This window comes from Bradyrhizobium sp. Rc2d (assembly GCF_900099855.1).
In the GTDB taxonomy this organism is placed as follows: Bacteria; Pseudomonadota; Alphaproteobacteria; order Rhizobiales; family Xanthobacteraceae; genus Bradyrhizobium.
Genome location: NZ_FNCU01000006.1, coordinates 170,348 through 226,826, shown reverse-complemented (window position 1 = coordinate 226,826; position 56,479 = coordinate 170,348). Strand labels below are relative to the sequence as shown.

Annotated in this window: 51 protein-coding genes and 2 pseudogenes (1 of these 53 only partly in view); 27 read left to right on the top strand and 26 right to left on the bottom strand. The window is 58.3% G+C overall.

What is annotated here, in order from left to right:
• From BLV07_RS50315 to BLV07_RS11480, 6 genes and pseudogenes are all read left to right on the top strand, one after another.
• Nucleotides 1-222: pseudogene (locus tag BLV07_RS50315) on the top strand (hypothetical protein); the annotation flags it as partial.
• Nucleotides 223-231: 9 nt separating this feature from the next.
• Nucleotides 232-5,955 (top strand): Ig-like domain-containing protein, encoded by a 5,724-nt coding sequence (locus BLV07_RS11500; RefSeq protein ID WP_244551068.1) that lies wholly within the window; start codon nucleotides 232-234, stop codon nucleotides 5,953-5,955.
• 958 nt (nucleotides 5,956-6,913) lie between these two features.
• The gene (locus BLV07_RS11495; protein WP_091884654.1) at nucleotides 6,914-7,447 is read left to right on the top strand and encodes a hypothetical protein; all 534 of its coding nucleotides are present in this window, start codon (nucleotides 6,914-6,916) and stop codon (nucleotides 7,445-7,447) included.
• Nucleotides 7,428-7,937: a DUF5681 domain-containing protein gene (locus tag BLV07_RS11490; RefSeq protein WP_244551067.1), complete on the top strand. Its 510-nt coding sequence runs from the start codon at nucleotides 7,428-7,430 to the stop codon at nucleotides 7,935-7,937. Before BLV07_RS11495 ends, BLV07_RS11490 begins: the two co-directional genes overlap by 20 nt.
• Before the next feature lie 35 nt (nucleotides 7,938-7,972).
• Nucleotides 7,973-8,419 carry a hypothetical protein gene (locus BLV07_RS11485; RefSeq protein WP_091884645.1) on the top strand — a complete coding sequence of 149 codons (447 nt, stop codon included), beginning with the start codon at nucleotides 7,973-7,975 and terminating at the stop codon, nucleotides 8,417-8,419.
• A 79-nt stretch (nucleotides 8,420-8,498) separates the two neighbouring features.
• Nucleotides 8,499-9,854, top strand: a complete 1,356-nt coding sequence (locus BLV07_RS11480) for a site-specific DNA-methyltransferase (protein WP_091884641.1) — start codon at nucleotides 8,499-8,501, stop codon at nucleotides 9,852-9,854.
• 59 nt (nucleotides 9,855-9,913) lie between these two features.
• On the opposite strand, the gene BLV07_RS11475 is transcribed toward BLV07_RS11480, so the two are convergent.
• Nucleotides 9,914-10,825, bottom strand: coding sequence for a restriction endonuclease (locus BLV07_RS11475; RefSeq protein ID WP_091884637.1), 912 nt, complete (start codon nucleotides 10,823-10,825; stop codon nucleotides 9,914-9,916).
• Nucleotides 10,826-11,074: 249 nt separating this feature from the next.
• Between BLV07_RS11475 and BLV07_RS11470 the strand changes: the two genes are divergently transcribed.
• The 3 genes from BLV07_RS11470 (at nucleotide 11,075) to BLV07_RS11460 (ending at nucleotide 13,383) form a co-directional block, all read left to right on the top strand.
• The gene (locus tag BLV07_RS11470) at nucleotides 11,075-11,329 is read left to right on the top strand and encodes a helix-turn-helix domain-containing protein (protein ID WP_091884634.1); all 255 of its coding nucleotides are present in this window, start codon (nucleotides 11,075-11,077) and stop codon (nucleotides 11,327-11,329) included.
• 391 nt (nucleotides 11,330-11,720) lie between these two features.
• Nucleotides 11,721-12,158 (top strand): hypothetical protein, encoded by a 438-nt coding sequence (locus BLV07_RS11465; protein WP_091884629.1) that lies wholly within the window; start codon nucleotides 11,721-11,723, stop codon nucleotides 12,156-12,158.
• Nucleotides 12,151-13,383, top strand: coding sequence for an HlyD family secretion protein (locus tag BLV07_RS11460; protein WP_091884625.1), 1,233 nt, complete (start codon nucleotides 12,151-12,153; stop codon nucleotides 13,381-13,383). Before BLV07_RS11465 ends, BLV07_RS11460 begins: the two co-directional genes overlap by 8 nt.
• Before the next feature lie 418 nt (nucleotides 13,384-13,801).
• Here the strand turns inward: BLV07_RS11460 and BLV07_RS11450 are convergent, their stop codons facing one another.
• Nucleotides 13,802-14,152: a hypothetical protein gene (locus tag BLV07_RS11450; protein WP_143035388.1), complete on the bottom strand. Its 351-nt coding sequence runs from the start codon at nucleotides 14,150-14,152 to the stop codon at nucleotides 13,802-13,804.
• A 344-nt stretch (nucleotides 14,153-14,496) separates the two neighbouring features.
• Here BLV07_RS11450 and BLV07_RS11445 point away from each other — a divergent pair, with 344 nt between their 5' ends.
• The gene (locus BLV07_RS11445) at nucleotides 14,497-14,811 is read left to right on the top strand and encodes a hypothetical protein (protein ID WP_091884613.1); all 315 of its coding nucleotides are present in this window, start codon (nucleotides 14,497-14,499) and stop codon (nucleotides 14,809-14,811) included.
• A 289-nt stretch (nucleotides 14,812-15,100) separates the two neighbouring features.
• Nucleotides 15,101-15,241: pseudogene (locus BLV07_RS11440) on the top strand (transposase); the annotation flags it as partial.
• Here the strand turns inward: BLV07_RS11440 and BLV07_RS47470 are convergent.
• The 11 genes from BLV07_RS47470 to BLV07_RS46065 form a co-directional block, all read right to left on the bottom strand.
• The gene (locus BLV07_RS47470) at nucleotides 15,189-15,347 is read right to left on the bottom strand and encodes a hypothetical protein (protein WP_176945462.1); all 159 of its coding nucleotides are present in this window, start codon (nucleotides 15,345-15,347) and stop codon (nucleotides 15,189-15,191) included. The pseudogene BLV07_RS11440 and the gene BLV07_RS47470 overlap by 53 nt on opposite strands.
• Before the next feature lie 42 nt (nucleotides 15,348-15,389).
• The gene (locus tag BLV07_RS11435; protein WP_091884609.1) at nucleotides 15,390-15,992 is read right to left on the bottom strand and encodes a plasmid pRiA4b ORF-3 family protein; all 603 of its coding nucleotides are present in this window, start codon (nucleotides 15,990-15,992) and stop codon (nucleotides 15,390-15,392) included.
• A complete protein-coding gene (gene tnpC, locus BLV07_RS11430; RefSeq protein ID WP_091884605.1) occupies nucleotides 15,989-17,554 on the bottom strand; it encodes an IS66 family transposase in 1,566 nt (521 codons plus the stop codon). Before tnpC ends, BLV07_RS11435 begins: the two co-directional genes overlap by 4 nt.
• A 51-nt stretch (nucleotides 17,555-17,605) precedes the next feature.
• The gene (gene tnpB / locus BLV07_RS11425) at nucleotides 17,606-17,959 is read right to left on the bottom strand and encodes an IS66 family insertion sequence element accessory protein TnpB (protein WP_091884601.1); all 354 of its coding nucleotides are present in this window, start codon (nucleotides 17,957-17,959) and stop codon (nucleotides 17,606-17,608) included.
• Nucleotides 17,953-18,375 (bottom strand): IS66-like element accessory protein TnpA, encoded by a 423-nt coding sequence (gene tnpA / locus BLV07_RS11420; RefSeq protein WP_091884596.1) that lies wholly within the window; start codon nucleotides 18,373-18,375, stop codon nucleotides 17,953-17,955. Before tnpA ends, tnpB begins: the two co-directional genes overlap by 7 nt.
• A 234-nt stretch (nucleotides 18,376-18,609) precedes the next feature.
• The gene (locus BLV07_RS11415; protein ID WP_091884592.1) at nucleotides 18,610-19,308 is read right to left on the bottom strand and encodes a glycosyltransferase family 32 protein; all 699 of its coding nucleotides are present in this window, start codon (nucleotides 19,306-19,308) and stop codon (nucleotides 18,610-18,612) included.
• Between the two features lie 351 nt (nucleotides 19,309-19,659).
• Nucleotides 19,660-20,406: an FkbM family methyltransferase gene (locus BLV07_RS11410; protein ID WP_176945475.1), complete on the bottom strand. Its 747-nt coding sequence runs from the start codon at nucleotides 20,404-20,406 to the stop codon at nucleotides 19,660-19,662.
• 605 nt (nucleotides 20,407-21,011) lie between these two features.
• Nucleotides 21,012-21,224 (bottom strand): helix-turn-helix domain-containing protein, encoded by a 213-nt coding sequence (locus tag BLV07_RS46070; RefSeq protein ID WP_143035386.1) that lies wholly within the window; start codon nucleotides 21,222-21,224, stop codon nucleotides 21,012-21,014.
• 66 nt (nucleotides 21,225-21,290) lie between these two features.
• A complete protein-coding gene (locus tag BLV07_RS11405; RefSeq protein WP_091884584.1) occupies nucleotides 21,291-21,536 on the bottom strand; it encodes a PilZ domain-containing protein in 246 nt (81 codons plus the stop codon).
• A complete protein-coding gene (locus BLV07_RS11400; RefSeq protein ID WP_091884579.1) occupies nucleotides 21,533-21,781 on the bottom strand; it encodes a hypothetical protein in 249 nt (82 codons plus the stop codon). The genes BLV07_RS11405 and BLV07_RS11400 overlap by 4 nt, the downstream gene beginning before the upstream one ends.
• Before the next feature lie 557 nt (nucleotides 21,782-22,338).
• Nucleotides 22,339-22,731 (bottom strand): hypothetical protein, encoded by a 393-nt coding sequence (locus BLV07_RS46065; RefSeq protein WP_143035385.1) that lies wholly within the window; start codon nucleotides 22,729-22,731, stop codon nucleotides 22,339-22,341.
• 459 nt (nucleotides 22,732-23,190) lie between these two features.
• Here BLV07_RS46065 and BLV07_RS11390 point away from each other — a divergent pair, with 459 nt between their 5' ends.
• The 5 genes from BLV07_RS11390 to gmd all read left to right on the top strand — a co-directional run bounded on the left by BLV07_RS11390 (nucleotide 23,191) and on the right by gmd (nucleotide 28,123).
• Nucleotides 23,191-24,054, top strand: coding sequence for a YqaJ viral recombinase family protein (locus BLV07_RS11390; protein WP_091884572.1), 864 nt, complete (start codon nucleotides 23,191-23,193; stop codon nucleotides 24,052-24,054).
• Entirely contained in the window at nucleotides 24,038-25,219 is a 1,182-nt protein-coding gene (locus BLV07_RS11385) for an ERF family protein (protein ID WP_091884569.1), read from the top strand. The genes BLV07_RS11390 and BLV07_RS11385 overlap by 17 nt, the downstream gene beginning before the upstream one ends.
• On the top strand, nucleotides 25,216-25,866 hold the full coding sequence (locus BLV07_RS11380) for a hypothetical protein (RefSeq protein WP_244551065.1): 651 nt from the start codon (nucleotides 25,216-25,218) through the stop codon (nucleotides 25,864-25,866). Before BLV07_RS11385 ends, BLV07_RS11380 begins: the two co-directional genes overlap by 4 nt.
• A gap of 405 nt (nucleotides 25,867-26,271) precedes the next feature.
• Nucleotides 26,272-26,838, top strand: coding sequence for a transglutaminase-like cysteine peptidase (locus tag BLV07_RS11375; RefSeq protein WP_091884565.1), 567 nt, complete (start codon nucleotides 26,272-26,274; stop codon nucleotides 26,836-26,838).
• 193 nt (nucleotides 26,839-27,031) lie between these two features.
• Nucleotides 27,032-28,123, top strand: coding sequence for a GDP-mannose 4,6-dehydratase (gene gmd, locus BLV07_RS11370; protein WP_091884560.1), 1,092 nt, complete (start codon nucleotides 27,032-27,034; stop codon nucleotides 28,121-28,123).
• 155 nt (nucleotides 28,124-28,278) lie between these two features.
• Here gmd and BLV07_RS11365 read toward each other — a convergent pair whose 3' ends face one another.
• Nucleotides 28,279-29,037: a class I SAM-dependent methyltransferase gene (locus tag BLV07_RS11365; RefSeq protein ID WP_091884555.1), complete on the bottom strand. Its 759-nt coding sequence runs from the start codon at nucleotides 29,035-29,037 to the stop codon at nucleotides 28,279-28,281.
• A gap of 440 nt (nucleotides 29,038-29,477) precedes the next feature.
• Between BLV07_RS11365 and BLV07_RS11360 the strand changes: the two genes are divergently transcribed.
• Both BLV07_RS11360 and BLV07_RS11355 read left to right on the top strand, forming a co-directional pair.
• A complete protein-coding gene (locus BLV07_RS11360) occupies nucleotides 29,478-30,164 on the top strand; it encodes an FkbM family methyltransferase (RefSeq protein ID WP_091884551.1) in 687 nt (228 codons plus the stop codon).
• A 184-nt stretch (nucleotides 30,165-30,348) separates the two neighbouring features.
• On the top strand, nucleotides 30,349-32,364 hold the full coding sequence (locus tag BLV07_RS11355; protein ID WP_143035384.1) for an acyltransferase family protein: 2,016 nt from the start codon (nucleotides 30,349-30,351) through the stop codon (nucleotides 32,362-32,364).
• A gap of 126 nt (nucleotides 32,365-32,490) precedes the next feature.
• Here the strand turns inward: BLV07_RS11355 and BLV07_RS11350 are convergent, their stop codons facing one another.
• From BLV07_RS11350 to BLV07_RS11335, 4 genes are all read right to left on the bottom strand, one after another.
• Nucleotides 32,491-33,798, bottom strand: coding sequence for a WcaI family glycosyltransferase (locus BLV07_RS11350; RefSeq protein ID WP_091884541.1), 1,308 nt, complete (start codon nucleotides 33,796-33,798; stop codon nucleotides 32,491-32,493).
• A 61-nt stretch (nucleotides 33,799-33,859) separates the two neighbouring features.
• Nucleotides 33,860-34,834, bottom strand: coding sequence for a GDP-L-fucose synthase family protein (locus BLV07_RS11345; RefSeq protein WP_091884537.1), 975 nt, complete (start codon nucleotides 34,832-34,834; stop codon nucleotides 33,860-33,862).
• A 287-nt stretch (nucleotides 34,835-35,121) separates the two neighbouring features.
• On the bottom strand, nucleotides 35,122-35,394 hold the full coding sequence (locus BLV07_RS11340) for a hypothetical protein (protein WP_244551064.1): 273 nt from the start codon (nucleotides 35,392-35,394) through the stop codon (nucleotides 35,122-35,124).
• Between the two features lie 209 nt (nucleotides 35,395-35,603).
• Nucleotides 35,604-36,530, bottom strand: coding sequence for an ABC transporter substrate-binding protein (locus BLV07_RS11335; RefSeq protein ID WP_244551063.1), 927 nt, complete (start codon nucleotides 36,528-36,530; stop codon nucleotides 35,604-35,606).
• A 460-nt stretch (nucleotides 36,531-36,990) separates the two neighbouring features.
• Here BLV07_RS11335 and BLV07_RS11330 point away from each other — a divergent pair, with 460 nt between their 5' ends.
• The 7 genes from BLV07_RS11330 to BLV07_RS11300 all read left to right on the top strand — a co-directional run bounded on the left by BLV07_RS11330 (nucleotide 36,991) and on the right by BLV07_RS11300 (nucleotide 44,103).
• Nucleotides 36,991-38,358, top strand: a complete 1,368-nt coding sequence (locus tag BLV07_RS11330; RefSeq protein ID WP_091884528.1) for an undecaprenyl-phosphate glucose phosphotransferase — start codon at nucleotides 36,991-36,993, stop codon at nucleotides 38,356-38,358.
• A gap of 22 nt (nucleotides 38,359-38,380) precedes the next feature.
• A complete protein-coding gene (locus BLV07_RS46060; RefSeq protein ID WP_143035383.1) occupies nucleotides 38,381-39,007 on the top strand; it encodes an O-methyltransferase in 627 nt (208 codons plus the stop codon).
• Entirely contained in the window at nucleotides 38,931-39,587 is a 657-nt protein-coding gene (locus tag BLV07_RS11320) for a WcaF family extracellular polysaccharide biosynthesis acetyltransferase (RefSeq protein ID WP_349524653.1), read from the top strand. Before BLV07_RS46060 ends, BLV07_RS11320 begins: the two co-directional genes overlap by 77 nt.
• A 79-nt stretch (nucleotides 39,588-39,666) precedes the next feature.
• The gene (locus BLV07_RS11315) at nucleotides 39,667-40,698 is read left to right on the top strand and encodes a glycosyltransferase family 4 protein (protein ID WP_091884515.1); all 1,032 of its coding nucleotides are present in this window, start codon (nucleotides 39,667-39,669) and stop codon (nucleotides 40,696-40,698) included.
• Nucleotides 40,695-41,882: a glycosyltransferase gene (locus BLV07_RS11310; RefSeq protein WP_091884510.1), complete on the top strand. Its 1,188-nt coding sequence runs from the start codon at nucleotides 40,695-40,697 to the stop codon at nucleotides 41,880-41,882. The genes BLV07_RS11315 and BLV07_RS11310 overlap by 4 nt, the downstream gene beginning before the upstream one ends.
• Nucleotides 41,866-42,810: an alpha-1,2-fucosyltransferase gene (locus BLV07_RS11305; RefSeq protein ID WP_091884506.1), complete on the top strand. Its 945-nt coding sequence runs from the start codon at nucleotides 41,866-41,868 to the stop codon at nucleotides 42,808-42,810. The genes BLV07_RS11310 and BLV07_RS11305 overlap by 17 nt, the downstream gene beginning before the upstream one ends.
• Nucleotides 42,811-42,825: 15 nt before the next feature.
• Nucleotides 42,826-44,103 (top strand): MATE family efflux transporter, encoded by a 1,278-nt coding sequence (locus BLV07_RS11300; protein ID WP_091884502.1) that lies wholly within the window; start codon nucleotides 42,826-42,828, stop codon nucleotides 44,101-44,103.
• Between the two features lie 70 nt (nucleotides 44,104-44,173).
• Here BLV07_RS11300 and BLV07_RS11295 read toward each other — a convergent pair whose 3' ends face one another.
• The 8 genes from BLV07_RS11295 to BLV07_RS11265 form a co-directional block, all read right to left on the bottom strand.
• Nucleotides 44,174-45,565, bottom strand: coding sequence for a hypothetical protein (locus BLV07_RS11295; protein ID WP_143035382.1), 1,392 nt, complete (start codon nucleotides 45,563-45,565; stop codon nucleotides 44,174-44,176).
• A gap of 39 nt (nucleotides 45,566-45,604) precedes the next feature.
• Nucleotides 45,605-47,428 carry a putative phage tail protein gene (locus BLV07_RS50310; RefSeq protein WP_210187794.1) on the bottom strand — a complete coding sequence of 608 codons (1,824 nt, stop codon included), beginning with the start codon at nucleotides 47,426-47,428 and terminating at the stop codon, nucleotides 45,605-45,607.
• A gap of 465 nt (nucleotides 47,429-47,893) precedes the next feature.
• Nucleotides 47,894-48,649 carry a hypothetical protein gene (locus BLV07_RS11290; protein ID WP_143035380.1) on the bottom strand — a complete coding sequence of 252 codons (756 nt, stop codon included), beginning with the start codon at nucleotides 48,647-48,649 and terminating at the stop codon, nucleotides 47,894-47,896.
• Complete coding sequence (locus tag BLV07_RS11285; protein WP_091884489.1) at nucleotides 48,639-50,903, bottom strand: polysaccharide biosynthesis tyrosine autokinase; 2,265 nt, start codon at nucleotides 50,901-50,903, stop codon at nucleotides 48,639-48,641. Before BLV07_RS11285 ends, BLV07_RS11290 begins: the two co-directional genes overlap by 11 nt.
• Before the next feature lie 273 nt (nucleotides 50,904-51,176).
• Nucleotides 51,177-51,794 (bottom strand): hypothetical protein, encoded by a 618-nt coding sequence (locus BLV07_RS11280; protein WP_091884484.1) that lies wholly within the window; start codon nucleotides 51,792-51,794, stop codon nucleotides 51,177-51,179.
• A 140-nt stretch (nucleotides 51,795-51,934) separates the two neighbouring features.
• On the bottom strand, nucleotides 51,935-53,383 hold the full coding sequence (locus BLV07_RS11275; protein ID WP_244551061.1) for an O-antigen ligase family protein: 1,449 nt from the start codon (nucleotides 53,381-53,383) through the stop codon (nucleotides 51,935-51,937).
• 85 nt (nucleotides 53,384-53,468) lie between these two features.
• Nucleotides 53,469-53,900, bottom strand: a complete 432-nt coding sequence (locus BLV07_RS11270) for a hypothetical protein (RefSeq protein WP_244551060.1) — start codon at nucleotides 53,898-53,900, stop codon at nucleotides 53,469-53,471.
• Between the two features lie 321 nt (nucleotides 53,901-54,221).
• Nucleotides 54,222-55,424, bottom strand: a complete 1,203-nt coding sequence (locus BLV07_RS11265; protein WP_091884474.1) for a polysaccharide biosynthesis/export family protein — start codon at nucleotides 55,422-55,424, stop codon at nucleotides 54,222-54,224.
• A gap of 486 nt (nucleotides 55,425-55,910) precedes the next feature.
• Here BLV07_RS11265 and BLV07_RS11260 point away from each other — a divergent pair, with 486 nt between their 5' ends.
• Both BLV07_RS11260 and BLV07_RS11255 read left to right on the top strand, forming a co-directional pair.
• Nucleotides 55,911-56,273: a hypothetical protein gene (locus BLV07_RS11260; RefSeq protein WP_244551059.1), complete on the top strand. Its 363-nt coding sequence runs from the start codon at nucleotides 55,911-55,913 to the stop codon at nucleotides 56,271-56,273.
• Nucleotides 56,274-56,348: 75 nt separating this feature from the next.
• Nucleotides 56,349-56,479, top strand: the beginning of a protein-coding gene (locus BLV07_RS11255; protein WP_091884470.1) for a hypothetical protein. It continues 145 nt past the right edge of the window; only the first 131 of its 276 coding nucleotides appear in the window; it begins with the start codon at nucleotides 56,349-56,351; its stop codon lies off the right edge, out of view.

Here is a 56,479-nt window from a genome sequence, read left to right as displayed (position 1 = left end):
CTGAGCTTCTCGCTCGACACGACGGCGCCCGCCGTCGCGATCACCAGCGCGGGCGGGCCGGTCAACCAGGCCAGCCAGACCATCACCGGCACGGTCGGCATCGCCGATGCCGGCGCCACCGTCACCATCCTGGACGGCACCACCACAATCGGCACCGCCACCGTGCAGGCCAACGGCAGCTGGAGCAGCACGGTCACGCTCAACAACGGCCCGAACTCCCTGACCGCACGGGTGAGCGATACGGCCGGCAACACCGCGACCAGCAGCGCGGTGGTCTACACGCTCAGCACCACCGGCCCGACGGTGACCGAGGCCCTGGTCGTCGACACCGGCACCTCAGTCACCGACCACGTCACCGCCAACCCGGCCGTGAGCGGCACCGGCCTCGCCAACACAGTGGTGCACTTCACCATCGACGGCAGCCCGATCGCGGCAACGGTGACCGCCGATGCGCAAGGCGCCTGGTCGTTTACGCCGAGCGGGCTGGCCGACGGACCGCACACCATCGTGGCGAGCCAGACCGACAGCTTCGGCAACACCGGTTCGGCCTCGCTGAGCTTCACGCTGGACACGACGGCACCGAGCGGCGGCACGCCAGATCTGACGGCGGGCTCGGACAGCGGCAGCTCGAACACGGACAACATCACCTCGACGACGTCGCCGAGCTTCACGGTGGCGCTGAACCCGGCGGCTGCCATCGGCGATACGGTGCAGCTGTTGCTGGGCGGCTCGCCGCTGGCACATCCGGTCACGCATGTGATCACGGCCACCGACATGACGGCCGGCAGCGTCAGCCTGACGGTGACTGCCGGCGATCTCGGAGCCGATGGCGCCAAGCAGGTCACGGCGCAGTTCAGCGATGCCGCCGGCAACAATTCGATGACTGCAGCGCTGAGCTTCACCCTCGATACCACGGCGCCCGCCGTCGCCATCACCAGCGCCGGCGGACCGGTCAACCAGGCGAGCCAAACCATCACCGGCACGGTGGGCGTCGCCGATGCCGGCGCCACCGTCACCATCCTGGACGGCACTACCACAATCGGCACCGCCATCGTGCAAGGCAACGGCAGCTGGAGCAGCGCGGTCACGCTCAACGACGGCCCGAACTCGCTGACGGCGCGGGTGAGCGATGCCGCCGGCAACACCGCGACCAGCAGCGCGGTGGTCTATTTTGTCGGCGTGCCCGGCGCCATTCTCGGCGACGCTGGCGACAACATCCTGACCGGGACCGTCGGGAACGATGTATTCCAGGGCTTTGGCGGTAATGACATATTCAACGGGTTGTCGGGTGTTGATCGCGCGGTCTATGTCGACGCGACCGGGGGCATTACCGCCGATCTGACGGCAGGGATCGTGACGGGTCCAGGTGTCGGCACCGACACGTTGATCGGTATCGAAGCCATCCAGGGCAGCAACTTTGCCGACCATTACTCGGCGGTCGGTTTCAGCGGCAATTCCGGGGTCCCCGGTACGCCAATTGGCTTCAACAGTTTCGAAGGCATGGGGGGCGACGATATCATCGCCGGCACGGTCAATCCTTCCGGAGAGATTCTGACCCGCATTTCCTATGTCAGTGCGACAGCGGCAGTCGTCGTAGATTTCGCCGCGGGAACGGCGAACGGCGATTCGTCAGTTGGCAGCGACACTTTCACCAACGTCAACTCGGTCATTGGCTCGGCATTTGGAGACACGCTGCGGGGCAGCGACAATCCGAATGGTACTTTCGAGCAATATGACGGTCGTGCCGGCAACGATCTGATCGATGGCCGCGGCGGCTACGATTTCGCCATCTACAACAACGACGTCGCCACAGCCACGGGCATAACCGTCAATCTGGCAACCGGAACCGTCACTGGCGATGCGACGATCGGAACCGACACGCTGCGTTCAGTGGAAGCTGTGCGCGGCACCAACTTCGCTGATACTTACGATGCCACCGGTTTCAGCGGCACCAGCACCAATGCCGGATCGAGCGGCACCTTCAACAATTTTGAAGGCATGGGCGGCAACGATACCATCATCGGAAATGGCAACACCCGAATCCAATATACGCAATCAAGCGCCGCCGTAACGGTCGATTTCCTCGCGGGCACTGCGATCGGCGATGCCTCGGTGGGTACCGATACATTCACCGGCGTCAACGCCGTCATGGGCTCGATGTTTGCCGACACCTTTTCGGGCAGCGGCGCCAACGAGAACTTCATGGGCCTTGCCGGCGATGATTTCATCGACGGAAAAGGCGGCTTCGACACGGCGCAGTATGCCAACCTCACCTTCACGACGGGTGGGATCAGCGTTCACCTTGCAGCTGGAACGGTGACAGGCGATGCCTCGAGCGGCACCGACACCTTGCGTTCAATCGAAGCCATTCAGGGCACTAACTTTATCGACACCTATGACGCGATCAATTTCGGCGTCACGGCAGCTATCGATCCCGCTACCGGCCTCCCCTATGCCAACGTCGGCAACAATGGCACCTTCAATCAATTTGAGGGAATGGGCGGTAACGACATCATCACCGGTAACGGCAACACGCGCCTAATCTACGCCAACGCGACCGGCCCCGTGACAATCACTTTCAGTCTCAATGGCTGGACCAGCAGCACCAGCGGCGCGTCGGGCACCGTGACCGGCGATGGGTCCGTAGGCACCGACACCTTCTCCGGTGTCGGCTCGGTATCGGGATCGTCATTTGCCGACACCATCACCGGCTCGAACAATCCAAACAACACCTCCGAAGAATTTTCGGGTCGCGCCGGCAATGACTTCATCGACGGCAAGGGTGGGTTCGACAGAGCATTCTACAACAACGATGGCTCGGCTTCAGGTATTCAAGTCGATATGGCTTCGGGCGCGGTGACCGGCGACGCTGCTATCGGAACGGATACCCTCCGATCGGTTGAAGCGATCCGCGGGACGGCCTTCGCCGACACTTATGTCGCAACCAATTTCGGCGTCTCCGGGCCGAATATCGGCGATTTCGGTACTTTCAACGAGTTTGAGGGGATGGCCGGCAACGATGCCATCACCGGCAACGGCAATACCCGCATTGCATTCTACAATGCCCTGGATGGGGTGACCGTCGATCTCGCCGCCGGCAACTCCCACGGGACAGCCTCTGGTGACCTCGCAAGTGTCGGGACAGACACGCTCACCGGCGTGAATGCCGTCCGTGGTTCGTCGTTTGCCGACGTCATCCTCGGAGATGCCAACGCCAATACGCTCGACGGCAGGGATGGCAACGACCGGATCGATGGCCGTGGCGGTGCCGATACCCTGACTGGCGGGAACGGCTCTGACACTTTCGTCTATGCCGATGGCGGCGGAGCAGACACCATCACGGACTTTGACCGCAGCCAGGGCGATACCATTGATCTGACAGGTTTGTCCGGCATCTTCACGCTCGCGGACGTTCAATCGAAATCGACGGTGAGTGCCGGCAATACCATCATCAATTTCGGGAGCGGAAATACTCTGACACTGATTGGTGTCACGAGCCTCCAGCAAAGCGACTTCATCTTTCCGAACGCCACCAATGGCACCTCGGGCTCGGATGTGCTGCTCGGAACGAGCCAAGCGGATGCAATTTATGGGCTTGCAGGAAATGATCGGCTTCAGGGGTTCGGTGGCAACGATCTGCTCGATGGCGGGGCCGATTTCGACCGCGCTGTCTACACCGATGCCACGGGCGGAATCTCCGTCGACCTGGCGGCGGGCACGGCATCCGGTCCGGCAGTGGGCACCGACACGCTCGTCGCGATCGAAGGTGCGATTGGCAGCGATTTCGCGGACACATTCAATGCGACCGGCTTCGCGGGAGCCACCGGTATTCCCGGTACACCGGTCGGGTTTAACGAGTTCGAGGGTCGAGGCGGCAATGACACCATTCTAAGTGCCGTGAACCCTCTGGGCGCGGCTCTGACGCGGGTTTCTTATGTGAGCGCCACTGCGGGTGTGACTGTCGATATCTTGGCCGGCACAGCGGATGGAGATGGATCCGTTGGTCACGACACGTTTGTCGGCTCGGGAATTATTGCAGTCTGGGGCTCTTCGTTCGCCGATACCCTTTTCGGAAGCAACAACGGCTTCGGCACGATCGAGGTATTTGCAGGCTTCGCTGGCAACGATGTGATCGACGGCCGCGGCGGCTTCGACCGCGTCGACTACAATAACGATCCGACCACCACGTCAGGCATCACTGTCAATCTCGCGGCCGGCACCCTGACGGGAGATGCCACGGTTGGTAGTGATACACTGGTGTCGATTGAAGCTGTCCGCGGCACCAATTTTGCCGACACCTACAACGCCTCCGGGTTTAGCAACACCAGCACGAACTCCGGATCACTGGGGACATTCAACGAGTTCACCGGCGAGGGCGGCAACGACATCATCACCGGCAATGGCAACACGCGCATCGGATTCAATAATGCGACCGCGGGCGTTGTGGTGGACATAGCAGCCGGCACGGCTACCGGGGACTCCTCGGTCGGAAGTGATACGTTCACCGGCGTGAATGCCGTCATGGGCACGATGTTCATCGATTCCCTGTCGGGAAGCGGCATCAACGAGACATTTACCGGGCTTGGCGGCAACGACACGATTGACGGTCGCGGCGGCTTTGATACTGCCAGCTATAACAACATCTATCTTTCGACCGGCAGTGTCACCATTGACATGGCGACCGGCACGGCTACGGGCGATTCCTCGATCGGCGTGGACACGCTGCGCTCGATCGAAGCTATCCAGGGAACCATCCTTGCCGATGCCTACGTGGCAACCGGATACGGCCTCGCAGGCGCTCTTAACGTCGGCAACAACGGCACCTTCAACCAGTTCGAGGGACTTGGTGGTGACGATTCGATCACCGGCAACGGCAACACGCGCCTGATCTACACCAATGCGACCGGCCCCGTGACGATCACTTTCGGCCTTAATAGCTGGACCAGCACCACCAGCGGCGCGTCGGGGACCGTAACCGGTGATGGGTCCGTAGGCACCGATACCTTCTCGGGCGTTGGCTCGGTCTCAGGATCGTCATTTGCCGACACCATCACCGGCTCGAACAATCCCAATGGTACAGCGGAAGATTTTGCGGGTCGCGGCGGCGATGACTTGATCGACGGTAAAGCTGGTTTTGACAGAGCGTTCTACAACAACGATGGGTCTGCGTCAGGTATTCAAGTCGATCTGGCTTCGGGCGTGGTGACCGGCGACGCTTCGATCGGAACAGACACTCTTCGGTCAATTGAGGGGATCCGCGGGACCGCCTTCGCCGACACTTATGTCGCGACCAATTTCGGCGTCTCCGGGCCGAATCTCGGCGATTTCGGTACTTTCAACGAGTTTGAGGGGATGGCCGGCAATGACACCATCACCGGCAACGGCAATACCCGCATTGCATTCTACAATGCTCTGGATGGGGTGACAGTCGATCTCGCCGCAGGCAACTCCCACGGGACGGCCTCCGGTGACGTCGCAAGTGTCGGGACAGATGCGTTCACCGGCGTGAATGCCGTCCGTGGTTCAGCCTTCGCTGACTTCATTTTCGGCGATGCCGGCAACAACACATTGGATGGGCAAGCAGGAAATGACGTGATCCAGGGGCGCGGAGGCGCCGACACCCTGATAGGAGGAGCGGGAAACGACCAATTCGTCTTCGCCGCGGTGTCCGACTCTACGGTAGCAAGCCATGATACGATCAGTGATTTCGTTCATGGTGCAGACCTCATCGACACCTCGGCGATCGCGGGAGTAACGACTGTCCAGGGCCTGCTAAGCGGGAGCGCCCAAGTCGCGGCGCATAGTATCGCGTGGATTCAGAGCGGCGCGAATACGATTGTCTACGTCAACAGCTCGGGCGCTGCGCAGAACCAGGGGTCGGCAGATATGGAAATTGTTTTGACCAGCGTCACTGCGAATACTTTGACCAATCAGGACTTTCTCTTCCAGATCTAACGGCGCAGTTCTTTGCCCCTCACACTGCATGGCCTATGGTTGTGACTCCTTGCCCAATCGTGCTCGTCGCGCGCAATGCCTAGTTCTATGGTGCTCTCCACACATTTGGTCTAGCCGCAACATCGCTGCCGCGGCGGACGGCGCGTCCCACTGCAGAGAGATGGGCGCGCCAAGCCCAATCGATCAGGATCTGACCAGCTCACGACCGCTGGCAATAAGCGAGCAGCACAAACGGCCCTAATCGCTCATCGGCAGTCGGAGCTGGTCAGCCTTGTTTCCCAACTGGCGTGAAGCGGCGGATCCCGTAAGGATGCTGGTCGCTTCTTCAGGGCCATATAGGCTCATGCTCCTAAGTCGCTTGCCATCCGCGCAGCGATCCCGTGGGCGAGCGGGTGGTGCCGCCTTTTCATCCTCCGCGGCGCGAAACGCGATCGGCCTAGACCCATTCGCGGTCGGTTACAGGTTGCTTGGCGGGTACATTGGTGTCCGCCAGGACAGGAACGGTGGTAGAGAGCGCTACGATGATAGGTGCTCCGCCACAGGCCGACGAGCGCCCTCGGCAGCGGGAAATAACAGGGCAAATGCGCAAATAGTGAGGGCTAACCGCTGGCCCAAAACACTAAACGCCTTGAAATACCTGCTCGATTCTGTCGGTTTCCCGTGCACGATCTTGCGGGAATTTGTTTTCAAATTGCGGCAAATCGACCTTCGGCTCAGGGAAGAGCCGTACGACATTAACCTTCACGGCTGCAGCGCTTGTTTATGTTTGACGAGCGAAAAATTCGCTTCTAAATACGCGTTAGCGGTCTGGTCGAAAGCCGGCCGCGATGCCCAGAACCCCGGCAGATGCAAGAGAATGCGCAACGTGGTGATCCCCCGCGTCGCGGCATGCCTTGTTCTGGGACATTTCAACTCAGGATGAGGCCATGGTCTGCGGCGCTGACGCTGGAGCAAGATCGTGCCTGACAAGAACAAGGCCGAGCAAGGCCTAAAACCTACGACCTACAAGGTCGGCTACAAGAAGCCCCCCTTAGAAACCCGCTTTGGTGCAGAGCGCCAGCCTGACCGGAACAGGCGGCGAGCCACAGGACATCCTGCGCCCGATATTGCCGCTCTGCTTGATGAACCCCTGCAGGTCAAAAGCAAGGGCAAGAGGACCAAGATGCACCTCCACGAGGCCACCCTGAACGGCCTCTTCAAGCGCGTCCTCAAGGGCGAGATCGGGGCCATCAAGAAATTCCTGCAGTACTGCCGCGGCGCAGGCCTGCTCGAGCCTGCTGCTCTTGCATCGGCGGGCGTTGTCGTTGAGGCGCCCCAAGGGGTCCCGCTGGAGCTCGCAGGGCTTCTGATCCGCGAGGTTGGGCTGCCGCCATGGGACGAGGAAGTCTACGAGGACTACCGAGCAAAATATGACGAGGAATGCGCAACCATCGCCGCGCTGAAAGAGGAGGCTCTAAGAAGGGCAAGGTCCGATGGCAAAGACGTCTTTTAGGGGCGCCTCCGCACCGGGGCGAGTACCGCCACCGGCGAACAAGCGCTTTGCGAAGGGCATCTCAGGCAATCCCAATGGCCGGCCCCGCGGCGCGGTGAGCTTGGACGCCATGACCCGCAAATTCGCTCTGCGTCGGGACAACATCTCGATCGGCGGCAAACGGCAGCGGCTTTCGCGCCTTGAAATTGCATTGCAGGTTCTAAGAGCGCAGGCGGCAGATGCAAAGCCCACTGCAATCCGCCTTGTCGATGAGCTCCGGTCGCACGTTTGGGCAGGACAATCAGAGCGGCCAGCGGGCGGCATCCTGCTCGTGCCAGCACCGCTTTCGCTCGAGGAATATATCGCCCAAGAACAGGAGCGCACCAAGGATGCCCCTATGCCCGGCACCGCAATCGACCTGCAGGCCGAAGAGTTCCTCAAAGCCGTCAATGGCGAGCCGAGCGAGTACGGCGCGGCCCTTCTTGCCTTCCACTGCAAATATCACGGCTAGTCCTCTATCTCCGATTCAAAAGAGACGTTCACATCATGCAAAAGCCGGACGAACCTACGCTCTACGATCTGTTCGATGAGACTTCATTCCGATATTGGGAATTACAGCTACAAGAAGGGCGCGAACCCAGCCTTAAGCAGCTTGTTGCCCTCATTGAAGCAAATGCCGATCAAGCATTCCGCTCCTCGCTGAGGCCAGTGCTCATCAAAGGATTACGAGGCGAGCTCAAGGTCAAGCGAGGCCGCCCGGCGCGCGACTCTCATCAACAAACGCGCCTCTGGTTGGCCAAGTGTGACTATCATGGAAGTCTTGCAGAGCAGCGCGAAGCAAGGGAAGCGAGGCCCGGCGTCAACCACAAACCAGCGTCAAAAGGAGGGGTCCACATACCGACGCACGAGCGAGTAGCCGAAGAGGTGCTAAGGCGCTGGCGGCTTCCGATGACCGTCAGATCTTTCCTCAACGAGATCGCATCACAAAAATAGCTCCGATTTATTCTGAATGAACCTGGTGTGGCGAGCCGATAGACCCTCCTTGTGAAATCAACTCAAGGAGTTGCCTTAGATGCAAGACCGACCACAACGACATCAACTGTCTATCAGCTATCAGGACCCCGCCAACCTCAACCCTCGAGCGACCAATCCCCGCACGCATTCCAAGAAGCAGATCGAGCAAATCGTCGCCGCCATCCGGCAGTTCGGCTTCACCAATCCTATCCTCGTCGACCAGGATAACGGTGTGATCGCCGGCCACGGCCGTCTTGCCGCGGCAAAGGTGCTTGGCCTTGCCGAAGTCCCGACCGTTCGGCTCGCCGATATGACCGAGGCGGAGATCCGGGCCTACGTGATCGCGGACAACAAGCTTGCGGAGAATGCCGGCTGGGACAAGCGCCTGCTCGGGCTCGAATTGCAATATCTCTCCGAGCTCGAGATCGATCTCGACGTCACCATCACCGGATTTGAGGCGCCCGAGATTGACATCTTCATCAGCGAGGTCTTGGAGAGCGCAAACGACAGCAATGATGCTGCAGACGAAGTAGTCGAGCCGGCTTCAGGGCCGCCAATCAGCCAAAGCGGAGACCTATGGCGGATTGGAGAGCACCGCCTGATTTGCGGCGATTCGACTCAAGCCCAGACCTATCAAGCTCTGCTCGGCACCAAGCGAGCTCAGATGATCTTCTCCGACCCGCCCTACAACGTGCCGATTGCGGGGCATGTCTCTGGGAACGGCGACATTATCCACCCCGAGTTCGCCATGGCCTCCGGCGAGATGTCCAGGAGCGAGTTTACCGCCTTTCTCAACGCGGTGTTCCGCAACCTCGTCGCCCACACGGTGAACGGCGCGATTCATTTCCAGTGCATCGATTGGCGACACATCCGGGAGATGCTTGCGGCCGCCGATGGCGTCTACACCGAGCTGAAGAACCTTTGCGTCTGGGCCAAGAACAACGCCGGCATGGGCTCATTCTACCGCTCGCAGCACGAACTCGTCTGCGTGTTTAAATCCGGCTCGGCGCCGCACATCAACAATATCGAACTCGGCAAATTCGGCCGCAACCGCACCAACGTATGGAATTACGCCGGCGTGAACGCCTTCGGTGAGGGCCGCGCCGACCTGCAGCTGCATCCGACGGTCAAACCCGTCGCCATGGTCGAGGACGCCATCCGTGACTGCTCACGCAGGAAGGGCCTCATCCTTGATCCCTTCCTCGGCTCGGGCACGACGCTGATCGCGGCAGAGCGCACGGGGCGCATCGGATACGGCATTGAGATAGATCCGCGCTACTGCGACGTTGCGCTGCGCCGGCTTCAGGCTGTGTGCGGGCTAGGTGCGGTCCTGGAGACCACCGGCGAGCCCTTCGAGGCGGTTGCCGCGCGACGCCAACGCGGCGAGGCTTGCCTGAGCGAGGCCGCCGAATAACCGCCGACATGAGCTCGGCTGGTCCTCTGCGCGGGGCCGGCCGGGCCGCCGGATCTAACCTATAAGATGCGCTCGGCCACCCAGCGGAACAGGCCGGCTTCGACCGCAGCGCTGGCGACTTGGTCCGCCGACCAGATGTGGACGTTGGGCATGTCCGCCGCCGTCCGGATCGGCCGATTGGCAGAGTGATAGACAAAGAAGAAGGCGCTGGCGCCCGCCTGTCGCTGAAAGCGCTTAAGATAGTTCTTAAAGACCGCCTGCGTTGCGTGCGATTTGACCTGCACCCAGGCACTGTCTCCCGTCAGCGGCTGCAAGGCGACAAAATCGACATCCGGCTGGGCTCCGCCGAGCGCGGTCTGGCGCTTATAGCCGCTGTGAGCGAAGATCAGATCGACCAGCGTCTCAAAATCCCGCCAATCCAACCGGCGAACCAAGTCCGCAGCGGTCGTCGTCACCTCCCCGAGCAATTGATCGGCCTTGAGACGAAGCGGCTCATCCTCGCCCCGAATTCGCCGCCGCAAATACTCGGCCTCTCGCACGGCGCAGATCGTTCGCCGATAGCTTGCGATACTACTCAGAGCCGAGCTGAAGCTGTGTTCCGTCAGCAAGCTGCCGGTCAGGCTTGTGTTGCGCCAAGGGGTTCGCACCGGACGAAATCTTGGAGGCGCATTCGTGTCGTCGCTGTCGCCTTCGAGAACCTCATCTTGCGCGAAGGTCCACCAGACATGGCCATCGGCGATGGTAAACCACAATGTGTCCTGCCCGAGACTATAAAACTCCTTCAGTTCGCGCTCATCGTCTTTCAAGCCTCGCTCGTTCCGGCCCATTGCAATCAACTGCCGACGGACTTCATCCCAATCGCCCCTGGCGCAGGCGTCGTGGCCGACACCGCGGAAATCAAGGGGAAGGATGCCGCGCTTGATCGCTTCACTGGCCCATTTGCGGCCGGGACCAAGTTTGATGTAGCGCACTGCACCCACCTTGAGGGGCGCAGATCTCACGGCATCCCCCTTCCCGCCCATTTGATTTGCCAACCTTAGTTTGTTCATCTCGGATACCGCCGCTCTTACCAAACAACTCGTGCGGACTTCGCTCTGCCCGCGCCGGAAGTCGAGCGGGTCCAAGATGAGTAACAGAACAGAGTTAATCTGATCCTATTTTGGGATAATCCCGATCCGGGATCAAATTGACCGCCGCCGAATCAATGCGCCCGGCGGCCAATGGAAAAATCCCTCAAATCCGCCGAATATGCCCGTCTCATCACGCTCCTTGTCGCAGCGCGACATAAAGCCGGCATTCGCCAACAAGCGCTCGCCAAGAAGCTGCGCAAGCCGCAATCCTTCGTCGCCAAATACGAGGGCGGCGAACGCCGGCTCGACGTCGTCGAATTCATCACCATTGCCGAGGCGCTGGGGACTGATCCCTTGAAGCTGTTTCGGCGTTTCATCCGCGAAAGGGCAAAATTACAGCAATAGCTGCGGGACCGGGTGGCACGCTCGGGCCGCAACTCTTTCGCTGCTTTTCTGGCGCCACTCTTAAAGCTGAGCACTCTAACGGCGCGCACGTCCTCAACGAGGATCATCCGTAGCGGCTAAAATTACACACCTCTTGAGGCTAGATGCCCTGTTCTCGCCCCTCGCGACCGTTTGCCCGGCGCAGGGACATGTCCGAAGTGTGGGGCAGAGCGGAAGTCATTCGCCGAGGCTCAAACCGGCGCTATTGACCCCAAGCGGACCATTCCTTGCTCACGGAAGCTAACGGAGCTCCTTGGCCCTCAACACGGTCCTTGATTAAGTTCCAGTATTAGGGAACCATCTCCGCACGGGCCTGACAGGACCCCTCGGTCTTCGGGTAAGGAGAACGAGCTTGAGCGAACAGATACATCCGGCAGCGTCACACCATCTGCCGTTCTTCGTCCCCGGCCCCGACGGGTCGGACGCCCTGATGGTGGTGATGGGCATTTTCCTGGTGGCGGCCGTGTTGTGGGTTGGCACGCTGTACTGGAAGCTGCACAGTCTGCCGGAGCGCATGGCGCACAAATCGCAGAAGCTGCAGTTCGAGATCGTCGCGGTGCTCGGCCTGATCTCGCTCTTTACGCACATGCATATCTTCTGGGTCGCCGGCCTTCTGCTCGCGATGGTCGATCTGCCGGACTTCAGTACCCCGCTGCGGGCCATCGCCGGTTCGGTCGAGCGCATCGCCGACGCCACTTCGGGTTCGACTGAAACAGCATCTGAAGCCGAATCGACCGGCAAGTCCGACACAAGAAATGCCGCGAAAGAGGAGGCGCGGGGCCATGCTTGAGCTCCTCCTCTGCTCCCTCGTCACAATCCTTCCGGACTACCTTTTTCGCCGCTATCGGCAGGGCAAGCGCTTCGGCAAGGAGATCACGTTCTATTCGATCTGGTACGAACTGAGGTGGGGCATTACCGGCTGCCTGATGCTCACCGTCGCGCTGATCACCATGATCTTCTATTACCATCCCTCGACCACCTCTGCAGCGATCTACTTCCGCACCATGCCCATCCTCCCCGAAGCGGCCGGCCGTGTCGCCGAGGTCAATGTCGATTTCAGCGCTCCAGTGAAGAAGGGCGACGTTCTCTTCAGACTGGACAGCTCTAAGCAACAGGCCGCGCTTGAGACGGCCAAGCGAAGAGTCGCGGAGGTCGATGCATCACTGATCAGCGCACGGGCCGATGTGGTCAAGGCGGAAGCCCAGATCGGGGAGGCGAAGGCTTACCATCAGCAGGCGAAAGACGAGCTGGAAGCCAAGAGCGAATTGCAGCGCCGCAATCCCGGCATAGTGCCGCAACGCGACATTGAGAAGTTGCAAGTTACCGTCGACCAAAGGCAAGCCGGCATCGATGCCGCCAACGCTGCTAGGGAATCTGCTGCCTTGCGCGTCTCCACGCAGCTGCCCGCCGAGAAGGCAAGTGCCGAGGCCGCTACGGCGGAGGCGCAGGTCGACCTCGATAAGACTTACATTCGTGCCGGTGTTGACGGACGGGTCGAGCAGTTTCTCCTTCGCACGGGCGATGTCGTCAATCAGATGATGCGACCGGCCGGAATATTGATCCCGGAAGGTGCCGGCCGGAGCGTGCTGCAGGCTGGTTTTGGCCAGATCGAAGCCCAGGTCATGAAACCAGGCATGGTTGCCGAGGCGACTTGCATTTCAAAGCCTTGGGTGATCATCCCGCTGGTCATCACCGGCGTTCAGGACTACATCGCGGCCGGTCAATTCCGTTCCGGCGAGCAGTTGGTCGATCCGCAAAGTCTGCGGCAGCCGGGCACGATCCTCGTGTTCCTGGAGCCGCTCTACAAGGACGGTCTTGAAGGCGTCACGCCAGGCAGCAGCTGCATCGTCAATGCCTACACCAGTAACCACGATTTGATCACTGATCCGAAGACCGGCGCACTGAAGGGATTTGCCCTGCACGTCGTCGATGCGACGGGGCTCGTGCATGCGCTTCTGTTGCGCATCCAGGCCTTGCTGCTGCCGGTCAAGACGCTGGTGCTGAGCGGTCACTGATCACATCTTCACGCGGGGCGGTTGGCTGCTTCGTACGCCTCAAGTTCGAGCGTATTGTATCGCGGAGAGACGCCGTGGTGCGGGTCCAAATCCTGTTTCGCGTTCTCTTCAATCTTCTTCTTCTGGCTGTCGGGAGGCTTGCCGGTCAGAGGCGAGCAGATTGACGAAGAAGGAACAGACGTCAGCCTGAAGACGGGAGTGCCAACGCTTGGTCCGCTCTTGGCCCGAAGGCGAAGCTGCCGCTCCCTCATTAGAAGTTTACTCCGAGGGGCCTAGCGGACGCGAATTGCTCGCGTTGAGCATTTCTCAGTTTGACCCCGAAGCGGACGTTCGGTGTGGAGGACCCTCACCCCCTCATACCCTGCTTCTTCAATCTCGTAATTTGGCCGCGGTATCCTAAGGCAAGGCGGCCGCGCCGCTAGCCCGTACGGAACGCGACGACGAACTGAATCAGGCGCACGGTTGCAACAACGTACAGAACTATTACGGCAATTCGGATTCCCATATGCCAGTGCTGCTTGTTGAGTTGATGCAATCCGTTCAACGCATTGAGGACCGCGAGCAGCGCCCCGATCGCTAACACGACGTATCCTGCGAACTCGTCATAGAGAACACCACGCAGTTCAATGGTGACAGCCTGCTTGATGACGTGGGCGCCCGCAGCGATTATTACGGTTGCCATAAGAAGATTTCTGACGTGGTCGAATAGGTCTTTCAGGCCGCCTTGGTCGAACAGTCTTACGCCTCTTTCCCGAAACAGCTCGCGCATAATTGCCTCCATTTGTCTCAACGTGCCCGACTCCAAAAGTGCAAGACCGCGCTGTCATGCCCACTTTGGCTAGGATTGTCAGGAGCCGGCTTGAACGCAGTCCGATGGCCCTGCCGCGTTCAGCCGTATGACGGTAAGGACCGAGCGCCTTGCGCCGCACGCGTATTCCTGCAGCTCAAATGTCAGGTCGATTGATTGACCTTGAACGCAAACTGGGAGAGTATGAAATCTCCGTCGGGTGCTGTTTCGCTCACAATGCGGTTCCCCGGCAAATGACGCTGTAGGGCGGTGGCGAGCAGGCCCGGCGATGTGGTGCACTACACCCAATCGTCAGGAGGACATCCATGCTTCGTTACCCCCTTATCGGTTTGGCGGCCTTCCTGCTCTTCTGCGCAAGCTTGATTCCCGATGAGGCGCTGGCGCGCCGTGGCGGTGGCGTTCGGGTCCATGCGGGCGGTGCCAGGGTCGCTCACGTCAGGCACGTCTATCGACCGATACCCGGTCGTCCGGTAGCGCGCACGGCGGTCCGCAGAGGCGTTTACCGCGGGGCGGCTTACGGCGCCGCCGCGGCTGGCGCTGCGGCTTACGGCTACTCCAACAGCCGCTGCTACCACGACACTTACGGCAACTGGGTGTGCCCGCATCAATATCCCTATTGATCGGAGCCTGATGCTCTCACCCGTTCTGCTGCTGCAGCCCGATGATGGTATGTCCGGAAATGGCCCATCAGCGAAGTCGCGGCACAAGTCGCTAAGGTCAACTTCTTAGGGCGGAGCGGACTGGATTTGCTCACTCTGAGATCCTTCGCATTTTGACCCACAACGGACCGCGCCGTTCAACCAATCTTTGACTGACGGCGTTCCTGCGTCATTAGAACCTCATCACCAACATCCTCAATATGTGGATCAAGGTCCAAAGACCGCGGAGACTCCCACCAAGGTGCGCAAGTTGGGGTTCGTCGGTGTCCAGCCACTCGACACCGGCCGACCGAGTTACCATCCCAGCACTACGCTCAAGCTGTACATCTACGGCTATCTCAATCGGATTCCGTCGAGCCGACGGCTGGAGCGGGAATGCCAGCGCAATATCCGAGATCGAGACCGTCGACGAACACGTCGACCGCTCGGACCGGATTGTCATCGCTCACATAGTCATCGAGCGACGACGGAAACAGCGTGCTCTGCCCCCGATCCACCGTAAGCGGAGCTCTGCGGCCCTTTTGAATGGCGCTTGACGCCTATTTTGTTCGCGTGGCGCGCCGCCGCGGTTTCCATGTGTCGGACAACGCGTTGACGGCGGCTTCGAGCGCCTTCCGGTCGACGACGTTGGGATCGAACCGCTCCGGGCCCCAGAGGCGCATATGTTCGTGCTCTGGATGGGTGGGATCGCCGATGGCTTCGAGGTATTCGGCATAACCCGGCGCACCGCCGACGTCTTCCGGAGGACAACGACCGGCTGCCTCGAGCAGGAGGGGCAGGCCCTCTGCCGTGGTGTTGTCGAACCATTTTTCGAGCTTGATCACATGGTCCCAGCTGTCGCCGAAGTCATAGAGATAATGGATCGTCTTGGCGCCCGTCTCGCGAACGACATCGCAAAGCCGCGCTTTGCTGGCATCCATGGGCTGGTGGCCGTAATCGTTGTGGGGATCAGGAATCCCCCAACGGACCTCACCAGCGAAGAACTCGAAGAGGTGGCTATTCGTCCAGCCAAATGCCTCCTGAAGCGCCAGATGCAGCCGATCAAGGCGCAGGGTGACGGGTACGACAAGGCGACGCATCACCTCCGGTTTCACGTCCTTGAGGGTCACCTTGATCCGGACCGCGGTCGTGTTCAGGCTCATGCCGCCAGCCTCGGATCGTGTGCAAGCATCGTGTAGATCGACGCCCAAGGGAGCAGTTCGTCCAGTCGCGCCGCAGGCCAACCATTGACGAGCTTCGCGAGAACATCAGTGAGCCAGTGCTCGGCACTGACGCCATTGAGCTTACAGGTCTCGATTAACGAAGCCAGAACTGCCCAATTCTCGGCGCCCTCGTCGCACCCGGCAAAAAGGGAGTTCTTGGCGTTGAGCTTAATCGGCCTCATCGCACGCTCGACCGCATTCGTGTCCATCTCGATGCGCCCGTCATCAAGGTAGAGCGTCAGGTCGTTCCAATGGCGTAGCGCATAACGCAAAGCCTTCGCCGTGTCGCTCTTCCCCGCAAGGTGATCAAGCGTTGCCTCAAACCACTGCTTCAAGGCTGTAGCCAGAGGCCGGGCATGCGCTTGTCGGCCGGCGCAGCGCTCGGGAGCAGAGTGGCCGCGCAGTGCCTTCTCGACCGCGTAGAGCTGGGCAATGCGCGCGAGCGCCTCGCGGGCAACCGGAGCTGGCGCCGGAGCAGCCTCGCGCTCGATCTTCACAAACTGGCGCCGTAGATGCGACCAGCAGAAGGCGAGCGTTCCGGACAGGGCATCCGCACGCGTCTCTCGGGTCATGGTCTTGTAGGCCTGATAGCCGTCGCAGTGGATGATGCCGCGATAGCCTTCGAGCAGCCTCAAGCCATGGACGGCCCCACGGCCCGGTGCATAAGCGTAAACCACGCCAGGTGGGTCAGGTCCGGCCCAGGGCCTGTCATCGCGTGACAGCGCCCAGAAGTAGCCGGTTTTGGTCCTGCCGCGCCCCGGATCTAACACCGGTGCGGGGGTCTCATCGACACAGAGCTTCGAAGAGGCGAGCAGAAGCTCGCGCAGACGATGCCACAAGGGCTTCAATTCCTGGGCGGCATAGCCGACCCAGAAGGCGAGCGTGGAACGGTCCAGGGCTATTCCGTGCGTCGCCAGCATCTGCGCCTGGCGGTAAAGCGGCAAATGCCAATGATACTTGGCGTCGATCACATGCGCGACCAGCCGCTCAGTGGGCAATCCACCCCTGATCAGTCGCTCGGGAGCGGCGTGCTGGAGGACGACGCCGTGACAGGCGCGGCAGGCCAGCTTGGGCCGGCGGGTGACGATGACACGATACTGCGCCGGTACGACGTCCAGCCTCTGGCTCTCATCGTAACCAATCTCAAAGAGGTCGCCCTCACAAGACGGGCAACAAGTCTCCGCTGGCATCAGGGTTTCGACGATGCGCGGCAAATGCTCCGGCAACTGACCACGGTTGGCCCTGCGCGCGGCCGTCCTCTTCTCGCAAACTCTGGGATTGGCGCGATCCTCGGCTGCTTCGAGGGCCGCGACGGCCTGATCGATATCCTCCAGAACAAGCTGCAGCTGATCAGCGTCCAGCTTTTCCGAGGACCGACCGAACTGCGCATCTTTTGCAAGCTTGAGCAACCGCTCGAGCCTGGCGCAGCGATCCAGCAGAGCCGCGGCAAAGACGCGCAACTCGGCCGGATCGCTCGGCAGCTCATCAGGCAAATCACTCATTGCTCCGAGTCTGCCATGCTTCGCGCCCCGATGCAGCGAAGATTTGTATCTTTACGCAAGTGCTTTCGGCTGCGCGTCGCGAGGCGCATGCATGCGCGTCCAATCCATGCCGGCCAGAAGCGCCGACAGCTGGGCGGCATTCATCCGCATCACGCCGGCCACGATGGGAGGCCATTTGAAGCCGCTGCCATCGAGCCGCTTCCAGTACATCACAAGGCCGCTGCCATCCCAGACGACGATCTTCACCCGGTCAGCGCGCTTCGCACGGAAGACCACCGCCACGCCCTTCATCGGGTCATGGCCCAGCGTCTCCTTCGCCAACAGCGTCAAGCCCTCCGCACCTTTTCTGAAGTCCACAGGTTGCGTCGCTACGTAAATCGTAAGGCTCGCAGGCGGCGTCAGCATGAACGTGTCCGTCGAAGCGCTAAGAACACATCACTCAACACAGCAAGGCCAGGCGCCCCCCGCACCTCCACGCGTGCTCCCTGGAGCTCAACCGTCACAATGGCTGCTTCCGGCGACCCGGTAGGCTCTGCGGCCGCCGGTAGCGCCGATTCCGACACCACCGGCACGAACGACAGCGTATCCGCCGAAGCCGGCAGCACCAACTGGCCCAAACGCGCCCGGCGCCGCCAGTCATGCACCTGTTGGGGCCGGCAGCCATGGCGACGGGCGACGTCTGTGACAACCGCCCCCGGCTCGAGACTATCCGCGGCAATCTGTGCCTTCAAATCATCCGGCCACCGCTTGCGACCTGCGCCAGCATACACTTCGATACGCGGCGACAACGGTCGTCTTAGGTCGTCCGAATGGTCGTCCATTGTGAGCACCCTTGCTGAAGATGACTCTTCTAACGGTGCTCTCAAGACTCCGCACAAACAATCCGACGGGCCTCGGCGCTACGCTTACGATCCACCCCTTCAACAAAGCGCTTCATCAGATGCCCCGCAAAATCGCAGGGAATCTTATCGCCCGAATCACAGCAAACGGAGCCTTTTCACACGGCCTGGGCCGCAACCGGACAGGAAGGCGAAAGCGACCGCGGCATCTTGAAGCTATTGCCAGCTTCCGGCAGCCCCATGCACGAAGGAGGATCCTTCCAACGTTCCCTTGCTCATTCCTGCTTGAAAGATTTGACTTCCAGGAACGACCCGAATGTCCTTGTGTTTCTTCAATGAACCATTCTGGGTGATGATCTTCGAAATAGCATTTGGTCCGGTGACACCAAAGACCAACGGATAAATTGATTTTCCTAGCAGATTAGCCACTGCTTGCTTTGCAAATCGGCCCGCTTGCGCAGTAGGTGACTGCACGGCTCGAACGTTCTGGGTAACTCCATTGAGGATATCTGTCCAAACGGGATGCTTCGGCTCGCTTGCAAATAGGCAGTTGTGCACACTATTGGTGATCGAACGATCATTGGGCCAAGTCCATTCCCGCTCGACAAAAATGACTCCCTCGTCAAATTCAAATCTCTTTCTGAATAGAACGTCAGTGTCGCAGTAAACTCCACCACAGTGATCCATCAAGAGGTATCGGACAGTGTCGACAACCCAAATGAATTTGGGCATCCGGGAGATCGTGCTCTCATAATACTTAGGATAGTTTTTCTTGATGAATTGCAGTATGTCATCGTCGTCATGGATCAGTATTTTGTAGTCTGGATAGAAGGCTCTTATGACATCGACATTGCCTTGCGCGGTCGAAGACAGTTTCTTACTCTTGCTTGTGAGGTGGAATATTTTAGGAATCATGGCTTACCCCCATCCAATCGTTCGCGGCTCTCCTGCACGCTCTCCGATCACATAAGCTACCCTACGACTTCGCTCCCTAGGCTGCCGACGGCCGTCCCTTCGACCTTCACTGCCAATCAAACTTCTTTCTCAAAGCCCTGCAACGCTCCTATGACGGGAACGTCCACCCCTGGCTCTCGGTTCGCCACGTTGTTCACCGCTCCTGATCTGCTATTCTGTAAACCTTGCTCGCTTCATCTCGTCCGTTCTTCTTCGGGGCCGGACTCTAGCTCCATCTAGAGGAAACACGCAGTGGCAGCTCAGGCAGGTTATAGGCTCCATCTCAGCCGGAACGTCGGCTATTTCATAATTTCAAGCGAACGCAATCTCGATATCGGGCGCAGATGGATTGTTTGGGGCATCGAGAGCAGATGGGAGACTTACGACTTTAGCCCCGCCCACGCTGTTTTTGGAGAGCGTTAGCTCAATAACGAGGGGCGTGTCCTCGCTGATCGGAGACCAATTGTTGGCGTGAACATGCAACAGATTAAACTTCAAATCATTCACAAAACTCACGATCCGATCGAGATGAAGATCAACCTCGTGGAACTCGATAACGACGCTAGAAATTCGAGTCCGATTGCGCACGATTGAATCGAGACACCTGTATTCACTCCCCTCAATATCCATTTTCACGAATACATTCGAAGCAGTAACCCGCGAAAAGACGTCATCGAGCGTACAATGCGTTCCTCCAATCGGTAGGCCAACGTACTTCGCAACATGCCGCCTTTGCCCGTTGAAAAACACCCGGAAAGCTCGCAATTTCCATAGAAGTCCTAATGCCAATTTCGGCTTGAAGTCTAGCAACGCCTTAACCGCTCTTTTGATAAAGAGCTTAGCGTTGGTAGAGGCATCGTATGCGTCCAAAGGAACATCATTGATATTCACAAAATCGCTCTCAAATCTCCAATCGCAATTAACACCAAAAGACAAAAGGAAATCGGAGCGAACAACATCTGTGCGAGACACCAGATATCCGCCGTCGCCCTTGCCTCCCAATCTAATTAGGTCTTGGCAAGCTACGGGCTGCAACGTTGCAGGCAATCTAGCTTTCATGAAAACCTCTGTGGCTGAAGACATACTCATTCGCCTAGTGGCTACTGCCGTCACTTCGCTGATGTGGCACGCTTGATCGCGTTGGCCTGTCTCCGGACGGCAGGACCTTCTCCCGCTCGAGGCGGAACATATTTCTCGATTGCGTGGCTCACCAGGCGCGACTCATGCATCGCTTCACCTTCTGTCTCAGTACCGAACTAGGTCTTACCCTTCGCGGTGTGGAGCTCCATGAGCTACCCTATACCAATCGTTCGCGGCTTCTCCTGCACGTTTTCCGATCGCATAAGCTACAACTATCTTCGTTCCCCTAGCGCTGCCGCGAATTAGGAAGAGAGAACAGAACACGGACCTAAGTCCGCATTTTGCGCGAACAGTCCGGAAACGATGCTCACATGCCCGCAATTGGTCGAAAGCGTCTTCGCCGGAAAGCTGTCGGATATGTTAGCTTTGGGGCGAAAAAGTGGAGCTCAACCACTAGTCGCCGCTATGTCCTATCCCTCAGGAGCGGAAATGGATCGCGTGCTCCGGTTGGGAGGCTTGAGGGACCGGAGCAAACTGGCGGTATAGAGCCTCGCTGGCGGCCGTTTGATCGCCGGGACCTTCGACTAACCGGGCCATTGCGCGAAGGCACGTCCGTTAGTGCGGCTTACTCGACCTTGCTGCTTGCGGAAGCGTTGCAATCGACCGTAGACCGCCAGACGAGTGCGGCCCAACCGCTGGCTAATCTCGCTTGCAGTCATGCCACCATCGAATAGCGCAAGAAGTTGCAGTTCTTCCTCGGGTGACCACGGACGGATTTCCAGTCTATTGTTGGACATCGCCTATCCACACCAGCGAAAACACCGCGAAAAATTCATCAGAGCTATAAATAAAGCTTCTCCGCCTCAAAGATCCTCGAACGAGACTCCGATAAGATTGCCACTCGACCAGACGAGGCGGCAACTTCGGATGATGCGATCTTTCTCGAGCATCAGTTTGAATGTGGAGTTCACGTGCAGCTTCGACGAAAGCTCAACTGCTGCTCCTTGTTCCGACATGTTGACCACGCGGCAGCGTAAGCTGGCGCCGTCGCCTGAAATGTAGGCGACCTCGTCCACATCGATGCGCTCCAGCTTTCGACGTTCCATCATTTTATTGCAGCCCACAACGAGCTCATTCGCCCAATGTGCACATTGTCCATAGCATCCGACATTGTCGCGCGATCTGTGTTGCTAAGTCCGATTGCTCCTTGGCGAGACCTTTTTCTTTGCTCAAGCATATCGTGTCCGTCACGTTCGAGCATCTCAATCAAAATGATTTGGTTTTCAATATAGAGTTGCTTGGCTGCAGTTTTTCGAGCGAGAGTAGCTAATTCATCGTTGCGATGGGAAGTCATTGGCAATCTCATGGCTGGCCAGTAAAGCTACATCCTATCTGGCCTTACCTGCGAAACAGTTACTGATCCGCTGGAGTCCCTCATCATAACCGATGCCGACCGCAACTCCGCGGGGCATGTCATGATGAAGCGCTCGCACAAACGCGCGCCCTCTACTTCGGACCGGCATCTGCAAGCGAGGCGAGTGTCCTAAGCAATTTGGCATAGAGAACGCAATCATGACCGAAGGCGAAGCAGGCACCGGCTTCATCCAAGACAGATCATGTTACCACCGCGCCACTCTCCCGACACACCGCGACCGGCTTCATGCGCTGTTCGCTTATCAATTTGGTGAAACGGCGAATGCGCGGGCGGGCGGACTGAATGCGAAGCTCTGCTCCGGGTATCGAGCAGCTTGTCTACGAAGCTGGACGGCTTCACGACGCCGCCAGCCTCCTTGCTCGAATGGTGCACGATTAGAGTAGGACTGAGTTCTCCCAATTCGCACAATCGGCGGGACGTGGGAATCGGCGAGCTCTCTAAACGCAACATGTCCAGCCGTCCGCCTGTCCCTTTTGTCATCCCTGCTTCAGCCAGCGCCTCAGGACACGCCGTTGCGAGGCCCGGACCGGCCTCTCATAGCGCTCCAATCCGGCAAGACGCTTCGCTAACTTAGGGCTCGGGCATTCCATCAATGCAACCAGCATGTCATGGCGGGCTTGGCGGATGCGACCGAGCCACAGATTGGCACGGACAAGATCATCCACGTCGAATGAGCTTTGTTGCTGTGCGAGACCTGCCGTCATCGCACCGAGCAATACGCTGGAGCTGACATCGTTTTCCGGGTTCAGGCGCGAGAGACCGTGCCGACGGGCGTTGCGGCTCGACCGCGCCTTACCGGCGTCCGTTTTAGGACCCGTGCTTCGTTTGGCGTTCGACCGATTCGCTGTAATTTTTCGTTCTGACGCCATGCCACTTTTTACTCGGGTCTCACTCTTTTCCCGAGACTTCCCTCGAAGTGGCTATGACTTCAAGCCGCAGATCGAGAAACAGTGACGATCGTGGGACGTTCGTGGCTTCCATGCATTCAGGAAGGACCGGCCGAACGCGGCTCAAAGCGTTTGAAGACCACATGCCGCCCGCTCTCTTGCACTTGCCCCTCACCCGTTTTGGCTTTGATTTGTCAATTTCGGACGAGACCGGGTCCCACGCAAATCCCCTCGTCTGGGGCTTTTCCTTTGCCGATCATCGGCAACAATCTCTAGCGACATGAGCAACAAGATTGCTGCAAAAAGGACTGGCATTCCGCTGCGATTGGAGCGTTACTGAGTCGGCCGGGCGCGATCGCAGCGCCGGTATCTCACCTCGCAGACGCGGGGCTTCAGGCAGTGCAGCGAGGAGCGCTGCTGTTCCTGGAGTAGGAGATACACGTGCGTAGCGTACAGAGTGACGGCCCGGCCGAGCCACAGCATCAAATCATCAGGTTCAATTCGAACGACCGGCGGCACTTCATCGGCGGTTCGGACGCCCGCATTATCATGGGGGATGACCAAGAGAGCCTCATCCGACTTTGGCGTGAAAAACGCGGCGAAACAGAGCCGCAAGATCTCTCGGACAATTTGATCGTTCAGCTCGGGACAGTGACAGAGGTCTTGAACCGCGCCTGGTATCAACGGGCAAGCGGTCACACGATCAAGGACATCCAGAAGCGCGTTCGCCATCCCGTACACAAATGGATGGCAGCAACGCTGGATGGGACCGTCGAGCAGACCGGCGCGGTCTTCGAAGCCAAGTTCATGCTGCCCTGGGCCTTCACTGAGGAAGCCGCGGCCGAGAAACACATGGCCCAGTTGCAGCACAATATGTGGGTGACAGCCGCCCGCAACTCCGTGCTCTCCATCATCACTGGCGGCGGCAAGTGGGTCGAGATCAAGGTGCACGCCGACCCGCTCTACCAACATCTCCTTCTGACGGCCGAGAAGAAGTTTTGGCGCTGCGTCCAGGGCGGTGAGCCGCCCATGCTCTTCAACATTGAGACGCCTCGGCCAAGGCTCGAGGCGGTGAAAGTCGTCGACATGTCGACTTCCAACCAATGGGCGGAGCTGGCGGGCACCTATCTACGAACCCGAGACGCGCACGGGGAGCATGAGACCGCTAAGGCAGACCTGAAGAAGCTCATGCCGGAGGATGCCAAGGAGGCCGCCGGGCACGGGATTAAGGCCAAGCGCTCCAAATCCGGGGCGATCAGCTTCGAAGCTCAAGCGGTGGAGGATTCGCATGCACCGCTCCAGTGAGCGCATCGGGACCATCGCAGCCGCCCTCGCCCGGGCCCAGGCCGAACTGACGAATCCGGAGAAGACCCTGACCGCCGTGATCCGGTCTCCCTTCCCTCGGGAGGATGACCGAACCTTCCGCTATGCCTCGCTGGCCTCTGGACTGGACATCGTCCGCAAGACGCTAAGCCAGCAGGAGATCGCCACCATCCAGACGACCCGGACTGAGCAAGTCACGGGCCAGATCCACCTCACCACCCTGCTTGCCCATGCATCAGGAGAGTGGATCTCGTCGGACCTTCCGGTCTGCACCAGCAAGGACGTTGAGGCACCGCACCGGATGGGAGCCGCGCTCACCTACGCTCGGCGGTATGCCCTCTTTGCCTTGGTCGGAATCGCCGGGGAGGATGACTTAGACGCGCCCGACGTGGTTACAGAGCCTCCCGCTGCCACCGAGCCGCAGGCCGCGCCAGGAACGAAGGGAAAATCGCCTAAGGCCGTCCTGAATCGGCAACCAGTTCTGCCGCCTGAACGCTCTGCCGAGCTCCTGGACCGGCTCTTGTGCGAGCTTGCTCTCCAGGAGGGCGGTGACGGGCTGCTTGCCTGGGCCAAGATCACCCTGCCCCTCAAGAACACGCTCCTGGAGGCGGACGCCCGCATTCTTGAGGCCTCCTACCAGAAGAGGTTCGAGGAAGCCGCCCTTCCCGACATCGATTTAGCAGATCAGCGGCCCATGTCAGCGGTCGAACGGTCTCTACTTGAGGAACGCCCATTCGAGACAACCAGCGACGTTCACGCGCCTGCCAACGCCTCTTCCGGAGAGCAGGTCGGCCTCGCCTTCCCAAAAGAGGCGCCTCGGAGGCGAAGCAAGGATCACCTCGCCTTCATCCGCAGCCAGGGTTGTCTGGTCTGCCAGAAGAGCCCCGCTGACGCGCATCATCTGAAATTTGCTCAACCGCGGACCTTGGGGCGCAAAGTCAGCGACGAGTTCACTGTCCCGCTTTGCCGATCCCATCATCAATCCCTGCATCGGCACGGAAACGAAAGAGCCTGGTGGAGCAACCTGCAAATTTCGCCGCTGCCGATCGCGAAGGAACTTTGGGATGCCAGCCCCGTGCATCTGACGAACGGAGCAAACGTCGCTGCACTGACGTCAAGCCCGCCATCGGAGGCGCGAGGTCAATGAATGATCCTGTCAACCTAACTCAACCGCAATCGGCGAGCATCTTGCCGGCTCAGTTTGAGGCGCTGTGTCCTCCGCCTCAACTTCTGCCCGGAGAGAACATCGACCACTATCATGCGGTTCAGGTCGCAATCTTCCGCGACATCAACCCTCAATCTGCCATCGAATGGCTTCTCGCCATCGATATCGCCGAGCTCTCCTGGGAGATGCAGCGCTATCGGGTACTACGGCACAGGCTCCTGAGCATCTACCGCCAGAAGGCCATCGAGATGACGCTTCGCCGCATCGACCTGGCTGGCATTGCCCCTGACTTCCAGGATGTAGCCGAAATCTACACCATCAATAACGCTCTGGATTGGCAACTGGACGCTTCTGCTGCGCGCGACATCGAAGCCCGTCTTCGATCGTACGGCCTCGATCAACACGCCATCAGCATGGAGGTCTACGTTCAGGCGCGCGAGATCCTCTCGCTGTTTGAATCACTCCTGAACGGAGCTCAGCTTCGACGCCTACTGTTGCTGAAGGAAATTAACAACCTCCGACGCTCGAATATGGTGGATCTTGCCCACGTTGCTAGCCGCAAAGGTCAGCCAAGCGGCGCCAAGTTTCCTCGAAGAGTTCTTGCTGACGAGGCTTTACACGGACGCTAGCGCCATAGTCGTCTAAGGATAGGACGATGGGAGGTACGATTAGCTATGCTAGTGAGTAACCAACACTAGCACGGTCGTCACCGCTTGCTGATAACGAGGACGGCCAAGGACAAGCCGAACCTCAGCACCCACGAATAGCCGCCATGCTAAACGTCTCCATCCTCCCTCACCTTCCGGCGAAATCGCTCCAAGCCCGATGCTCTCATAGCCGCGGCGGGCGGCCTTCGTGTCCTTAGGGGTAGACGTTGCACGGCGACGGACTTCGCCATGGTCGACTTCAGCCGGTCGAGATCGAGCACGCGGACTGCTCCACGATTGTGCATCGACCGCCTCATAATTGTCATAGCGCTTCCATTGCAGCGCAATATACTTCGACTAGAAATCGGAATGATCAGGCGACTTTCAATGATCAGACATGCTATGCGCATGCTGGCCATAATGTATTGCGTTTGCAGCCAGCCAGCCTATTCAAACCATGAAACTCAAGCGGTGGCACCGCCGCTTTCATTCTCTCAATTCTGCATTCAATATCCCGAAGACTGCCAGCGCCACGATGATCGCAGGATTCGAGATTTCCGCTCCTCAATTCAACGCTGGCGAGAACTCGCCCAGATCAATTCAACGGTGAATTTCGGCATAGCGCCAAAGAATCCGCCCGCAAGTCGAAATGATGCAGAATGGCAGATATTCCCTTACGAAGGCAATTGCGGCGACTATGCCGTCACCAAGCGTCATCTGCTGCTGCGATCCGGCTGGCCCAGCTCATCAGTCCTTCTCGCCGAGGTCATCATTCGAGCAACCGGAGAGCACCACCTCGTGCTGCTTGTGCGTGAGGGAAGAGCGGTCCTTGTACTCGATAATCTGAGCCCGGTCGTGACGCCGCTAGTCGATGCGCTGGATCGGTACATCATCGTGCGCGCGGAGTCTGGCACAGATCCACAACGGTGGACACGGGACGTCGCCGCCTTCTAGCTAGGCTATTGGCCGACTACCGGGCCAAGCCTGAAAGCTGTCGTCAATCCGATCCAGCTTTTCTCTGCGGAGGACCTTTGGCACACCCGCTGCAGCCAAGCTGCCGTTAATCTAAGCTTGATTTTCGTACTGTTTGACCCTCCCTAGCCAAGTCAATTCCGTGTAAGCACAGATTTCCATTTTTGGGACTGATATGACAAAGAAACGAGCACTTATTACCGGCGTCACCGGCCAGGACGGCGCTTATTTGGCCGAACTTCTTCTACAGAAGGGATACGAGGTCCACGGCATCAAGCGCCGGACCTCCCTCTTCAATACCGACCGAATCGATCACCTTTACCTTGACCCGCATGAGCCGGACCCGCCGTTCCGGTTGCACTACGGCGATCTCACGGACTCGTCGAGTCTGATCCGGATCGTCGGGCAGGTGCAGCCTAATGAGATCTACAATCTCGCCGCCCAAAGCCATGTTGCCGTTTCGTTTGAGGAACCGGAATACACCGCAAATTCAGACGCGCTGGGCGCGCTTCGGATTTTAGAGGCAATCCGGATCGTTGGCCTGGAGAAGAAGACGCGTTTCTACCAAGCCTCGACGTCCGAACTCTATGGCCTCGTGCAGGAGATCCCGCAAAAGGAGACGACGCCCTTCTACCCACGTTCCCCTTACGCGGTCGCCAAGCTCTACGCGTATTGGATCACCGTGAACTATCGTGAAGCCTACGGCATGTATGCCTGCAATGGTATCCTGTTCAATCACGAGTCTCCCGTCCGCGGCGAGACCTTTGTCACCCGAAAAATCACGCGCGCCCTGGCGCGGATCCATTTGGGCCTGCAGGAACGTTTATATCTCGGTAATCTCGACGCGCTGCGCGACTGGGGACATGCCCGCGATTATGTTGAGATGCAGTGGTTGATGTTGCAGCAGGAGACGGCAGAGGATTTCGTCATCGCTACCGGCAAACAACACTCGGTGAGGGACTTCGTCAATGTCGCGGCCAGCGAGATTGGAATGCGAATTCGCTGGGAAGGCGCGGGGGTCGATGAAAAGGGATACGATGCTAAAACTGGAAAGTGCGTTGTATCGGTCGATCCCAGGTACTTCCGACCGACCGAAGTCGAGACGCTTCTCGGTGATCCTGCCAAGGCGAAACAGAAGCTCGGCTGGGAGCCGAAAACGTCGTTCGAGAGCCTAGTTCGGGAGATGATGAAGGAAGATCTCGAATCCGCAAAGCGGGACGAACTGATCAAGCAGCACGGCTTCCGCTACTTCGCGCGGCACGAATAGCCTGTCGGTAGGTCGTCATCACGATTGATGAGAAGCAAGTAAGCGCTCTCGCGGCGCTTACTGGTGGCTGCTCTTGCCCAAGCGCGACGTCATCGGTGTCATCCCTCTTTAGGGCAAGCGAACCGCATCTTCCACCGGCAGCGGGGAATGAGGCGTTAGATACCGGACCGACGTCTCGCTGCTCTTGCCAAGACCCCAAGGTTTCCAAGGAGATGTCTTGCCGCTATCGCCGCACTCTTGCCTTCGGTGACTTCCTGGACCTTATACTCAAAGTAGTCGGGCAAGACACGATCCAGATCGAAGGGGCTGGTTAGCGACGAAAAACCCTCGGGACAACAATCGCCGCGACAAAAAACGAGAAGGTTCTGTCGATACCAAGGCCGAATTCGGCTGTCGTCATATATCTGCGGTCGGACGCAATCGAAGGCGCTGTAACCATGGCGGCTGAAACGTTCTGCCCAGTAGGATGGCCACTGCTCATTCAGGTGGTTTCTACCGCCTTGCCCTTTGACTGCAGCAGAGAACAGCACGATTGGTGCAGCGGCCACGAGCGCGGAAACGAACTCATTCGCGCAACTCTCGGGCAAATGCTCGGCCACTTCTAACGAACACGCCAAATCGAATTTGCGGCCGATATCGGTGATGGATCGAAGGTCCATGGATCTGAACCTTTCCGACGGAATTCTGAGCTGATCACGAGGCACATAGTCGCCGTCAATTCCGAGATAATCGCTCACACCGTTCGTAGCGAATTCGTGCAGCCAGGCGCCGACACCGCAGCCGACGTCAACGACCGAATTGACTTTGAAAAGTCGAAGCACCAGCGGGACGATCACCGACGCAGATTCGAACGACCCGCCTGACTGCTCCTTAAAGAACTGCGCACCGTAGTGCTCAGCGACAGACTTCTCCATATCGACACCTCCGGACACCCAACCCACCGGACAACCAAGGCTGCGCCATGCCGGCGCATAACGTCAAGCCCGTCACTCATTGGAGTTCGCAGCAAAAATGTGACGTGTGCGATTGAGTTCCGCACTGCCACATTTGTGGTACGCGACCTCGGCTCGCGGATCGCCACTCTCAATTTCGGGCGCTGCAATAACGCGGGCTCTATCGCGGCATTACGTTCGGGTGCTTTCGGAAAAGGCCTTCCTCCCTTCTTCAATTGATCTTTCACCGACTTTGAAGCACCTGGGCAACATCGCGTATTTCGTCGAATGCGTCGCCGCTTTGCCGCCATTGTTTCCAACGGAACACTGGCGTGCTTAGCATAGAGCGGGTTGACCTCCCTTCGTGTGGAGGTCAAATTGCCGGGTGGGCTGTTCAGGCGACAAGCACAGGCGAACTCATTATGCTCACAGCGCCGCTACGTTTTGCCGGCCGATTGCGCCGCTACATTTCCCGCCGCCTTTACGGCGATCCCGACTCCTATCTTGAACTATGTTCCGGCGTGATTCATGTCGGGGCAAATGCTGGCCAAGAACGAGAGCTCTATGCCCGACATAAGCTCAAGGTGGCGTGGATAGAACCTGTCCCGGAGCAATTTGAAATGCTTCGACAAAACATCCGCGCGCTTCCTGACCAGCGGGCAATCAACGCGCTGATCGCCGATACTGATGGCAAGCCCTATACTTTCCATATCTCGAACAATGATGGCCTGTCATCGTCCATTCTGGATTTGCATGACCACAAGGACATTTGGCCGGATGTGCACTTTGTCCGCGACATAGCGATTCGTTCTTCGACGTTGAAAACGGCTCTTGAAATGTGGCAGGTCGATCCCGGACAATACAATGCCCTTGTGTTGGACACCCAGGGCTCGGAGTTGCTGGTTCTGCGAGGTGCGCAAGACATCTTGCGGCAATTCAGATTCATCAAGGCCGAAGCGGCGGACTTCGAGTCATACCGGAATTGTGCGACCGTTGATCAAATACGCTCTTATCTGAAAGCTTTTGGCTTTCAGGTGAGGCGCGAGGACCGGTTTGCGAAGCGCGCATCTGGTGGCGCCTATTTCGACATCTTGTTCGAACGCGTCTAAGGCTGAGGTCACCGAATAACGCCAACCTGCCGGCTTTGGTCCGAGCGGATATTATCTGCAGATTACTTCTCCGCGCCTGGCGGGTCAGGTCCGACTTCTCCTTCGCGTATCCGCCGACACTAGCCCTTGCCTCGCCGCCGCCCCACGAACAGCCGAAAACGGACAAACTCCCCGAACGAAATGCGTGGTACTGATTGTTCGCGCGTTTCTAGATGCAATGTGCACAGCAATAGACATGCAGCCCGTATCGCGAGCGGCGACCCATTTCAGAGCTGATGTCGAGGGGCTGAGGGCGATCGCAGTTCTATCGGTGGTCGCCTTTCATTACGGAGTTCCGGGCTTAACCGGCGGATTTGTCGGTGTAGACGTGTTCTTCGTCATATCCGGCTTCCTGATCACGCAACTTTTGCTTCGGGAGATAGCCGCGACCGGGAAAGTTGATTTTCTTGGCTTCTATGGTCGCAGGGCTAAGAGACTGTTGCCTGCCGCCTTCGCGGTCACGCTAGCGACCTTGATCATCGGATACTTCGTGCTGGCGCCCTTTGAACAGAAGGAGATGGCCAAGTCGGCCGCAGCTTCAGCGCTGTATGCCGCCAATGTTTGGCTCCTCCGCCAATCCATGAACTATTTCGCCCCCGAAAGTTCGCTCAATCCCTTCCTTCATACGTGGTCACTTTCAGTCGAGGAACAATTTTACTTGGTCTGGCCCGCGTTTCTCCTCATTGTCGGTCGCTTCAGCCAAAAGATCATCCTGCTAGCTTTGCTGATCGTAGTGTTCGGATCGTTCGCTGGCTGCATCTACCTGACCTACGGCAAGCAAGCTTGGGCGTTCTATCTCGCGCCCCCTCGGGCGTGGGAGTTTGGAGCAGGAGCTCTGATCGCAACAAGACCCTTCGAGCGCTGGGCAAAGCAGCCTGGCTCGAGTTCAATCGTTGGATGGTTGTCATTCGCACTTCTCATCCTGTCATTCTTTGCTATCGACGGCTTCATGGCGTTCCCGGGAGTCGTTGCCGTTGTTCCAGTGGCAGCTACAGCACTGCTGCTGCTCACGGGGAACAATGCTGCTGGGCCGTCGGCTTTGCTCAGGACGCATCCGTTTCAGTTCTTCGGTGCCCGGTCTTATGCCATTTACCTCTGGCATTGGCCGATTGCAGTTCTTGGTACGGTGCTTGTTGGCAGCACGGCACTCGCCAATTGCCTTTTCTTTGCCATGACAATCGTTCTCTCGTCGCTCAGCCTCGCCTGGCTCGAATACCCCATCAGAGCTAGTCACTGGCTGGCACAACGATCTGTACGATCAATAGTCATGGGTGGCGCCGTTACGATAGCCGCCACGGTTGCCGGCATCCTTTCGTTCGCCATTGCGCAGTACGTCACGAATGGCGCGCAAGCGAAGATAGTTGCTTCGACTTCGAAATATTCGCTCTCGAGCGAGAGTGGTTGTCTGGCCGGGTTCACCACACAAAGTCCCATCCGCTGCGTGTTCGGCCCATCTAGCTATACAAAGACAATTGTGCTGTTGGGAGATTCTCACGCCGATCAATGGACGACCGCGCTCGCGGCTATTGCCGAACAGAGAGGATGGCGGCTTATTACCTACCTGAAGGCCTCGTGTCCTATCGCCGATATCCCGGTTTCCGAGGTATACAGTTTGCGACTTCGTCGGCTTTCGCCCCAGTGCGCAAGCTGGCGCGAGCAGGCAATCGCGATGATAAAAACTCAAGATAGCCCTGACGCGATACTGTTGACGCAGTTTTCGAGCGGAAACGTCAAGGGACCATTCACCAATCTGGGACCTCACGCAGTGAGCATTGAGACCTGGGAGCGTGGATTATTTGGAGCGCTCAAGGAACTCGAACCGGTCAACGCCAAGCTCATTGTGATCGGCGACAATCCCACTCCTTACCACCCGGTCGGCAATTGTCTTGCTCGGGCGGAATGGCGGCGCTTACCATTTAGCACCTGCAGTCGCAGTCTTTCGCTCACTACAAGCAACGAGGTGTTCGAAGCAGAGCAACGTGCCGTCTCGTCCATCAACAACGCGCGCATGATCGACCTAACATCGTCGATCTGCACAGGCTTGGTATGTCCGGCCATTCGCGACGGCGTCGTTGTCTATAGAGACGCAAACCATCTCACAGTCGATTTCACACTAGTGCTTATGGATCGTCTCGCCGCAGAACTAACAGCCGCCCTCTGAGGAAAATCGTATCGGTCAAGCATCGCAGCGAGCGAGACTCGGGTGTGAGCGCTCATCGCGGCACTTACTTCCGGCTAGTCTCGGTCGACAAAACTATCGCAGCGCAGCTGGTTGAGGCTAGGCACCTCAGGGCACCCGAACCGCATCCTCCACCGGCAATGCAACGTTGTCGTTAGCGCCTGCCGAGCCGCTTTCCTCTTTCCCAGTTGAGTTGGACTCGCCTGCCATGACTTCCGCCCACCGCCGAACGATGGCCCACCGATCCCATCGCTCGAGGGCGCGCTTTCGTCCTTCATCGCCGTAACGCCGGCGGAGTGCGGGCGACTCACTGAGCTGGCAGATCGCAACTTCCAGAGCGGACAAATCTCCCGCCGGAATCACGAGACCGGCGCCGGTCACTTCCGCCGCCAGCCCGGTACCTTCTTCGGCCATCGCTATGACCGGCCGCGCGGACGCGAAGATCGCACCAAGTTTCGAGGGCAACACCAGATCGGCCGCCTCGGCCTTCTGCGGAATGAGATGAAAATCGGCCGTCGCCATCAATTCGTTGAAGCTCTCGTTGGGCTGAAGTCCGAAAAAATGGATGTTGGAATGTCCGGCGCCCATCTGCTCGAGCCTCGTTTTGTGCGGTCCCTCGCCAGCAAGAATAAAGTGAACATTTGGACGGCTTTGCTCCAAGCTGACCGCAGCCTCGATTACGAGATCGAGCCCCTGCTTGTTCGACATCGTTCCAGAGTAGAGCGCAACAATATCGCCCTCGCCAAGGTTTAACTGCCGGCGGTATTTTGTCATTCGTGATCCGGGGCAGACCGCGCTGGTATCAATCCAGTTTCTGACCTCAAGCGCTTTGTTGGGCGCTAGCCCCTTGATTACCAGGCGCAGCAGCATCGCCTCAGAAATAGTTGAGACGCGATCGAATGATTTGAGGATTGCAGCTTCCGTTCTCAACATCCACTTGCGCAGTGAATGGTTGCGCAGCAGACCAAGATCGAATGCCGCGTCCACCTCGAAGTCCTGCACATGAAGCCATGATTTGGCACCGACGCGACGAGCGACGAACGAGACGAAGGCAGCCGACATCAGCGATGGCGCGACAGCGATCATAACGTCTGGTCGCCAGGATAGCGCCTCGAAGAGGACCGGCGCCGCGCTTGTGAGCGCGAACGAAGCATGATGGACCAGCCGTTTAGCGCCCGAGGGATGTCCGGGCACGTAAATCGGCGCACGTGTTACTCGAACACCGCCAACATCTCTCGGTCTGAAGTACGACGATTTGAACGCGGAGGGGATCTTCCAGGCCGGATAATAGGGAGGCGCCGTAATGACTCGAACTTCATGACCGTCGGCTGCCAAACTTTCGCAGAGCTCGGCGTTGTATTTCGCAACGCCGATCAGATCTGGGGCATAGTTGATGCCCACCAAGAGAACACGCATAAAGCCCCGCCCAAGTCAAAGTTCAGAATAAAAAAGCTTTGTTGTAGTCTAAGTCGTCTACTCAGCGCGTTGTGCTGACTTCCAGATGACGTCCGTAGCCTTCCAAGAAATCTGCGTATGCGGCCGCGAGGCCGGCCCGCAGAGCAACGTTCGGTCGCCAACCAAGACCTCGAATTCTCGAGCTATCCAGCAGCTTACGTGGCGTTCCGTCAGGCTTGGAGGTATCGAACGCGAGCCTGCCTCCATAGCCCACGACTTCCGCGACGGCCGCCGCGAAGTCGGCGATCGATAACTCATCACCACTACCGACGTTTATCGGCAGGTCGCTCGAATAATTCTTCAGAAGGAAAACGCAGGCATCGGCGAAATCATCAACGTTGAGAAATTCGCGGAGCGGCGTGCCGGTGCCCCATACGGAGACGCTCGGCGCATTGGCGATCTTGGCTTCGTGGAAGCGCCGGATCAGCGCTGCAGGGACGTGACTATGGTCCGGATGATAGTTGTCGCCGCGGCCGTAGAGATTGGTCGGCATCACCGAGATGAAATCATCGCCATATTGCCGCCGATACGCCTGGCACATCTTGAGGCCGGCAATCTTGGCGATCGCATACCATTCGTTGGTCGGCTCAAGCGGCCCCGTCAGCAATTCGCTTTCGGCGATCGGCTGCTTGGCGTGCTTGGGATAGATACAGGATGAGCCGAGGAACAACAGGCGCTGCACGCCAACCGCGTGACTTGCGCGGATGACGTTCAATTCCACCGCAAGATTGTCGCAGAGAAAGTCGACCGGGAAACTGTTGTTGGCTGCGATACCGCCGACCTTTGCAGCGGCGTGCACCACAACGTCGGGACGATTGGCCTGAAGCCATTTCAGCGTGGGCTCTTCCTTTGTGAGGTCCAGTTCACGCCGGTCGGCCGTCAGCACAGTGCAATTCTCTGATGCAAGCCTTCGGACGACAGCTGATCCGACCATGCCGCGGTGACCCGCGACAAAGACACGTTTGCCCGTGAGATCGTAGGTTGAAACCCCTGTCATCGTATCCTCTAACAGCGGCCGATTGGCCGGATCACCACTCCCAGGAGATCCAGCCACCGCCGCCTTAAACAATCACGCTGCCGATGCAGCCCCGTCAATCCGGTAACACAATCTTCACCATGCGAAAGCCTATCCCGGCCCAACAAAGATATTCATGGTGAACCTGCGCTGCGCGCACAAAAGAGCAGCACTCTGCGAAACAAAAACGAGCAAGGCAGCCGCATGAGCTGTGCGGCTGCCTTTAAATCTTTGCAAGAAACGGCGGCCGCCGCTTGTTCAGCCCAAGCTTAGTATGCCCGACGGAGGACAGGGCCGACAGGCGCGCAAACGCGGTCCATGTACCAGCCATAGGGCGTCTCGACCCGCACCAGGGGGCAACGGCGCACCGGCACATAGCGGTACGGGTACGGCTGCGCCCAGAACGTAACGGGCGTCACCTGGCTCTCGCCCGTGAGCAGGGCTGCCGGTGCGGGCATTTGCATCGCGGCGCTTGCTCCGCTCGCTGCGCCGAGGGAAACAATCGCGGCCAAAAGACCTGCTCGCATCAACGTCTTAAACATCCCAAAAAGCTCCTCGCCCCTACGGATTTGATCCCCCGCCCCGCGCCCGTCAGACCCCAGCCAACCGACTTCACAGGTCGTAAACCACTCCGCGACTAGCCCAAATAGTGAACCGAACTTTACCAAGGCGATCGGTAGAAAAGCAACCGATGCCACGGCGGCCAACGGCCTTTTGGGTCGATATGGCGCACAGGTGTGGCTTCTTGGTCCTACTTTTCCTCGCTCCAGGCGCCCGGGGCAGCGAGGTCGGGTGAACGGCGGTACACATCCCGAAGGAACTGGTAGTTGACCGTCTGAGCCAGCGGCACGTCTTCCTCGCCGAGCTTGGCGAAAATGAGAATATCCCGGAGCGTCCGCCAGCGGCTTTCGTCGTAGTCGCCAATACGACCGCCCGTCGGCAGCACCAACGGCCGCTGCTGCTGCAGCTCGAATTTCAGCCGCTCAGAGCTCAGCCTGGTCGGGCCGGCGCCGGCGAGAACGGGCACGCTCCGTGCATAGTCCGCGTAGGTAAATTGCCATCCTCGAATGAGGCCCTGAAGGATGTCGGCAATCATGGATGGCTGTTCATGGACGAGACCATTGCTCGCGAAGTAGACCAAGCCAGGGACATGGATGCCGTAGTCTTGCGGCTTGATGACATTCAGCTTCACGAAAGCCGAACTGGAGGGATCGGGTTGCTCGTCGATTGCGGTGATGATCGCATCCACCTCCCCGGCCCGCAGAGCCTCGAAGCTGTCGCGGCCTGGGACCTTGGTGATCTGGCTCCGGGGAAGCCCGAGCTGCGCCATCATGGCATCGAAAACGACGTCTCCCTCACTCGCCCTGCGGTATCCGACCCGCTTTCCGACCAGATCAGCCGGTCGCCGCAATCCCGAGGCTTCGAGCGTGAAAATCGCGACAGAAGTATCGAGAAAGCTCGCAGCAAACGCGGTCACGGGCACGCCACGCCAGCTCGCCAGCAAGAACTTCTGGCCGCTCGTCACGCCGATGGCATGTTGGCGTGCAATGGTTTGGACGAAGTCAGGGTCTTCAGGCTGGGCCGACATCTCAATGCGGGAGGAGAAGTATCCCTGTCTGGATGCAGCGAGTTCGCCGGCAAACCGCGCGCCATATGGCCCGTCCAGGAGAAGCTTCACTGCGGCGGCCCTGGAAGCTGTCGGAGCTCGCATGGGCGCCCCATCGGGACGGAGAACGAGGAGCACGATTCCTACCAACGCGACGACTGCAAGGCCAATGGCGAGGTACCGCTTCCCTCTCGGCCGAGGTCGCCGCCGGGACTGGGTTCGAGGCAACGAGAACTTCCTAACGGGTTGTGAAATTTAACATATCAGTCACGAGGCGAGATGGGCTACAATACAGCTTGTGGGGTAAGGTTAATTTTTCCTTCGCCTTGTTCTAACAGCGATTTTGACCGATAGCACGGCGCGTTCGGGCAATGAATATTGCGTCAATGGGTTTGGCAGGATGACTATTCTTTCCACGCGACCGGTGCCCGTCGCTGATTCGGCGGGGGAAATTGGCGTGGTCGCGCCAATTGCATCAACAGCTACAGGCTTTGCGCCGAGCTGGTTGCGCCCTGTGGTTGTGGAACGTTCGATGGCCGTGATCGATGCGGCGCTGATCGTGGTCAGCGGGATCGGCTGCGCGGTCGGCTATCATGTCGCGACCGCGGGCACGCTCGGCAAGGCCGACGTCTATGCGGCGGCGAGCCTGCTTGTCGCGATCAATTTCGTGCTTCTGACGATCGTGCAGCAGGGCTATCGCCTCAAGAACATCACGAACCTGCCGCGCACGTTCCGGATGACGCTGACGACGTGGACCTTTCTGTTCGGCGCGCTGCTGGCGATCGCCTTCACGATGAAGGTCAGCGACGAATTCTCCCGCGGCACCACGATCTCGTTCTATCTGATCGGCCTCGCCGTCCTCATCGCCTGGAAGACCGCCGCCGCGCGCTGGACCGCGCATGCCTTGCGCACCGGCGCCTTCGCCAACGGCCGCGCGCTTCTGATCGCCGAGTTCGGCCTTGCCACCTCGTCCAACACGGTCGACGACCTCGGCCAGCGCGGCTACCGCCTGATGCGGGTGATGGAGGTCCGGCCCAAGGAGCTCGATTCGCCGCTGCTGCTGTCTTCGCTGGCGCCGCGCTTCGAGGAGCTGATCAGTTACGCGCGCGAGAACCGGATCGAGCACGTCTTCCTGCTGATCAACTGGAGCCGGCAGCATGCGATCGACAGCATTCTGGACGTGCTGAAGATCCTCCCCGTTCCGGTGCATCTGGTGCCGGACGCCAACACGGCGCGCTTCCTGCGCTATCCGCTTGAAGGCACCGGCAACACCTTCACCGCCGAGCTGCGCCGCGCCCCGCTCTCTTATCGCGAACGCGCGCTCAAGCGCGCGCTGGACCTCGTCGGCGCGAGCTTTGCGCTTTTCGTGTTCGCGCCGGTGATGCTGGTGACCGCGATCGTGATCAAGCTGACCTCGAAGGGCCCGGTGTTCTTCCGCCAGACCCGCCACGGCTTTGGCGGGCGCGCGTTCAGGATCTTCAAGTTCCGCACCATGCGCGTGCTCGAGGACGGCCCGACGATCGTGCAGGCGCAGAAGAACGACCCGCGCGTGACGCCAATCGGCAAATGGCTGCGCAAGACCTCGATCGACGAGCTGCCGCAGCTCCTCAACGTGCTCAAGGGCGACATGTCGCTGGTCGGCCCCCGCCCGCACGCGGCCGCCCACAACACCGAATATGAGCAGATCATCGGCAACTACGCCTTCCGCCACCACGTCAAGCCCGGCATCACCGGCTGGGCCCAGGTTAATGGTTATCGCGGAGAAACCCGCACGCTCGAGCTGATGCAGAAGCGCGTGGAGCATGATCTGTGGTACATCAATAATTGGAGCTTGTGGTTAGATCTGAGGATCATTCTCGGAACAGCCTTGAGCGCTTTCGGGCAGAGCAAGGCCTACTAACTCGCCGTCGGGGGAGATCTTCTTGAATTTAATTGAGCGCATTTATCGAGCGGATCAAAGCCGCAAGTCCCGCTTTCACACTGCGTCTGGCGTCCTGTGCGTCAATCCGTTTGAGGTCGCCTATGCGGCAACCACCACGCTAAGCCGGGCGATGTTCGGCGTCCTCGTCAGGCGCCCTTGGCTGGTTGGAAAAGCGCTCCCAATCATTGAGAGTCGCGTGCCCGGCGCACGCGTTTTTGAGTATGGTGCCGGGATGTCAACATTGTGGTTCTCAAACAAGGCGGCCTTTGTTGCGTCAGTAGAGTCAAATGCCGGATGGGCCGAGAGACTAAATGCGATCTTGACTGCAGAAGGCCGTCCGCCAGTTGTTTTGCGCACGGATCCCGAGGCCTATGCCCGCCAAATCGAATCAGTCGAAGGATCATTCGATATTATTCTCGTCGACGGCATCAACCGCCGGCGATGCGTTGAGGAGTGCGTACCTCGGCTGCGGAAAGGCGGCCTTTTGATACTCGACAATACCGATGTTAACACTGACTTGATTCCTGCAGCCCTCAGCACCGCCAATTTCGATGTCAAACAATACTCCGGCTATGCGCCTGGAGTACTGCATCCAAACGAGACGTCGGTTCTTACGAAATTGTGCTGAAATGGCGCGGAAGAGCGACCAGCGGCCAACGTACCAAGACCTTTCGCGATCCAAAGCACCGCCTGGTTTTAGAGGACGTTCCGGCATAGTCGTGCTGATTTGGCAAACAATTCAGCAAACACTCTTCGCGTGGTCACCTCAACCAGCCTACGGTTGGCGGCGGTGGCTCTTGCGGGCATTTGGCGCCGAAGTTGGAAAGGGCGTACTCGTAAGATCCACAGTCAGGGTTACCTATCCGTGGAAGGTAAAACTCGGCGATCACTGCTGGGTTGGCGATCACGCAGAACTCTATAGTCTAGGCCCGATCACCGTTGGCGATAATGCAGTTGTGTCTCAACGCACTTACGTTTGCGCAGCAACGCATGACTACAAGGATATTACCTTTCCTCTGGTCGCCAAACCGGTCGTAATCGAGCGGGAAGCTTGGGTCGCTGCTGATTGCTTCATTGCACCCGGAGTGACAATTGGGGCCGGTGCAATCATCGGCGCTCGCAGCACCGTGCTGCATTCGGTGGCACCAGCAGCAATCGTCGCCGGCCACCCTGCCGAACCTATAGGGCATCGAAGTGTCTCAGGCTAACGGTCCTATTCGCCCCCACCTCATTGCTGTTGGCCAAATCCCGCCGCCAGTAACAGGTTATGCATATATCACCGCGCGCATGATCGAAACGCTAGGCCGAACTGCTGATGTTGAGGCCATCAACATCTCGCCGGGAGGGAGAAATGGTCTCGCAAAGCACATTCACAAGAGCCGGATGACCTTTTGCGCCTGCTGGCGAATGATACGAAACAGAACTCACCCTCGCATCATGTACATGGGGTGTGAGGGCGACTGGGGCCTCATCTACACCTTGATCCTGGCAGTTGCCGCTCGTGCATTAGGATACGTGATCTTTCTGCACCATCACAGCTTCAGTTATGTTGATCGGCCTTATCGGTTGATGCGCGCAGTTATGCGAGTAGGCGGCGATCGCATCCGTCACATCTTCCTGTGTTCTAGGATGCAGAAGTGTTTTGAAAACACCTACGGAGACGTCGCCAGCGCTAACATCATCTCAAATGCTGCATTTGTGAACGCCTACACTGATTTGGAAGTGCCAACAGAGCCCAAGCCTCTTAGATTAGGGCTGCTTAGCAACCTGACAAGGGAAAAAGGTCTTTACACGTTCATCGAATTGCTGCGTCTACTCCGACGATCAAATATCGAAGTGAAGGGAATATTGGCGGGCCCCATCACCGACGCACAAGACATGGCAAACGTGACGTCCGCCGTGTCGGAGTTGGGCGGAACCTTGGCCTATATCGGTCCCATCTACGGGACAACCAAGGACAGCTTCTATCGTGAAATAGATATCTTTGTTTTTCCTACTGAGTATGCAAACGAAGCGCAACCAACCGTGCTATTCGAGGCCTTGGCGTCAGGCAGTAGAATCGTTGCATACGACCGTGGGTGCATTGCCAGCCAAATCGGCACCCACGGCCTCACAATTCCCATCGGCAGCGACTTTTGCAAAGAGGCCTATCGCTACATCAAGCGCACCGCGGAGGAGAAGCGCGATATTCTCAACCAGCGAAGCTCCATTGTTCGAAGTTTTAGAGATATGCAGCGCGGCGCGCTCGAATCGGCCCGGAGTCTTCTCCAGACTTCAACTGAGCAGAAAGCATCGCCCATTCATGAGTCTTCTCTATGAAATTGGTCATTTACCACAATATCATGTGGGCTCGATACAAAGCCGCGGTCTTCTCAGTCCTCTACCGGCAAACCGCCGCGTCGGGAGTCGATTTAAAGATCTATCAGATCGCTGAGACCGAGAGCGATAGGGTTGCCCTTTCACCCGTCGATACTGACTGGCATTCGTACCCTTATGAGTTGCTGTTTAAGGGAGCCTATTCGAGCGTCCCTAAATTTAAGCTTGTCCGAGAGCTCGCACGGCGTGCATGGGCCGACGAAGCCGACTTAACGATCCTAACGGGCTATGAGCGACCAGAGATATGGATACAGGCTCTTATTCTTTTTCTTCGGCACAAGCGCTTTGCTTGGTTTTGCGATTCGACCGTCTACGACAATCCGCAGACCACGCTAAGGGGCTTAGCCAAACGCGTACTCTTCTGGATGGCTGATGGCATCTTTTGCTATGGCCAGCGGTCACAGCAATACCTCTCACTCTACGGCGTACCAAACGGCAAGATATTCATTCGCCGCCAAGCGGCAGCACTGCCTCAGGAATATTCCAAGGAAGCCGTGCTAAGACGTCGGGCAGCCTCAGCCTCAAGCCCTGAACGACCTCGGTACCTGTATGTAGGACGGCTCTCTCCCGAAAAGAGCATTGAGCAACTATTTCTCGCATTCTCGAAAGTCGTTGCCCAATATCCTTTCGCATCACTGGTGGTCGTCGGCCGCGGCCCACAAGAGAATGCGTTGCGCCGCCTAGCAGATCAATTAGGTATATCGTCATCCGTGGAGTTTGCTGGTGCCAAATTCGACGAGGCACTGATTGACGAATACTACCAGGCCACCTGCCTCGTTCTTCCGAGCCGGAGTGAGCCCTGGGGCCTAGTGGTCAACGAGAGTTTGAGCTATGGCTGCCCCGCAATCGTAAATTTTCGCTGCGGCTGTGTGCCAGAGCTGATCATTGACGGCATTACGGGACACTCATTTGAAGACGAGAACATACAGGACCTTACCGAGAAGCTCTTAGCCGCTCCGGCAAAGTTTAAGGACTCGCTCGCGACCGCCCGATCCTGTCTAGACAAGATCGCAGAGTTCACGCCAATTGTCGCGGGCGCTGGCATTCTTCGAGGAGCTGCAACGATCACAGGTCGCGATTCGCGCGCTGCCAAGTTGGACAAAAATTCGAATGAATACCCGCAGTAACCTCTCACCACGCCCTAGAACTGCTCAACCGCTCTTCTATCCGATACTCGGCGGCGAGTGGGATCTGGGCTTAGTTAGGCTCTCAGGCCAGGGCCTTGGAAATAGCTTCTACACGTATTTTCACGCGTATCTCCTTGCGAGAAAGCACGAAGGCAAACTAATCTACCCCGCTTGGCTCTCCTTGAAGATGGGCCCTCTCCGTCGCGGCGATGCAAGCAAGCGCGTCTACTCCGGTTTGTTTCGACCTATGCCGGATGAAATCGCCGGACTCAAGAAGTTCTTGCTTTTGCAAAAGGCAGCTTTTGAACGGAACATGGTCGCGATCGGAGACGAACAGAACGCCCCGTCGATCTCCCCATCACAAATAAATCTCGTCTACTCTCAGTCTTTCACTTTCAAAGGACTGCACGAAGATCGAGCAGCAATTCGAACCCGGCTTCTCAGTATGATAAGAGAGGCACCTCCGGCTGGCTTTACTTGGGGAAACAGTCCGTACGTCGTCGTGCACGTCAGATTGGGTGATTTTGCCAAGGCTACAGATGTAGCCGCCGTGAACGGCGGGGTCGCAAATACTAGAATTCCCATCTCGTGGTATGTGAACCTGATTCAACTGCTCAAAGAACGCGCTCCTGATCGGCCAATCCTGATTGTATCAGACGGACGGGAGGCTGAGCTCGCAGACTTGATCAGCGCCGGAGCGAAACTCGTTCGTACCGGATCGGATATCGGGGATCTTCTCCTTCTGTCATCGGCATCTCTCTTGGTTGGATCCAACTCCACCTTTTCACGCTGGGCCGCCTTTTTAGGGGATATGCCGGCCATTTGGTCGGCTCGTCCGACGCAGAACCTAAATCCGTCCTTGGACGATGCGAAGATGCACTATCTGCCTGTGGGCACCGAAACATCTCTAGAACCAGACGCGGTGTAGCGCTTGAGCTCTCCGATGACCGCCGACCGACTCCGTCTGATCGCCTCCATCGCGTTCAATGTCATTTCAAAGTCGCCAGCCGTACTGAACATTGCGTTCATTCTTCCGCTCATTCACAAGAGCCTCGGAACTGCACTGTATGGCGAATTCCTGTCAATGCTTGCACTCGGCTCTTCTTTTACCCTCTTCTTCGGAGGAATTAACACTGTTTCGAGGCGCCACCTGAGCGCTGCCCATGGCTCGAACAACAAAGCGGAAGAATCAAAGATTATATCGGATGCGGTAGGTTGCGCGATGATCGCTGCGATCCTATCCGGCATAGTTGTCGCAGCAATTGCTAGCCGAACTGCGAGCGCGCCCGCGCTTGTATTCGCTGCCCTCTTACCGATATTTGCGGCATTCACCAACACTTTCGATAACCTGAGGGCAGCCTATAACGAGCACTACATAACTGCGATACTTCAAACAATCGCTCAAGTCATAGTGTACGTTTGGGTCATATATTCAGGTTTGGAACCGGGCGCCCTATTGGCTTCAGCGCTTACGTTGCAGCTTCCTTTCATTGTCGCCAGCGTCCTCACGTTCCTTTTGCTCTTGTGGAAACGAGACCATCTCAGAGTCGTAGCTGCTCCACAGCGTATTGCTGCCACGTTCAGGTCTGCCTTCTACGTAACGTTATCCGACGGAGCACTCTTCGCCGCGCTCAATGCGAGCCTCTACGGACTTGGCGCCCTTGGTGCCGTCGGCGTCGCCGCTTGGTACGGCACTCTAATCCGCGTCTTCCAGACTCTGCTTTCCCCGGCACTTCTAATTATGCTCCCGATCACCAGCTTTATCGCAATCCGCTGGGTTAGCTGGACGACAATTCAGCGCACGAAAGCGTGGCGATCAGTTGCTGCCATTTCCTTTGGGTACGGAATTCTAGTTTCTCTGTTGTTCACGATCGGAGCAAATCCCTATTTGACCGCACTGTTTCCGGACGTCCCTCGCTTCAGCGCCTTTCACTTGATCTGCCTCGCTTTCTTTTTTGGGACGGTCGTTTGTCAGAAAGTCTACAGCCAGTTCACTTATTCGATTGCCGAGGGAAAGTCTCTCGCCGTCGGAATCTTTGGATCAGTTTGCATGGGCTTGTTAACTGCAACGATCGGATTCCTGCGATTCGAGCCTTTGAACGCACTCGACTTTCTCGCATTGGCTACGGGAATTCCACTAGTTCTGGTAGTCGTCTCTGATCTAGTTCTTGGAAATCGGCACCAACGCGAAAAGCCCATTGCTTCTGGCAGCAGGCCGTGATTGCCCATTCATGTCGTTAGTTGGGCAGGCTCGGCTTCCCCACTGCCCCTCCTCAATTCCCGCAGATTGCTTAGGCGCCTGAAGCGCGTGAGAGCCTGACTGTCATTGCCAACGCCAGCAAATGCCCCACGACGATCGACACACCGACAATCAAAGAACCGCGCAAGAGCATCAGTGCAATGATGGGAAAAGCGAAACGGAAAAGGTAAACTGAACTGAGTGACCTACTTCGGAACTCCTCGAGTCTATTCACAAGCGCAAGGAAGATGCACGAAACAGCAACCGTCCCAACGGCTCCAAAACCAAAATAACCCTCGGCAATTAGAGGTTCGGACAAATTAGAACTCCATAGGCCACGGTAGGCAGATAGAGAATCCATGAGATAGAAAGGAGTCGGCCGGAGCTTGTCGATCCAAATGGCACGGGGGACAAAAAACAGAATGCCGCTGAGCAAATTCGCTCCGTCGGCGATGCCGCTGTTTTGAACATGAAGTATGGTATGGCAAAGCATTGAAAATGCATCGTAGTCCATAGTCGAAAAGAAAGAATTATATTCGAAGCTTTGTTGAGAAGAATATATTGACCTAAAGACATGAAATAGAGGTGATGCAACCGTGCCAACAACGAGCGCGATCAGTAGAAACCTCGAACTCCAGGGTCGAATCCCCATCCAAAAGAAGACGCCGAAGAAGATCAAGACAGCCAACTGATATCTGGACAAGATGGTAACGTTGTTGAGAAGGAGTGACGCCGCTAGGGCGATGAGGAACAGGAATCTCCAGTGCGGAAGGCGCGCATGCCATGACAGCCGGAAGCCTACTAGTGAACTGTAAAAAGCAAATGGGAAAACGGTTCCTGTCAGCATAAGTCCAATGGATAGATCGAATCGCTCTGTAATCAATTGGGATGCAACGTCGCGCGAGCTGAACAAGCTCGTTCCGTAGACACTTATACCTAAAGATGATGCTGCCAAACTGGCGCACCAGAGCAGACCAAGCTTGCTCGGCGCCGTTACGCTCAGACTTGGCCGCTCCAATATCGGGGCCTGGCGCTTGACAACAAGAAATAACGCGCACAGCGCAGACCAACCGAGTGTTACTCCGAGAGCCGGATGAAGCACATCCAAGTTGTTTAATAGTGGATCAAATTGCCACCTTATCTGTTCTATTGGCGCGAAGACAAAGAATACAATGTTGAAATAGAAGATGGCCGTGTAGCTGAGACTGTTCCTGCGGACGGCCACCCCTACGGCAACAATGTTAAGCACAGCAGTCAACAGCAAGAGCAGCACGCTGGCATCATCCGTAATATTCTCCACGGTTAGCTGGAATAGATTCCAACCTGCGTATCCTCCCAGTGAGAGACCTTGAAGAAGATCCAAGTATCCGGGCGCGGCTATCCCACTAAGCTGACGACGGTTCAGCGTATGAGACAAGTCGATTTCTTTATTGGCGACCGGCATTCGCGCTCCGTAATTGGGCTGCAAGCTCATTGGGTACATCTATCCAACAAAGTCGATAAGCAGTACTCCCCAAGGATCCGCACCAGAGATAGCAGCAGGGGAAAGCTGCGTGGTTGCTGTTATGAGCCCAGAAGGACCGTCTACAAGGTAGCCAACTCGGTCGTCTAGGAAATAGGAATGCTGCACTGAATCCTTTGCCTCAAAAGTACATATTACATCCTGCTCCTTACCTTTGACGACCACTTTGCTTCCTGGACCAAATGCACCTTGATTGAAAACATAAAGCTGAACTTTCGTGATAAGCGCGCGCGCTGGGAAATTTCCAATCGGATTCGAATTCAAGTTGGATCTCAGAGGGCATGCCACGGTTCTTTGAGGCACGATAGCAGGGATCCCCATGCTCCATGTCAAAGTGCTATTCCAGGGCAAAGTCCATTGGCCGCCGACCACCCTTTCGGATCTACAATTGTGGAACGAAATAATGGGACAAAGAGAAGTACCTATGATAGCGGGGTCGAGCAGTATCATCTCGTCGCATGATCGGACGGCAAGATGTGTGCCCCCCGTATAGTCTGCAAGTATGCGCGGCGGAATACGCAGCGGATCCGTCAAATATCTGTACAGTTCTCGGAAAGAATTCGGATTCGAACCTGCGATTGCGCGGTACGAGTGCCGCCCTATGTGCGTGCAATCCTGCCACCGCAGCATAGCATGCCCTGCTGCTCCGATTTCTATTAGCGCTTCAATGTAGTCAGGAGACCTCCAAGGCGCCTGAGAGCCGAAATCCGCGTTGACAAAGCTAATTACACCATGAGGCCACTGAGACTGAAGTACAGGAGTGGAATCCGTTTGGATTTCGAACCGGGACCCGATGCAGAGAAAGTGACAAACTCCACGCGCGTGGGTAGTGCCTAACAACGCAAAAAGTGCACGGCCTCGCGTTTCCTTCCATCCACTGACGTCGCAGTCAGAGACTTTAATATGCCCGCCGCGCTTTGCACGAATCCATCCTCCGCCTCTGGTTGCCCAGAACTTGCAGTTATGGAACCAATAATTCAGGAGTTGATCGTTACCATCCAAGTCCAAGAAATAATCCCAACCTCCAGCAATTGTGCAGGCGGTCCACTTGTACTCGCTATTAGTATTGGTCCCCGTTAACTTAAACCCGGTGGACCATGATCCATTCCAAACAACATCTTCGCAGCGAACATCCTGAGCTTTTCCGGATGAAATACTTTCGTAGAAAACTGATACACCGTCGTTGCAAGCAAACAAAATGCCCGAAAGCCGAAGGAACAGGACCGCGTTATTATTGAACAAGAGCGACCCTGGTTGACTAGGTCGATAGTCAATCGCTGATATCCCCGGACCTAATCCTTCGTAGCACAATCCTAGAGTTGAAGTGGGCCAAGCTCGGTCAAGCAAAGCTTCGGGCCGCGTTATCAAATATGTCCCGGCCGGTATTTTGATTTTGACGGAGCCAAGTGGGTCAGTCGCCACTTGCGGCTCTCTCCTTGCCCTACGTTTTCCAAAGTCTCGCGCGTGCTCAAATGCAGCGGTATCATCTGTTCGACCGTCGCCCTTTGCACCAAACCAGCGAACGTCTATCTCACCTGAAGTGAACTCACGAACCCAGCGCCCCACCTTTTGATCATCATGCGAAACAACTATGGCGCCGTCGTCTAGCTGATCATCTTGAGGGCTCCAAAAAAACAATCCTCCTCCACCGTCCCCGGGCGAAAGGAACCCTTTGCAAAAGACCAATTCCTTTGCTGGAGCGGTAGACCGCAAATCTGCGACGGAATTTAGAATGACTAGCTTTTGATCAGGCGCTGCCTTCGCATCGCCGGCAATCGCCGGCATCAGTCCACCAAGCAATTGATGAAAGAAGCGACGTGATATCATTCCTCAGACCACGATGCTATTTCTGAGACACCGAGTATCGGAAAGTCTTCACACCTGTCATCGTACCTAAGATTGTGTCTACCCTACCGTACTGTTGGACGATAACGTCGTTGCATCTATCCGAACCATAATAGCAAACCTTGACTTTTATCGAGCGAGGGCAGTTGTTCTTGATACTAACGAGATGATCAAGCGTTTCTGGGTGAACAACGTGACCGCGGGCGGCAGCCTCCACATCCAAGCATGGTTTCCCCAGCGCATCTCTGATAACGCTAGTGCCGGACGCCTCCGCCGGCCCCTGTATCGTTAACCTTGAGGCTGTTGAGCTTCCCATCGATTGAGAGTGCACCGCGCCGCCGAGGGCAAACGCCGTCACACTCCATAACGAAAGATTCAACTTCAATAACTTCAACGCGAATGAGGTTATCGCCATGGCCTGTCATTCTCTTGTACACCCGGAATAGAGACCTTAGCACCGTCCTGCGAGACGCGCCGGGCCAACTTTTCGCGGCTTGCAATGTCCGCGCCAGACAAACCACTGAGCAGTTGGTCTCGATGCAACCAGCCGACCCGTTCTAAGTTGATTGCCGCGTCATCTATGAAATCTGCATCAACCATCTCCATAAACTCAGACACTACGGACTGCTGAAGGCTAGGCCGAAGAAAGCCAAAAGCAGAGAGAGCGACTCGATTACGACGCACCGCAATCCATCCCTCACGTGGACCTAACACATAGGACTGCTCTAGGCCCTTTAGATTCGAGAGATCGAATCCGATACGCACCGTCTTGAGCGAGTAGGAAAGAAACCAGAGGAATGGATCAGATGGGCTAATGGAAAGCGAACTACGTATCTTTTCATCAGCCGCTTGCAGCTCACTGTCTGGATTTTCCGAACTCCTACGCTGCACGACTTCTTCGGCTACTCGCAACGCAATTAGAGCCTCAGCCTGCAGATATTCGGGTTGCTCTATCGCGAGCCGCGGAGCAGCATTCAAGCGTGCCAACAGATCTGCCAGGACTCCGGGCCGAAACCGATCATCCGCAAGAATTCGTGCCGATACCTCACGAGTGGAGGCAGTCAATCGGAAAGGAAGCAGGACAGCAACTGACCAGAAGAAACAGAAAGTACCGAGCAGAGCAAATCCCGCACGCGCCAGAAGATTGCGGTTACTCGACATACCCATACCTAGCGTAATACTTCTGGTAATAATAGCGACCGTGATAAGACTCGTAGCGAGCCAGTGCCTTGGTGTCTGCCTTATTCAAAACGATGCCGAGCAACTTATTATGAATCTCTGGCGAACCGCGTAGGTTGTGCCTGACCACATCGATGCTGGTTTTGCCCCACTCCACAACGAACACATAGGAGTCGACGAAGGAGGAGGTGACGCGCACGTCCACCACCGGTGCCATTGGCGGCATGTCAAGAACAACGTAATCAAACTTTGACCGTAACTGCGTAACCAGCGCGTGCATAGCTTTCGAAGCCAGAATTTCGTTGGTGTGCAGAAGCTTCGAGGTGGTGCCCGCCGGCAGAATCGAGAGCTTGGTTTCGGGATCGACGACCAGCGCGTCCTCAAGTTGGACCTTCTGCGCGACAACATCAACGAGGCCGATCTTCCCATCCGGCACCAGCGCGCGCGACAGCGAGGGGTTACGCAGATCGGCATCGACCAGGATGACGCGGGCGCCGCCATGTGCCATGAGCTGGGCGAGGTTAGTTGAGAGCGTGCTCTTGCCCTCGTTCGGCAGGGTCGAGGTAGCCGCCAGCACGCGGTTCTCGCGCACGATCGAATTAAGGTCCACCGCCACCTTCACCGACCGCACGGCTTCCGAGAAGCGCGACAGCGGGCTGTCGACGACGTAGCGCAGCAAGTCGGGCTCGGGGTTGTTCTTCGCCGATAGCTTACCGCCGAGCGCTTTCCCGCCGAGCCTCGGCACGGTGGCGGTGCCGAGCGCCGGCAGAATCGCGATGCAGTTCGCGCCCAGGACGTCCTCAACCTGGCCAGTGGTGCGGAACACCTTGTCGGTGAGCTCGCGAGCCATCGCCGCGCCGAAGGCCAGTAAGAAGCCGCCGAGCAGGCTTGCCGCCAGGATGACCAGCGACTTCGGATAGCTCTTCTTCAGCGGCGTGGTCGCCGCGCTGATCACCCGCGCCTCGGTGATCGGGAACGACTGCTGCTGCACGCTCTCCATATAGCGCTGCAGGAAATTGTCATACATCGCCTGGTAGGACTGCGCGTTGCTCTCGAGCTCGCGGAGCTGCACCTGCGCCTGGTTGGTGAGCTGCGATTCCGAGACGACGTTAGCAAGGCTCGTTTTGATTGCCTCCTCGCGGGTCACCGCGATGTCGTAATCGCTCTTATAGGATTCCTGGATGCGTTTCAGCTCGTCCGTGATGTTCTTCTTGATCTCGGCCATCTGCCGGCGCAGGTTTACGGCCGCCAAGTGATCCGAACCGTATTTCAGCGCCCAGATCGATTCCTTCGAGGCCATGTCGACGTATTGCGCGCGGAGCTTGACGATGGTGTCGTTTTTCAGCGCGTCGGCGACGTTGGCGTCCGGAATGTCCTGCTTGAGGATATCGTTCATGCGATCGAGCCTCGCCTTTGCCTCGGCGGTGGCCGCATGCGCCATGACCAGCTGGCTGTTCACCTCGGCGAGCTGCTGTTCGTTCATCAGCCGTCCGCCGGTGTCGACGATGTTGTTGGCGGTCTTGAAATCCACCACCGCCTTCTGCGCCGCGGAAGCCTGGGTCCGCAGCTCCTTGATGCGGTCCTGCAGCCAGACGCTGGCGCGACGGGTGGCCTGGTACTTGGCCTCGAGGGAATCGACGATATAGGCATCCGCGATCGCATTGGCGATCTTCGCCGCCTTCTGCGGATCCTTCGAGGTGAAGCCGATCTCCATCACATAGGTGAGGCCAAGGCGCTTGATGGTGCGGTTCTTCTCGAATCGCTCCAGCGCCTTGCGGGTTTGCTCGAATTCGGACGACGCGTGCCCGTCGGAAAACAAGGCGGCGACGGCGCCAACGACCGTGCCGAGCAAGCCGCCGCCGACGCCCGTGAACTCGGGATCCTCGATCAGGTGCAAGTCGCGGATCACGGCGAGGCTGATGTTCTCGGATTTCAGGATCTCGACCTGGGTTTCCACCGTCGCGGAATCGACCGCGATGTCGCCGAGCACGGATTGCTGCTGGAACAGCTGCACCTTGCGGGTGTCGATCACCATCGAGGCGGTCGAGGTGAACTGCGGCGCGGCAGTGAAGAGGTAGAGCAGCGCCAGGATTACGCAGGCCGAAACGATCGCAATCATGGTCGGGAACTGGCGGCGGACGATCTCGAGATAGGAGGTGAGCGTCTGGGCCGGCGAGCTTTCAACCTCGGCGTAGTCGCGGTTGATCTCCGACGAAGGCCTATTCACCTGCAGCATTGTGCAATTCCTGAAATCGTCCAGCGACTGGCTCTGGAGGATGGCATTGGGGATGAGAAAGTCACGCGAGCAAAAGCACTCGAAAGAACCGGTAGTTGAGGGCGAATATAACACGCGGCGAAACGCGGCTGAACTCAATTGATGCAGCGCAGCGGTGTGCGCACATTATAATTTGTGCGGAAGCTTAACGGGCGAAACGCAAAACGGCGCCGCTAAGCGCCGTTCCGTCGTTGGTCGGTCCAGCTGGACCGCTCCTTGAAATCTCGTCCCCGCTCAGCGGCGCGGGCTGACGCTGTTGGTGGTGCCGCTGACGCCGGCGTTCGCGTGCGGCGTCACCGTCGTCGCATAGTGCAGGCCGCCGAAGGTGCCGAGGCTGCCGCCCTGTCCGCCGTTGGCGAAGCCGCCTCCGACCGGGCCGCCCGCGCCGGAGCCACCGCCGCCCGCGCCGCCGCCGGTCGCGGCGATCGCGACGTCGCCGGTCGCGGCCTGGTAGGCGGCGATCACGTCGGGGTTGCCGATGCCGGCGATCGCGGTCTGGATCTCATTGGCGAAAGCCGCATCGCTCTGCGCAGCCATGCGGGCGACCTGGGCGAGGCCGCCGACGATCGCGCGCATCTGGTCCTTGGTGGTCGCGGGATCCTTCAGAAGCGCGATCAGGCCCGGGAGCGTGGTCGGATCGGAGGCGCCGAGGTCGCGCACGCGCGAGATCAGCTGCGGGCCGCCGGTCGGATATTGCTGCAAGAGGCTGTTGGGCGAGGCCTTGAACTCGGAAATGATTTGGGCCGGCAGCTGGCGCTGCGGCGGATAAACGGCGGCGCTTGCGGCTGAGGTGATCGTCGCGGCGAGGGCCGCGGCGGCAGCCATGCGAAGCGCAATCTTGATAACGCTCATAAATAGACCTCCAAAAAATCAGCTGCCCCGATTTGCTTCCTCGGCCCGGGCAATGGCTGTGCAGTTGCGGAACCTATCCGAAGAGAAATGGACTGTCCACTTATTCTAAAGACTTCGTAAACAGCGCAACTGCTTCAAATCTAGACACTTTTATGAAGCTGAGGCATTCGCCGCGCGGTTGTGTCGGCGGTTGAGGCGTGGCCCACGCCTCGCCCGCCGGTAGCGACGGCATCGCTTGCGGAGCGGCCCTCCCGGGTCGAGAAGGACTGCGCCAGGCCCGCGCCGAAAAGCGCAAAGAATGGAATGCTGTAGCCGGGCACCTGGAGCGTGAAGTCGAGGCACGAATGCAGCAGCGACAGCGTGGCGGTGGCCGCGGCCGTCAGCGGGATGATGGCGTCGCGCCGTCGCCCGAACACGCCCTTGGCCAGAACCAGCAGCATGATCGCCCAGGCGAGCGCAACCAGGAGCGCCATGGGAATGCCCACCTCGGAGGCAAGCTCCAGCGGCGTCGAATGCGCGGCATCCCAGATGCCGCGAATCGAGATGTTGGGACTGCGATAGGGCGGGAAGGCCCATTGGAAGGTGCCCATGCCGGTGCCGAACCAGGGATTATCCGCGATGATTCGCAGCGTGGATTTCCAGGCCTCGATGCGGCCCTCGTCGACCAGGCCCTGGCTGTCGAACCGGCTCGAGACGCGGCCGCCCAGGAGCTGCAAGAGGCCGAGCGCGACGGCAAGGCCCGAGCCGAGCGAGATCCAGATGCCGGTGCGTCGCGGCAGGTCTTTGCGGAGGAACAGCGTGAACGCGACGATCATCGCGAGCAGCGACAGGCCGACGCCGGCGCGCGATCCCGTCATGAACATCGCCATCAGGCAGATCAGCAGGCAGCCAAGCTGCGGCAGGATTTGCTTTGGCGGGATCGTGCGCAGATCGAGCGACAGGCGTCTCCATTCGATATGCCGCTCCGGCAAGCGGCGGCGGACATCTTCCAGGATCAGCAGCATCCAGATCACCGCGCAGGAGCCGAAATAGGCCGCCGCCGTGTTGCGGTTGATGAAGGTGCCGGTGACGCTGCCGAGATAGGCCGTCTTGTCCCGCCACAGGATCATGGTCGGCTCGATCAGGAACGAGAGCACGCCGTAGAGCGCGTAAGCCGCGCCCGAGATCGCGATCACCCACAGCATGCGGCGCGCGCGCTCGCGATCGGCGCCGACGGTGATGCCGAGGACGATGGCGAGGATGTTGGCGAGCGGCGCGCCGAGCGCGAAGAACGCCTCGTTCTTCACGATCGAAGCGGACGGGGCGATCGGCACGCCCAGCAGATCCGACGCCTGCTTCCAGATCGGCTGGAATGGCGCGAGGAAGGGATGATCTGACAGCTGCTCATGCAGCACGAACGCGTAAGCGGCGACGATCACGGCGATGCCGGCGAGCAGCCCTAGATGCGGCCTTCGCAGCTCGCGCGTCGGCGCAAACATCACCGCGATTCCCAAGCACAGGCACCAGAACGCGATCGAGAGATCGTTGGTCGAGCCGAACGGAAACGGCGCGCCGGCGACCACGAAGAACAGGATGAAGGTCGCGGGCAAGCTCCACGACCAACGAATCCTGGACCAGCTTATGTTGGGAGGCCAAAGGCGCATCGTCGTTCTGGAGCGAGCTTTGCTTTAGCTTCTAGAGGAAGCAATCAATCGGATAGATCTTCAGATCAACGTTGAGGCGGCTGTTCCGGGTCTGCGCCCGGAAGGCGTAGAATAGCCCAAGACTGTCACTCCCCGGCTCGAGTTTTATTCCAGGGGTTAATTCATCCGGTGGGACCAAAAGGCCGATGTGCCGGTTGATGGCGGAAATCTCGATCCGCCCCTCCCCCTCGGCAAAATGGCCGCCGAGCTGGGTCACGGTGACCTTGGGCAGGCCCCGGCGCTGATGGCAGACATCCTCCTCCCAGAGCTTGGTCTGTTGGACCACCGGCTTGCCCGAGCCATCGGGGACGACGATATTCGGGAAAGACGGGCGCAGCATCCCGAAGAACCGGCTCTCTTTGGAGTTCGCCGACAGCCGGACCGTGAAGGAGAGCTCGCCCTTGGCTCCGCGCAGGCGCGACAAGATCGGCGCATCAGGTTCGGCGGAGACTATCACGTCGATGCGATGGCGAACGCCGAGCTCCCCTGCAGCAGCAACGGCCTGCCCGAACGGTCCAAGTCCGACGGCAGCAGGGACGAGAGCCAGAAGACGCCAGAATGCTCGAAAACGCATGAAGCCCCTTGCAACACTGCGGGATGACCGATGAACGGCGCGTCGTGCTCAGTGGCGCCTTGATCCAAATCCCGAACTCGTAGCCGCAGCAGAACCGCTTCGGTTGCTAAACGAAAATGGCACCGGGACAAAGCCCCGGTGCCATTGGTTTTGGTCGATCAAGTCGGCGTCTTACGGCGCCGTCTTGATGTTGTTGCGGAAGATCAGGGCGTCGTTGGAGAGGTTCACGGCATCGCTGCCGGTCGCCATGATCACGCGCAGGTAGTTCAGGAACTTGGCAACTTCGACGTTGCGCGAGTTCGAGACGTAGATGATGTCCTGGTTCTTCATCATGACCTTGGTGGCGAGGAAGAAGCCACCCGGATCGCGGAAATTGACCGCGAAGATGACCGGGATCGTCTCCGACGTGTACTTGCTCACGTCGATGCCGAGCTGGGCGGCAACCTCGCGCGGCTCGCGACGGTAGAGATACACGGCAGCCGGATCGGCCTGGGCATCCAAGAGACCTCCGGCCTTGCCGACGGCTTCGCCGAGGTTGATGCGCCAGGCATCGAAATTGAACTCGCCGCTTTGGCCGCTGGCGCCGAACGCCAGGAACTTCTGCTGCTCGCGATAGACATAGATGCTGTCGTCGGGGCGAACATAGATGTTGTTCTCAGGCGTCATCACGAGATTTTCGAACGGCACGGTAGCCCGCCGTCCGGCACGCTCCAGCATGACCCAGGTCTCGAAGCCCTGACCCTTGATACCGCCGGCGCGGGTGATCGCGTCGAGCACGCGATCCTTCGCACCCGCCGCGCTCGCCGGATAACGCGCCGGCGAGTTGACTTCGCCGAGCACGCTGATGAGCTGGGTCCGCTGCGAGGCCATCGCAACCACAACCTGCGGCTCGATGGCGCGGTTGGATATCTTTTCAACGATGGCTCGCTGAATCTGAACCGCTGTGAGGCCCGCCGCCTTGACCTGACCGGCATAGGGCACGGTGATGAAGCCGTCATTGTCGACCGATTGATCCGGGATCGTCACGAAGTTACCCGGACGGACGCCGGCTTCCGCCGGGATGAACAGACCACCGGCGGCAGCTTCGAAGATGGTAACGCTGACGACGTCGCCGATGCCGAACACGATGCTGGCCGGCGGCCGCTTGTCCGTGAAGGCCCCGGCGAGCCCCTTGGGCTCATGGGTGTGCAGAATCTTCACCGTAGCCGGATTGATCGGCACCAGCTCATAGGCCGGCGCATTTTCGGTCTGGATCTTATTGTTGACGTCATCCGTCAGCGGGCCCGAACCTGGATTGGTCGAACACGCTCCGAGCGCTAAAGCGGCCGCCAGAAATGCCGGCTTGAATACATAAGTTTTGGCAAAGGAATGCATGAATCGCGCCCCAAGAGACCCCAATTACCGTCGATTGGTACGGCGGCGCGGGCGGTGCGACAAGGGTTCCCTGGTGGTTAACGGTGCGATCAGTCGGCTACTGTTGCGTGCGAGCCACTCTTTGGGGCTTAGTTTAACCCTTTGTGACTATTTGTTGTATTTCGTGTGCCCGGTCGGCGAGCAAAACGCCCAAGTCAAGGGCGCGGTGTGGCGAGCGCGACGCGTCTTGACCTTGCCGGCGTCTGCTACGGCTGGGTCTGTTAAGAGTAGGACCCCGTGTCTGGCCTCCTTCTGATCCCGCTGCTGGCAGGTTCCCTCCTTGGCGCCGCTGATCGCCCATTGGACGGTACAATACCTTGCGCTGAGAGCGCCCGATCCACCTGCCACGGCCCGGCTGTTGTCGAGGTCGCCACCTCCGCCTCCTCCTCCGTCTGGAAATTCAGCCGGACCCAAGGGACGAAGGACGGCGAGAGCTTCGCCGCCATCATGAAGACGGCGGACACCAGCCAGTCCGACCCGGACTTCGCCGGCCTGATCGTCCGTTGCGCGCCGAAGGGCAAGATCGACGTGCTGGTGGCCTTGATCCGGCCTTTCCCGCCGCGGAGCCATCCTAAAGTCACGATCGCCGCGGCCGGCGGCGGCACCTTGACCTTTGATGCCAGCATGGCGGCCGCGGGGGCCGCAGTGCTGTTGCCCGACGAGGTCTCCGCCTTTGCCGCCGGAAACTGGCAGACGACCCCCTCACTGTCCGTTGTCGTCAAGGAAGGCGACAGCGAGATCAAAGGTGCGGTGGCCCTAAATGGACTGCGGGAGGCCTATCATTCGCTGCTGGCAAATTGCAGCCAATAGGCCAAATTTAGCCATACAACTTAAGGGTCTTTTTAGGGGGGGAACCTAGGGTCCGGAGCACAGAGAGTGTTTCGGATGACCGCGTTTTTGATTTTCAGCTTTCTCGTAGGTGCCGTGCTGGGCCAACGCTTTCGCGTCCTGGTGCTCCTGCCGTTGACCTTCGTCATGGTGCTCGCCGCGATTCCGGTCGGCTTGATGGTCGATCT

Bases quoted from the DNA above. Each gene is read 5' to 3' on its own strand.
- BLV07_RS11490 (WP_244551067.1), top strand. From the start codon at position 7,428: ATGGCAAAGACGTCTTTTAGGGGCGCCTCCGCACCGGGGCGAGTACCG.
- BLV07_RS11485 (WP_091884645.1), top strand. From the start codon at position 7,973: ATGCAAAAGCCGGACGAACCTACGCTCTACGATCTGTTCGATGAGACT.
- BLV07_RS11480 (WP_091884641.1), top strand. From the start codon at position 8,499: ATGCAAGACCGACCACAACGACATCAACTGTCTATCAGCTATCAGGAC.
- BLV07_RS11470 (WP_091884634.1), top strand. From the start codon at position 11,075: ATGGAAAAATCCCTCAAATCCGCCGAATATGCCCGTCTCATCACGCTC.
- BLV07_RS11460 (WP_091884625.1), top strand. From the start codon at position 12,151: ATGCTTGAGCTCCTCCTCTGCTCCCTCGTCACAATCCTTCCGGACTAC.
- BLV07_RS11450 (WP_143035388.1), bottom strand. From the start codon at position 14,152: ATGCGCGAGCTGTTTCGGGAAAGAGGCGTAAGACTGTTCGACCAAGGC.
- BLV07_RS11445 (WP_091884613.1), top strand. From the start codon at position 14,497: ATGCTTCGTTACCCCCTTATCGGTTTGGCGGCCTTCCTGCTCTTCTGC.
- BLV07_RS11435 (WP_091884609.1), bottom strand. From the start codon at position 15,992: ATGAGCCTGAACACGACCGCGGTCCGGATCAAGGTGACCCTCAAGGAC.
- tnpC (WP_091884605.1), bottom strand. From the start codon at position 17,554: ATGAGTGATTTGCCTGATGAGCTGCCGAGCGATCCGGCCGAGTTGCGC.
- tnpB (WP_091884601.1), bottom strand. From the start codon at position 17,959: ATGCTGACGCCGCCTGCGAGCCTTACGATTTACGTAGCGACGCAACCT.
- tnpA (WP_091884596.1), bottom strand. From the start codon at position 18,375: ATGGACGACCATTCGGACGACCTAAGACGACCGTTGTCGCCGCGTATC.
- BLV07_RS11415 (WP_091884592.1), bottom strand. From the start codon at position 19,308: ATGATTCCTAAAATATTCCACCTCACAAGCAAGAGTAAGAAACTGTCT.
- BLV07_RS11410 (WP_176945475.1), bottom strand. From the start codon at position 20,406: ATGAAAGCTAGATTGCCTGCAACGTTGCAGCCCGTAGCTTGCCAAGAC.
- BLV07_RS46070 (WP_143035386.1), bottom strand. From the start codon at position 21,224: ATGTCCAACAATAGACTGGAAATCCGTCCGTGGTCACCCGAGGAAGAA.
- BLV07_RS11405 (WP_091884584.1), bottom strand. From the start codon at position 21,536: ATGATGGAACGTCGAAAGCTGGAGCGCATCGATGTGGACGAGGTCGCC.
- BLV07_RS11400 (WP_091884579.1), bottom strand. From the start codon at position 21,781: ATGACTTCCCATCGCAACGATGAATTAGCTACTCTCGCTCGAAAAACT.
- BLV07_RS46065 (WP_143035385.1), bottom strand. From the start codon at position 22,731: ATGGCGTCAGAACGAAAAATTACAGCGAATCGGTCGAACGCCAAACGA.
- BLV07_RS11385 (WP_091884569.1), top strand. From the start codon at position 24,038: ATGCACCGCTCCAGTGAGCGCATCGGGACCATCGCAGCCGCCCTCGCC.
- BLV07_RS11380 (WP_244551065.1), top strand. From the start codon at position 25,216: ATGAATGATCCTGTCAACCTAACTCAACCGCAATCGGCGAGCATCTTG.
- BLV07_RS11375 (WP_091884565.1), top strand. From the start codon at position 26,272: ATGATCAGACATGCTATGCGCATGCTGGCCATAATGTATTGCGTTTGC.
- gmd (WP_091884560.1), top strand. From the start codon at position 27,032: ATGACAAAGAAACGAGCACTTATTACCGGCGTCACCGGCCAGGACGGC.
- BLV07_RS11365 (WP_091884555.1), bottom strand. From the start codon at position 29,037: ATGGAGAAGTCTGTCGCTGAGCACTACGGTGCGCAGTTCTTTAAGGAG.
- BLV07_RS11360 (WP_091884551.1), top strand. From the start codon at position 29,478: ATGCTCACAGCGCCGCTACGTTTTGCCGGCCGATTGCGCCGCTACATT.
- BLV07_RS11350 (WP_091884541.1), bottom strand. From the start codon at position 33,798: ATGCGTGTTCTCTTGGTGGGCATCAACTATGCCCCAGATCTGATCGGC.
- BLV07_RS11345 (WP_091884537.1), bottom strand. From the start codon at position 34,834: ATGACAGGGGTTTCAACCTACGATCTCACGGGCAAACGTGTCTTTGTC.
- BLV07_RS11340 (WP_244551064.1), bottom strand. From the start codon at position 35,394: ATGTTTAAGACGTTGATGCGAGCAGGTCTTTTGGCCGCGATTGTTTCC.
- BLV07_RS11330 (WP_091884528.1), top strand. From the start codon at position 36,991: ATGGCCGTGATCGATGCGGCGCTGATCGTGGTCAGCGGGATCGGCTGC.
- BLV07_RS11320 (WP_349524653.1), top strand. From the start codon at position 38,931: ATGTCAAACAATACTCCGGCTATGCGCCTGGAGTACTGCATCCAAACG.
- BLV07_RS11315 (WP_091884515.1), top strand. From the start codon at position 39,667: ATGATCGAAACGCTAGGCCGAACTGCTGATGTTGAGGCCATCAACATC.
- BLV07_RS11310 (WP_091884510.1), top strand. From the start codon at position 40,695: ATGAAATTGGTCATTTACCACAATATCATGTGGGCTCGATACAAAGCC.
- BLV07_RS11305 (WP_091884506.1), top strand. From the start codon at position 41,866: ATGAATACCCGCAGTAACCTCTCACCACGCCCTAGAACTGCTCAACCG.
- BLV07_RS11300 (WP_091884502.1), top strand. From the start codon at position 42,826: ATGACCGCCGACCGACTCCGTCTGATCGCCTCCATCGCGTTCAATGTC.
- BLV07_RS11295 (WP_143035382.1), bottom strand. From the start codon at position 45,565: ATGCCGGTCGCCAATAAAGAAATCGACTTGTCTCATACGCTGAACCGT.
- BLV07_RS50310 (WP_210187794.1), bottom strand. From the start codon at position 47,428: ATGCCGGCGATTGCCGGCGATGCGAAGGCAGCGCCTGATCAAAAGCTA.
- BLV07_RS11290 (WP_143035380.1), bottom strand. From the start codon at position 48,649: ATGTCGAGTAACCGCAATCTTCTGGCGCGTGCGGGATTTGCTCTGCTC.
- BLV07_RS11285 (WP_091884489.1), bottom strand. From the start codon at position 50,903: ATGCTGCAGGTGAATAGGCCTTCGTCGGAGATCAACCGCGACTACGCC.
- BLV07_RS11280 (WP_091884484.1), bottom strand. From the start codon at position 51,794: ATGAGCGTTATCAAGATTGCGCTTCGCATGGCTGCCGCCGCGGCCCTC.
- BLV07_RS11265 (WP_091884474.1), bottom strand. From the start codon at position 55,424: ATGCATTCCTTTGCCAAAACTTATGTATTCAAGCCGGCATTTCTGGCG.
- BLV07_RS11260 (WP_244551059.1), top strand. From the start codon at position 55,911: ATGAAGACGGCGGACACCAGCCAGTCCGACCCGGACTTCGCCGGCCTG.